The sequence below is a fragment of the Campylobacter coli LMG 9860 genome, assembly GCF_000254135.1.
Taxonomy (GTDB): domain Bacteria; phylum Campylobacterota; class Campylobacteria; order Campylobacterales; family Campylobacteraceae; genus Campylobacter_D; species Campylobacter_D coli.
The window spans coordinates 1-57,671 of the sequence record NZ_AINS01000011.1 but is presented as its reverse complement, the minus strand read 5'-3'; the positions used below and the strand labels follow the sequence as shown (position 1 = coordinate 57,671).

Annotated in this window: 57 protein-coding genes and 1 pseudogene (1 of these 58 running past the window's edge); 18 read left to right on the top strand and 40 right to left on the bottom strand. The window is 30.8% G+C overall.

What is annotated here, in order from left to right; translation table 11 throughout:
- The 23 genes from thiF to ileS all read right to left on the bottom strand — a co-directional run.
- Positions 1 to 268, bottom strand: partial view of a thiamine biosynthesis protein ThiF gene (gene thiF / locus CCO88_RS02235; RefSeq protein ID WP_072212069.1) — the 5' end (the start) only. 536 nt of this gene lie to the left of the window's left edge; the window shows 268 of its 804 coding nt (coding positions 1-268); it begins with the start codon at positions 266 to 268; the stop codon falls past the left edge of the window.
- Positions 265 to 456, bottom strand: coding sequence for a sulfur carrier protein ThiS (gene thiS, locus CCO88_RS02230; RefSeq protein ID WP_002830937.1), 192 nt, complete (start codon positions 454 to 456; stop codon positions 265 to 267). Before thiS ends, thiF begins: the two co-directional genes overlap by 4 nt.
- Positions 453 to 1,895 (bottom strand): restriction endonuclease subunit S, encoded by a 1,443-nt coding sequence (locus tag CCO88_RS02225; RefSeq protein WP_002830935.1) that lies wholly within the window; start codon positions 1,893 to 1,895, stop codon positions 453 to 455. Before CCO88_RS02225 ends, thiS begins: the two co-directional genes overlap by 4 nt.
- A gap of 126 nt (positions 1,896 to 2,021) precedes the next feature.
- Positions 2,022 to 2,525, bottom strand: a complete 504-nt coding sequence (locus tag CCO88_RS02220; RefSeq protein ID WP_002786150.1) for a hypothetical protein — start codon at positions 2,523 to 2,525, stop codon at positions 2,022 to 2,024.
- A complete protein-coding gene (locus tag CCO88_RS02215; RefSeq protein WP_002786151.1) occupies positions 2,525 to 3,250 on the bottom strand; it encodes a DUF3800 domain-containing protein in 726 nt (241 codons plus the stop codon). The genes CCO88_RS02220 and CCO88_RS02215 overlap by 1 nt, the downstream gene beginning before the upstream one ends.
- Positions 3,251 to 3,254: 4 nt before the next feature.
- Positions 3,255 to 5,318, bottom strand: coding sequence for a type I restriction-modification system subunit M (locus tag CCO88_RS02210; RefSeq protein ID WP_002839231.1), 2,064 nt, complete (start codon positions 5,316 to 5,318; stop codon positions 3,255 to 3,257).
- A 9-nt stretch (positions 5,319 to 5,327) separates the two neighbouring features.
- Positions 5,328 to 6,425 carry a succinyl-diaminopimelate desuccinylase gene (dapE, locus tag CCO88_RS02205; RefSeq protein ID WP_002839230.1) on the bottom strand — a complete coding sequence of 366 codons (1,098 nt, stop codon included), beginning with the start codon at positions 6,423 to 6,425 and terminating at the stop codon, positions 5,328 to 5,330.
- 4 nt (positions 6,426 to 6,429) lie between these two features.
- Positions 6,430 to 7,032, bottom strand: a complete 603-nt coding sequence (locus CCO88_RS02200) for a LysE family transporter (protein WP_002780291.1) — start codon at positions 7,030 to 7,032, stop codon at positions 6,430 to 6,432.
- A complete protein-coding gene (locus CCO88_RS02195; protein WP_002839229.1) occupies positions 7,025 to 7,726 on the bottom strand; it encodes an SIR2 family NAD-dependent protein deacylase in 702 nt (233 codons plus the stop codon). Before CCO88_RS02195 ends, CCO88_RS02200 begins: the two co-directional genes overlap by 8 nt.
- Before the next feature lie 42 nt (positions 7,727 to 7,768).
- A complete protein-coding gene (locus CCO88_RS02190; protein ID WP_002839228.1) occupies positions 7,769 to 11,863 on the bottom strand; it encodes an N-6 DNA methylase in 4,095 nt (1,364 codons plus the stop codon).
- 8 nt (positions 11,864 to 11,871) lie between these two features.
- The gene (locus tag CCO88_RS02185; protein ID WP_002839227.1) at positions 11,872 to 14,079 is read right to left on the bottom strand and encodes an endonuclease MutS2; all 2,208 of its coding nucleotides are present in this window, start codon (positions 14,077 to 14,079) and stop codon (positions 11,872 to 11,874) included.
- Positions 14,072 to 14,422: a hypothetical protein gene (locus tag CCO88_RS02180; protein ID WP_002779109.1), complete on the bottom strand. Its 351-nt coding sequence runs from the start codon at positions 14,420 to 14,422 to the stop codon at positions 14,072 to 14,074. The genes CCO88_RS02185 and CCO88_RS02180 overlap by 8 nt, the downstream gene beginning before the upstream one ends.
- Positions 14,415 to 15,713: a UDP-N-acetylmuramate--L-alanine ligase gene (gene murC / locus CCO88_RS02175; RefSeq protein ID WP_072233353.1), complete on the bottom strand. Its 1,299-nt coding sequence runs from the start codon at positions 15,711 to 15,713 to the stop codon at positions 14,415 to 14,417. Before murC ends, CCO88_RS02180 begins: the two co-directional genes overlap by 8 nt.
- A 178-nt stretch (positions 15,714 to 15,891) precedes the next feature.
- Complete coding sequence (locus tag CCO88_RS02170) at positions 15,892 to 16,347, bottom strand: hypothetical protein (protein WP_002813171.1); 456 nt, start codon at positions 16,345 to 16,347, stop codon at positions 15,892 to 15,894.
- A complete protein-coding gene (locus CCO88_RS02165) occupies positions 16,317 to 16,523 on the bottom strand; it encodes a hypothetical protein (RefSeq protein ID WP_002795637.1) in 207 nt (68 codons plus the stop codon). The genes CCO88_RS02170 and CCO88_RS02165 overlap by 31 nt, the downstream gene beginning before the upstream one ends.
- 9 nt (positions 16,524 to 16,532) lie before the next feature.
- Complete coding sequence (locus CCO88_RS10845) at positions 16,533 to 16,886, bottom strand: hypothetical protein (protein ID WP_002779117.1); 354 nt, start codon at positions 16,884 to 16,886, stop codon at positions 16,533 to 16,535.
- A 262-nt stretch (positions 16,887 to 17,148) separates the two neighbouring features.
- Entirely contained in the window at positions 17,149 to 18,663 is a 1,515-nt protein-coding gene (locus tag CCO88_RS02155; RefSeq protein ID WP_002794126.1) for an LTA synthase family protein, read from the bottom strand.
- A gap of 516 nt (positions 18,664 to 19,179) precedes the next feature.
- On the bottom strand, positions 19,180 to 19,959 hold the full coding sequence (locus CCO88_RS02150) for a carbon-nitrogen hydrolase family protein (RefSeq protein ID WP_002806127.1): 780 nt from the start codon (positions 19,957 to 19,959) through the stop codon (positions 19,180 to 19,182).
- Entirely contained in the window at positions 19,952 to 20,125 is a 174-nt protein-coding gene (gene xseB / locus CCO88_RS02145) for an exodeoxyribonuclease VII small subunit (protein ID WP_002777040.1), read from the bottom strand. The genes CCO88_RS02150 and xseB overlap by 8 nt, the downstream gene beginning before the upstream one ends.
- Positions 20,122 to 21,576 (bottom strand): IMP dehydrogenase, encoded by a 1,455-nt coding sequence (guaB, locus tag CCO88_RS02140; RefSeq protein WP_002780278.1) that lies wholly within the window; start codon positions 21,574 to 21,576, stop codon positions 20,122 to 20,124. The genes xseB and guaB overlap by 4 nt, the downstream gene beginning before the upstream one ends.
- On the bottom strand, positions 21,573 to 22,940 hold the full coding sequence (gatA, locus tag CCO88_RS02135; RefSeq protein WP_002780276.1) for an Asp-tRNA(Asn)/Glu-tRNA(Gln) amidotransferase subunit GatA: 1,368 nt from the start codon (positions 22,938 to 22,940) through the stop codon (positions 21,573 to 21,575). Before gatA ends, guaB begins: the two co-directional genes overlap by 4 nt.
- Entirely contained in the window at positions 22,937 to 23,059 is a 123-nt protein-coding gene (locus tag CCO88_RS10840) for a hypothetical protein (RefSeq protein ID WP_002777045.1), read from the bottom strand. The genes gatA and CCO88_RS10840 overlap by 4 nt, the downstream gene beginning before the upstream one ends.
- Positions 23,052 to 25,808 (bottom strand): isoleucine--tRNA ligase, encoded by a 2,757-nt coding sequence (gene ileS / locus CCO88_RS02130; RefSeq protein ID WP_002839221.1) that lies wholly within the window; start codon positions 25,806 to 25,808, stop codon positions 23,052 to 23,054. The genes CCO88_RS10840 and ileS overlap by 8 nt, the downstream gene beginning before the upstream one ends.
- A gap of 90 nt (positions 25,809 to 25,898) precedes the next feature.
- Here ileS and CCO88_RS02125 point away from each other — a divergent pair, with 90 nt between their 5' ends.
- The 10 genes from CCO88_RS02125 (at position 25,899) to rpsR (ending at position 32,629) form a co-directional block, all read left to right on the top strand.
- Positions 25,899 to 26,987 (top strand): CinA family protein, encoded by a 1,089-nt coding sequence (locus CCO88_RS02125; protein ID WP_002839220.1) that lies wholly within the window; start codon positions 25,899 to 25,901, stop codon positions 26,985 to 26,987.
- 11 nt (positions 26,988 to 26,998) lie between these two features.
- On the top strand, positions 26,999 to 27,424 hold the full coding sequence (locus tag CCO88_RS02120) for a GNAT family N-acetyltransferase (protein ID WP_002839219.1): 426 nt from the start codon (positions 26,999 to 27,001) through the stop codon (positions 27,422 to 27,424).
- 64 nt (positions 27,425 to 27,488) lie between these two features.
- Positions 27,489 to 28,109, top strand: coding sequence for a nitroreductase family protein (locus tag CCO88_RS02115; protein ID WP_002818311.1), 621 nt, complete (start codon positions 27,489 to 27,491; stop codon positions 28,107 to 28,109).
- A complete protein-coding gene (locus CCO88_RS02110; protein WP_002839218.1) occupies positions 28,109 to 28,714 on the top strand; it encodes an NAD(P)H-dependent oxidoreductase in 606 nt (201 codons plus the stop codon). Before CCO88_RS02115 ends, CCO88_RS02110 begins: the two co-directional genes overlap by 1 nt.
- Before the next feature lie 124 nt (positions 28,715 to 28,838).
- Positions 28,839 to 29,375, top strand: a complete 537-nt coding sequence (pgsA, locus tag CCO88_RS02105) for a CDP-diacylglycerol--glycerol-3-phosphate 3-phosphatidyltransferase (protein WP_002812871.1) — start codon at positions 28,839 to 28,841, stop codon at positions 29,373 to 29,375.
- On the top strand, positions 29,372 to 30,478 hold the full coding sequence (gene rseP / locus CCO88_RS02100) for an RIP metalloprotease RseP (RefSeq protein ID WP_002839217.1): 1,107 nt from the start codon (positions 29,372 to 29,374) through the stop codon (positions 30,476 to 30,478). Before pgsA ends, rseP begins: the two co-directional genes overlap by 4 nt.
- Positions 30,471 to 31,337: a VirK family antimicrobial peptide resistance protein gene (locus CCO88_RS02095; RefSeq protein ID WP_002812869.1), complete on the top strand. Its 867-nt coding sequence runs from the start codon at positions 30,471 to 30,473 to the stop codon at positions 31,335 to 31,337. The genes rseP and CCO88_RS02095 overlap by 8 nt, the downstream gene beginning before the upstream one ends.
- Before the next feature lie 86 nt (positions 31,338 to 31,423).
- Positions 31,424 to 31,801: a 30S ribosomal protein S6 gene (rpsF, locus tag CCO88_RS02090; RefSeq protein WP_002812868.1), complete on the top strand. Its 378-nt coding sequence runs from the start codon at positions 31,424 to 31,426 to the stop codon at positions 31,799 to 31,801.
- 8 nt (positions 31,802 to 31,809) lie between these two features.
- Positions 31,810 to 32,358 carry a single-stranded DNA-binding protein gene (locus CCO88_RS02085; RefSeq protein ID WP_002814664.1) on the top strand — a complete coding sequence of 183 codons (549 nt, stop codon included), beginning with the start codon at positions 31,810 to 31,812 and terminating at the stop codon, positions 32,356 to 32,358.
- A gap of 10 nt (positions 32,359 to 32,368) precedes the next feature.
- Positions 32,369 to 32,629 (top strand): 30S ribosomal protein S18, encoded by a 261-nt coding sequence (gene rpsR / locus CCO88_RS02080; RefSeq protein WP_002777087.1) that lies wholly within the window; start codon positions 32,369 to 32,371, stop codon positions 32,627 to 32,629.
- A gap of 55 nt (positions 32,630 to 32,684) precedes the next feature.
- Here rpsR and lon read toward each other — a convergent pair whose 3' ends face one another.
- Complete coding sequence (gene lon, locus CCO88_RS02075) at positions 32,685 to 35,060, bottom strand: endopeptidase La (protein WP_002780250.1); 2,376 nt, start codon at positions 35,058 to 35,060, stop codon at positions 32,685 to 32,687.
- A 15-nt stretch (positions 35,061 to 35,075) separates the two neighbouring features.
- The gene (locus CCO88_RS02070; RefSeq protein ID WP_002777091.1) at positions 35,076 to 35,723 is read right to left on the bottom strand and encodes an outer membrane protein assembly factor BamD; all 648 of its coding nucleotides are present in this window, start codon (positions 35,721 to 35,723) and stop codon (positions 35,076 to 35,078) included.
- A gap of 163 nt (positions 35,724 to 35,886) precedes the next feature.
- Here CCO88_RS02070 and fliW point away from each other — a divergent pair, with 163 nt between their 5' ends.
- Genes fliW through CCO88_RS02045 form a run of 5 tightly spaced genes read left to right on the top strand, consistent with a single transcriptional unit; the run spans position 35,887 to position 38,425 of the window.
- Complete coding sequence (gene fliW, locus CCO88_RS02065) at positions 35,887 to 36,276, top strand: flagellar assembly protein FliW (protein WP_002777093.1); 390 nt, start codon at positions 35,887 to 35,889, stop codon at positions 36,274 to 36,276.
- Complete coding sequence (locus tag CCO88_RS02060) at positions 36,276 to 37,013, top strand: pyrroline-5-carboxylate reductase (protein ID WP_002839216.1); 738 nt, start codon at positions 36,276 to 36,278, stop codon at positions 37,011 to 37,013. The genes fliW and CCO88_RS02060 overlap by 1 nt, the downstream gene beginning before the upstream one ends.
- Complete coding sequence (locus CCO88_RS02055; protein WP_002839215.1) at positions 37,010 to 37,315, top strand: hypothetical protein; 306 nt, start codon at positions 37,010 to 37,012, stop codon at positions 37,313 to 37,315. The genes CCO88_RS02060 and CCO88_RS02055 overlap by 4 nt, the downstream gene beginning before the upstream one ends.
- A complete protein-coding gene (locus CCO88_RS02050; RefSeq protein ID WP_002790524.1) occupies positions 37,308 to 37,976 on the top strand; it encodes a hypothetical protein in 669 nt (222 codons plus the stop codon). Before CCO88_RS02055 ends, CCO88_RS02050 begins: the two co-directional genes overlap by 8 nt.
- Positions 37,973 to 38,425: a hypothetical protein gene (locus CCO88_RS02045; RefSeq protein ID WP_002777117.1), complete on the top strand. Its 453-nt coding sequence runs from the start codon at positions 37,973 to 37,975 to the stop codon at positions 38,423 to 38,425. The genes CCO88_RS02050 and CCO88_RS02045 overlap by 4 nt, the downstream gene beginning before the upstream one ends.
- Here CCO88_RS02045 and CCO88_RS02040 read toward each other — a convergent pair.
- The 15 genes from CCO88_RS02040 to yajC are packed head-to-tail and all read right to left on the bottom strand — an operon-like array spanning position 38,418 to position 54,374.
- Complete coding sequence (locus CCO88_RS02040) at positions 38,418 to 39,047, bottom strand: uroporphyrinogen-III synthase (protein ID WP_002780243.1); 630 nt, start codon at positions 39,045 to 39,047, stop codon at positions 38,418 to 38,420. The genes CCO88_RS02045 and CCO88_RS02040 overlap by 8 nt on opposite strands.
- Positions 39,025 to 39,657, bottom strand: a complete 633-nt coding sequence (gene thiE / locus CCO88_RS02035; protein ID WP_002839213.1) for a thiamine phosphate synthase — start codon at positions 39,655 to 39,657, stop codon at positions 39,025 to 39,027. The genes CCO88_RS02040 and thiE overlap by 23 nt, the downstream gene beginning before the upstream one ends.
- Complete coding sequence (gene thiD, locus CCO88_RS02030; protein WP_002786353.1) at positions 39,647 to 40,459, bottom strand: bifunctional hydroxymethylpyrimidine kinase/phosphomethylpyrimidine kinase; 813 nt, start codon at positions 40,457 to 40,459, stop codon at positions 39,647 to 39,649. Before thiD ends, thiE begins: the two co-directional genes overlap by 11 nt.
- A complete protein-coding gene (locus tag CCO88_RS02025) occupies positions 40,459 to 41,142 on the bottom strand; it encodes a 3-methyladenine DNA glycosylase (protein ID WP_002777124.1) in 684 nt (227 codons plus the stop codon). The genes thiD and CCO88_RS02025 overlap by 1 nt, the downstream gene beginning before the upstream one ends.
- Positions 41,139 to 41,900, bottom strand: coding sequence for an ATP-binding protein (locus CCO88_RS02020; protein WP_025443303.1), 762 nt, complete (start codon positions 41,898 to 41,900; stop codon positions 41,139 to 41,141). Before CCO88_RS02020 ends, CCO88_RS02025 begins: the two co-directional genes overlap by 4 nt.
- Before the next feature lie 3 nt (positions 41,901 to 41,903).
- Positions 41,904 to 44,840 carry a transcription-repair coupling factor gene (gene mfd, locus CCO88_RS02015; protein WP_002839211.1) on the bottom strand — a complete coding sequence of 979 codons (2,937 nt, stop codon included), beginning with the start codon at positions 44,838 to 44,840 and terminating at the stop codon, positions 41,904 to 41,906.
- Positions 44,840 to 45,235, bottom strand: coding sequence for a bactofilin family protein (locus CCO88_RS02010; RefSeq protein ID WP_002780236.1), 396 nt, complete (start codon positions 45,233 to 45,235; stop codon positions 44,840 to 44,842). The genes mfd and CCO88_RS02010 overlap by 1 nt, the downstream gene beginning before the upstream one ends.
- Positions 45,172 to 46,074 (bottom strand): peptidoglycan metallopeptidase Pgp4, encoded by a 903-nt coding sequence (gene pgp4 / locus CCO88_RS02005; protein WP_002839209.1) that lies wholly within the window; start codon positions 46,072 to 46,074, stop codon positions 45,172 to 45,174. The genes CCO88_RS02010 and pgp4 overlap by 64 nt, the downstream gene beginning before the upstream one ends.
- Positions 46,061 to 47,248 carry a Mur ligase family protein gene (locus tag CCO88_RS02000; protein WP_002780234.1) on the bottom strand — a complete coding sequence of 396 codons (1,188 nt, stop codon included), beginning with the start codon at positions 47,246 to 47,248 and terminating at the stop codon, positions 46,061 to 46,063. The genes pgp4 and CCO88_RS02000 overlap by 14 nt, the downstream gene beginning before the upstream one ends.
- Positions 47,220 to 48,623 carry a hypothetical protein gene (locus CCO88_RS01995; protein ID WP_002786349.1) on the bottom strand — a complete coding sequence of 468 codons (1,404 nt, stop codon included), beginning with the start codon at positions 48,621 to 48,623 and terminating at the stop codon, positions 47,220 to 47,222. The genes CCO88_RS02000 and CCO88_RS01995 overlap by 29 nt, the downstream gene beginning before the upstream one ends.
- Positions 48,607 to 49,119: an LPS assembly lipoprotein LptE gene (gene lptE / locus CCO88_RS01990; RefSeq protein WP_002777144.1), complete on the bottom strand. Its 513-nt coding sequence runs from the start codon at positions 49,117 to 49,119 to the stop codon at positions 48,607 to 48,609. Before lptE ends, CCO88_RS01995 begins: the two co-directional genes overlap by 17 nt.
- On the bottom strand, positions 49,116 to 51,548 hold the full coding sequence (leuS, locus tag CCO88_RS01985; protein WP_002786348.1) for a leucine--tRNA ligase: 2,433 nt from the start codon (positions 51,546 to 51,548) through the stop codon (positions 49,116 to 49,118). The genes lptE and leuS overlap by 4 nt, the downstream gene beginning before the upstream one ends.
- Before the next feature lie 9 nt (positions 51,549 to 51,557).
- Positions 51,558 to 52,529 (bottom strand): protein translocase subunit SecF, encoded by a 972-nt coding sequence (gene secF, locus CCO88_RS01980; RefSeq protein WP_002777148.1) that lies wholly within the window; start codon positions 52,527 to 52,529, stop codon positions 51,558 to 51,560.
- Complete coding sequence (gene secD / locus CCO88_RS01975) at positions 52,529 to 54,109, bottom strand: protein translocase subunit SecD (RefSeq protein ID WP_002839206.1); 1,581 nt, start codon at positions 54,107 to 54,109, stop codon at positions 52,529 to 52,531. The genes secF and secD overlap by 1 nt, the downstream gene beginning before the upstream one ends.
- Positions 54,102 to 54,374: a preprotein translocase subunit YajC gene (gene yajC / locus CCO88_RS01970; RefSeq protein WP_002786346.1), complete on the bottom strand. Its 273-nt coding sequence runs from the start codon at positions 54,372 to 54,374 to the stop codon at positions 54,102 to 54,104. The genes secD and yajC overlap by 8 nt, the downstream gene beginning before the upstream one ends.
- On the opposite strand from yajC, the gene CCO88_RS01965 reads away from it, so the two are divergent.
- From CCO88_RS01965 to CCO88_RS01950, 3 genes and pseudogenes are all read left to right on the top strand, one after another.
- A complete protein-coding gene (locus CCO88_RS01965; RefSeq protein ID WP_004290196.1) occupies positions 54,347 to 55,666 on the top strand; it encodes an apolipoprotein N-acyltransferase in 1,320 nt (439 codons plus the stop codon). The two genes, yajC and CCO88_RS01965, sit on opposite strands and share 28 nt — an antisense overlap.
- Before the next feature lie 141 nt (positions 55,667 to 55,807).
- Positions 55,808 to 56,568 (top strand): annotated as a pseudogene (locus tag CCO88_RS11085) (SDR family NAD(P)-dependent oxidoreductase).
- A 77-nt stretch (positions 56,569 to 56,645) separates the two neighbouring features.
- The coding region (locus CCO88_RS01950) for a Cj0814 family flagellar-dependent secreted protein (protein ID WP_002829821.1) at positions 56,646 to 57,671 on the top strand (1,026 nt) is incomplete at its 3' end.

The window sequence follows — 57,671 nt, the reverse complement described above, 5'->3', positions numbered from 1 at the left end:
AAACCGCTACGCTCGAAATTTTAAGCTTATCGTGAAGTTTTGGCGTATGTCTTGCTCTCATCATCGCATCTAAGGCATCTTTTGGAGGTAGGGCATTTCTTTCTATACAAAAAAGCTCATCGTTTTCGTGAATTTTTATATTTTCTTTCGTTGCAAAACCATTGATAATCCATACATCATTTTCATTTTTGCTGATATTTTCAAAAAATTCCAAACTTGTTTTAAAGTCTGTATCAAGTTCTTTGCCATTGAATTTTACTCTCATCATCCACCTCCTACAAAACTTACAATTTCAGCTTTATCGTTTTCTTTTAAGATCAAATTTTCAAATTCGCTCTTAGGTATAATCTCTCCATTTAATTCTAAGGCGATAAGTTCGATTTTAAAACCCTTTTCTTTGATAAAATCCATAAATTTAAGCTCTTTTAACTCAAGCTTTTGTCCATTGATAATCATATTTTTCCTTGTATTTGCTCTTCTACTTTAATTTTTGCATTATCTAATAATTGTTTAGATTTTTTCCTTAAATTAAAGCTTTCTTGTATATATTTTGCAATTTTTTCTTGAGTTGTAGAATCTATTTTAGGGATAAGGATATTTTGCATATCTATTGAAGAAAGATTTGTTTGAACCCCACCTGTACCAATTCTCTCAAATTGCATTTTACAAATAAAAGAATTTAAAAGCAATACCAAAACATCACTATTAAAATTTTTAATCGAAATTTTTAAAATCCTTTGATTAACCATAGCTGATATATCATCTCTAACCACACAAGACAAACCAATGCTACCAGACATAGAAATTAAAATATCACCTTTTTTTATTTTATCTTTAGGGCTTAAATTATAAGCTTCATTTTTAAGATAGATAACATTGCTTAAATCTAGCGTAGCATTTTTTATATTATTAATCCTAATTAATACAAGCTCTCCAACATCTTGGTAGTCATCACTTGAAAATGCAAAACCACTTGAAATATCATTAACCAAATCTTTTAAATTACAAAAGCCATCTTTATAACTTCTAATCATCTTTTCTATGTCTTCATATTTACTTTGATAATATTCAGAATCCAATCTTCCTGTTTTTAGAAAAGATTCTTTTAATGTGTGTATAGAGATATTGAGTGATTTTGTAGGATTATTTGTTTTAGAATCTAGCAAACTTTGCAATGGATTCTTTGGATCAAGTCCTAACTCAAGGTATAAAGTTTCCTCTGCTTTTTTATATAACTCCTTACTTTCTTCTAATGCCTTATGAGAATCTTTTACCAAATTTTGAATTTCTAACTGAAATTCCATAGGGAAAATGGGAATTTTAATTTCTTTTAATTCTTCAGGATTTACATTTGTTTGATTAATTGATGGTCTAGCCCTTCTTCTTATCTCTTTTTTACCAATATGCGTATTTAAAAAAACTGTAAGATACTCTGGCAACAGAATTTCCTTATTGCAAACAAGCCTTACTAAATATGAAGCAAAAACAAAGTTTTCTCTATTGTTATAAAAAATTCCTGTTCTGCCCACAAACTCATAGGAATTTGTTCTATTAAACAAAACATCTCCATAATTTAACCTAAAAGTTTGCAATTCATTTTTATCAATTAAAGCATATTTTTTGACTTCAAAATTACAAAGCATATTATCAATGTCATTCATTCTATAAATAGGGATACCATCGCCCCCTTCATTCATATTTATTGAAATACCATATTGAGATTTTAATAAACATTCTCCTATTTTTTTATAGTTCAACTTATTGTTATAGATAAGCTTCATTGTCCAAAAACTATCATCTATGCGAAAATCTATATTTTTTTTCACTTCACTAAGCTTTAATACACTTACTTCTAAATGTGGATATTTTTCCTGCAAAGTTTGGTTTAGATTCATTTTATTCCTTTTTTTTATTTCAATCTAAGTAAAAAATATTTATAATTATAAAGCTCAACTACCGGTGGTAGAAAGAGATGGCTAGCTTTTATGCTTCTTGCAGATGCCTAAATCTGCACCAAACCCCTAAAACCATTCGCAATTCTTTAGCTCTATATCATTTCCGTTTATATAATTTCTATATCTTTTTTCATAAATATTTTTATTATATCCTTTATCTATGTAGAAACTTGTCACTAAAAATGAACTACTTCTGCCTAGCTTTTGTAAAATAACTATAAAATTATGGTTATGTAACCACAAATAAAAACGGATTGCTCGTTTCTCTTTATAATAAAAAGCTTTAATTTCGGGATGAGTATGATTGATAATAATTTGTTTAATCCAATTTATTCTGCAAGCTCTTTGGCTATCAAACTCCCTTGTTTTATTTTGTTTGTTTTCTCGTGTTGTGATATGCCAAAATATCTTTTCTTTCCCCTTATGCTTCTTATGTGATTGCGGATCTATATAAATACAACCTGCTAAATACAATGGAACCTCAATAAAGTCTTGTTTGAAAATTTTATAAGCTAAGTCAAATTTTTCATTTTCACATTTACAAGTGCTAAAATCCAAGAGGTGATACATTATTGTTCACCTTTACTCAATTGAATCCTAAAAATATTAAATTTATTTTCCCAAGGTGGCGTTCCTGCATCCAATTCAATATTTGCCAATGTTTCAATTTTATTTATAATATAATTTTTTATTTCGCTTACATGCTCTATATCATTTCTTGCTTTGTATGAAATAGCACCTATTAACAAATCCACAAGTTGAACAATATTTGATTCATGTGATTGAATTGTAAAAATTTTTATATTTACTGATTGTTTAAATTTATTAAACAAAACTTTTTCCAATCCTTTTATTTTATCTCCACTCTTCGTATCTTTATAATCAAGATATATTTTTATTTTTGTATCAATATCTATTAAATTATGCAATGCTTGATAATACATTTTATAATAAAATAAATCATGATCTCCTTGATTGTAAATATCATGTTGTAGAATGGTTTTATTTGGAATTAATACAGCTTTAAACCACATATATACAGAAGAAAAAAAGAATTCTAATAATTCATCATAAAAACCTTTTTGACTTAAATTTAGTTTTGTCCATTTAATTTCTTTATTATATTTATATTTATGCTTTAAATATTTAATTGTTTTATTAATTTTAATAATTTCAGATGATGGAACTTTAAGCGCTCCTAATACCATAACCCTTGAACACAAAGTTGGATTATCTTTGTAAAATAAATGATTGCTTTCATCGCAAAAAATTTTAAATTCTTTCATATTATCCATTCACTTATTCTTTCCAAAAACTCAAATTTTCTGCTTTTGCAAATTCAATAAAAGCTTCAGCTACGCCATCTTTTTGCAAGTCTTTATATTTTTCTACATTTAATCTATATTCTTGTATTCTTTTGTCAAACTCTTCTTGGCTTTCATCTTTTTGTTTTATAGGCTCATCTCCTTCTAAATGCGGATGAAATAAATCATGTTTTACTACTAAATGATCATGAGAATCTAAAAGTGGGTAATAAATCTTTTCGCCTGAATTATCTTTACTAGGCTCATTCATAGTAGCAAAGAAGATATTATAGTCCTCACACTTTGGACATAATTTATCATCCCATTTTTGTAAAAATAAAACACTTGTTTTTGTCCCCGTGTGTGGTTTAAAGACATTTCCATGAAGTCCTACAACCGCTAAGATTCTAGCTTTTTGTGCGATAAATTCTCTTATATATTTATCGCTTGAATTATTAAAACGCCCTTGTGGCAATACAATAGCCATTCTACCACCAGGCTTTAACATATCTAAATTTCGTTCAATAAATAAAATATCTCTTCCTACCTTACTTTGAGGTTTGCCATTTTCTTTTTTGCCTAGCTCATATCTAGCTAAAATTCTACTCTCTTTTATATCTCCTGCAAAAGGCGGATTTGCCATTAAAACATCAAAATTAAAATCCCTATTTTGATTTTTAGTTACTCTTAAATTTTTTAAGCGTTTAAAACCTTCAAAATACACATCTTGCCAATCTTCATCATCTTTTACCCACTCATCCCATCTATCAAAGTCAATGGAATTTAAATACAAAACATTTGTATGCCCATCACCTGCAATTAGATTAAGCATTTTTGATACGCGCACACTCTTTTCATCAAAATCTATACCAAACACTTTTTCTTTTACATAATCTTGACACTCAGAAATCTTTTCTTGGGCTGTAAAGAGATGACTTGCTTCTATGCCTCTTTCTTTATAAATTGAACGCCACACATAAAAACAAGTATGTATCGGAAATCCACAACTTCCACTTGCAGTATCTATCATACTTTCATCTTTTTTGGGATTTAGCATTTTTACACACATATCTATTACATAACGCGGAGTAAAATATTGCCCTTTTTCACCTTTTGAGGATTTATTCACTAGATATTCAAAAGCATCATCAATCACTTCTAAATTTGAGTTAAATAACTTTACATTTTGCAATGATGATACACATACACTTAGGTGCGAAGGAGAAAGTTTAATTTTCTCATCATTATTAAATACACCTTCCCATTTTTTCTTTGCTTTATCAAAGAGTTTTTCTATTTTTTGCTTAAGTTCAGAATCAGACTCTCCATAATTTCTAAACTCTAAGCTCTTTGTTCTATCTCTTGCACCCTCTAGCTCATCAAAAAGTTTTATAAATATAAGCTTAAAACATTCTTCAAATACATCAACTCCAGCATTTGCCAACACCTCATCTTCCATTTCTGTAACTAAATTCTTTAAACTTCGCTTTTGACTTTTTAAAATATCTTCTTTAATCAAATCATCAAAGGTAAATTTTACTTTCAACAGATCCGGTAATGTCTGGTTTGATGCAGGAATATTTGGAATAGATTCAAAATAATTTGGATCTTTTCTATGATAATAGCTAATTTCTTTACCATTACACCACACAGCCATAGTTGCACCTGTAGCATTACAATAACTTTTTAATTGTTCTTTGCCATCTTTCAACTTTGGCTTTTTTACTTCTATAATGATGTATGGGACTGTGATTTGGATTTTATCCATTATCACAATATCAGCCCTTTTTACTTCGCGTCCAAAATGCACACCAAATTCAACTTTTATCATATCTTTAGGATAGTTATATTCATTTAAAAGCTTATCGATATAAAGCTGACGCACAATTTCTTCTGGCGTAAGTTTAATTTCTTTATCGCGGATAAGGCAATTAGTATAGTATATAATTTGGTTATTTTTGTTTGTTTTAGCTATAATTTTAGTTTCCAATTCAGCAATAGCTTTTTTACTAAATAGATCTAGCTTATAATCACTATCTTTTAAAATTTCCTCAATCATTCTAAACCTTTAAAAATTTTCTATCAAGTCTTTAAAAACAAGACAAAGTTTTTCAAATTCTTCTATACTTACCCTTTCATCAATAGCGTGAATTCTATCATTACAAACCCCAAATTCTACTACCTTTACACCGTATTTTGCAAAATACCTTGCATCACTTGTACCGCCTTTGGTATTAAGCTCTGGCACTTCATGAGTGATTTTTTGCACGCTTTCATTCATCTTTTGTACGATTTTATTGTCAATGCTTGTTAAAAAAGGTTCGCTTGATTGCGTTAATTCTAGCTCATAATTTAAGCCGTGGCAAATTTTTTCCACATAAGCTCTTACATCTTCTAAATTTGTATCAGGAGAATTGCGAACATTAAACATAAGTTTTAAATCATTTGGCGTTACATTACATACCCCCATACCTCCACGAATATCAGTTATAACGATTTTTGAAGGACTAAATTCAGCACTACCTGGATCAAGATCAAAACCCGCTAAAAGTTTTAAAACCGGTGCGAAATCATGCACAGGATTGATACATTTTTCAGGGTAAGCCGCATGTCCTTGTTTTCCGCGTATCAAAAGCTTACCATTGATAGAACCACGACGCCCTATTTTGATACTATCGCCCATTTTTTTTACGCAAGTAGGTTCAGCAACCACAGCATAATCAGGTAGCATATCTCTTTCTTGCATCCATTCTAAAACAGCCTTAGTTCCATATATAGCTTCGCCTTCTTCATCACTTGTTAAAATAAGACTCAGTCTTGCTCCTTTAAAATCCGCATTCTTTACCGCATCCACAAAGGCTGCTACTCCGCTTTTCATATCTTGAGCACCCCTTGCATAGATAAAGCCTTCTTCCTCCAAAGGCTCAAAAGGATCATTTTTCCAACCCTCACCCGCAGGAACGACATCTACATGCCCACCAAAAGCTAAATGCTCGCCTTCATCTTTAAATTTTTTAGTGAGTAAAAGGTTTTTAATGCCTTTTTTTTCTATAAAAAAAGCTTCAAAATCACTCAGTTCCATAGCGATGAAATTTAAAGCTCCATCATCATTTGGCGTAACAGATTTAAATTTTAAAAGTTCGATTAAAAATTCTTTTGCATTCATTTTTTTATCCTATAAAAGTTTTGTATAATAAACTCAGAGCGAAATACTCTATAATCAAAGCTGAAACTATATTGATGATACGAATCACCTTTGCACTAAAAAGATAGCTGTATTTTGCGACAACAAAAGCTAAAGCACCTATCCAAAAAAGAATAGCAACAACAAGCCCCAGTATCGTAGAATAAGCGTGTTGATTGCTTAAAACTATGCCTGTAGCACTAAGCCAAAAACCTATCACATAAGGATTAGAGCCATTTAAAATGATACCTTTAACATAGCTTTTTAAAAGACTTTCTTTAAAATCTTTATGCTGATCCAAATGCAAATCTTCATTTTTCTTTTTTAACATCAAATAAGCCATATAAGTTAAAAAACAAAAACCAAAAATCGCCAAAAAACGCATAAAAATGACATTGTCTAAGAAATTTAAAAGCCCAAATTGAAGCAAAAAAAGATAAAGCATATCTATACTAAATGCTCCAAGTCCTACAGCTATGGAATTTTTAAAAGCTTTTAGTGCATAAGTTAAAATCAAAATATTTACAGGTCCAAAAGGCACACTCACTCCAAAGCCCAAAAAAACTCCACTTAAAAAAGAATCAAACATTACCATCTTTCATAAAATTTTCTATATCAAGTGCGATTTTATCAATAGCGCTTATAATATCTTCTATATAGATTTTATCAAAATATCGCTCTAAATTCGCATCTTTTTCGTAGATATTTAAAATACTTTTTTCGCACATTGAAGCATAACGCCCTACAGGCAAAACCGCCCCACTTGTGCCTATGCTAATAAATAATGAAGTTTGATGAAGTAAAGAATAAAGCGTAGCATAAGCAGGAGCTTGCTCTTCAAACATGACTATATTGTGTCTTAAATCCTTACTTTTGCATTTTGGACATTGTTTATCTATGAATTTTTCATAGCCTATATTAAAAATTCCTTCACATTTTAGGCAACGAAGTTCGGGCAAAAAGCCATGCAAATGTACTACATCTTTACACCCTGCACGCTCTAGCAAATCATCTACATTTTGCGTGATGACAAAAAGGTTTTTACCCCATTTTTCTTTTAACTGTGCGATTTTTTCATGAGCATGATTTGGCTTTACATTTTGAAGTTGTGCCCTTCTTGCATCGTAAAAATCAAGTACTTTTTTAGGATTTTTTCTAAAACCTGTTGCAGAGCAAACCTCCATCACATCGTATTCTTCCCAAAGTCCATCATTGTCTCTAAAAGTTTTAAGCCCACTTGGAGCAGACAAACCCGCTCCGCTTAATATCATAATGTTTTTCATCGCTAAACCTTATAAAATTTACAAAGTTTAGCGAAAAATGCTTTAAGAAAATAAATATTTTTGCAAGATTTTTTCTTTTTCTTTTTCTAAAAATTCTAATTTAAGATTAAGAAAATCAATTTGTTGTTCTACTAATTCAATGTTTTGAACAATTTTTTCTTGAATTTCTAACGGTGGGAGTGGGATTGTAAGATTTTCATAAAAACTTATAGGAACTCTTTTATGTCCACTTGCTCCAGTCATAGCAAGAGCTGCTTTTTCTCTTATATTTTGTTGATTTAGATTATAGAATAAGAAACTACTATCAAGCCCTGTTTTTGCTCTAAAAATATGAAATTCTGTGCTACCAAAACCTATGTTATTTGTTAGATTTTTTGCGATAGCACATTTACCATTTTCCATGCAAGGAGTAATTTTTGCAATCAAAATATCATTTTCTATAAAATATGTGTAGCCTTTTCTTACTTCGTTTAATGACCTATCTATCTTACTTTGAATATAACCCTTATCTGAAACACTAGCCATTTCTATAAATGAGACAAGCATATTTTCATCAAGTTTTGATATTTCTTTTTTGCTAGGATTAAGTTCTATATATTGTTCATTCTTTAAAGAAATTCTCTTCCAGCCATCTTTTGGTGGAGTTGAGAGAGTTTGTAAAAGCTCTTGTATAGTTTTAGAAAAGTTTTTAAAAGCATTAAAATCTTGCTTTCTTTCCTTGCTTTGAGTTTCTTCAACTAATACTTCAGAATGACTGATTTGTTCTTCAATTAGCGAAAGCAAAAGATTAAAATCAAGCTTAAATTCTAATTTTTGCAAATTTTCTAAAATAGAATTTAGCTCATACCCCCCCCCATCATCTATAATACCGCATTTTTGAAGTATTGCCTTGATTAAATTTTGATACTCTTCTACACTCATTCTTATTGTGTTATACTGCTCTTCTACCTTTTCACATTCTGCCACGATTTGCTTTTGAATCTCAAAGTCTGCATTTGGTATTAAAATAGATTCTAAATTTGTTTTATTGATTCCGCCTTGAGCCGAACCTGTAATTTTAGATTTTAAAGCTTGTTGTCCACTATAAGAATGTAATATATAAAATAAATATTTTTGTTTTGCTATATTATCACAACGCAATAAAAAAATATGCTCATTAATCATTGCAGATTTCCTAATAAATTCATTACGCACCATTGCAATTTTTCCAGTTAATGCACCATCTTTACATATTAAAATATCAAATTGTTTTATAATTCCTTTATCTTGCAACGCAAAACTTTCATAAAATTCTATTGGTACATACTTAGGATTATCTAATTTGATATACCCACTTTTATTGTCTATATGTTCTCCACCAAGACTCAGTGCACCGTTTTCATATTTGCCGACACCACCACTAGGACGCTTTGCGGTTTGAATATCTAATACAAAATCTTTAAGTCTTACTAACTCAAATTTAGAATTTATAAAAGGATTAGACATCTCACTTTGCGTTGAATTGCTAGGATTTAAACTTATAGCTTTATTAAATTCCACTTTTTCAAAATCCATCATATCAACAAGCCTTGCTTTTGTAGCATAAATCTGCAATTCTTGCGGGATAACATCAAGCGTATTTAAAAAAGATTTGTAGATTAAAGTATTAAGCTTAGTTTCATTTTGTGGATTGCCTCTTTCAAAAAGTGGGCTCAAATAAGGCTCGTGCAATTCTTTTAAACCTTCATCACCTTTTCTATTACTCCACTCATAACCTAAAAATTTCTTTTGTTCTTTTATATCACTTGGGGATTTTATGATTAAGACTTCTTGATTAAGACTTAGACAAAAATAAAGCAATTTATCCTTTTCTATTGCCTGAGCATAAGCTAAAAAGGCTTTATCTTCTAAATCTTGCTTATCTTTACTTTCTTTATAAATTTTAGATTCTTTAAGTCTTTTATAATCGCTTGTTTGCCTAAATGCATTGCAATAATCTTTAAAGGCTTCTAGCTCTGCAAGTTTAGAATCTAAATTACCATTTAAAAAATTGCTATAAAGCTCTTTATCAAATTTTCTAAAATCACAATACGCACTTAGATAATTTTGATAAAAGTTTTCATTGTCTTTTAAATTTTCAGTTTCTATGCGTTCTTTAATCAAACTATAATCTTGAGAAATAAGATGATTTTCTTGTTTAAAAGTTTCTTTTTTGCGTAAAAATAAAATAATCGTATTTGTCCCTGTTGCTCCAAATGTTTGATTACCTAGCTCTACAATGGCAATAAAATCAAAATTTTGAAATAATATTTCTCTTGTATTTTTATAAATAGAATCTTTATTTAAAATAGAACTTGGTAAGATAATAGCAGCTTTAGCATTATCATTTAAAATTTGATTTGCTCGCTCACAAAAAAAGCATTCAATAGAATTATTTGTTTCCATGTTTATATCATCGTTGAAAAGTTTATAGGTATTCTTAGATTTATCACTTAAAGTTTCTAAAAATCCTTTTACAGAATAAGGCGGATTTGCTATAAGCAAATCAAAACTATTTGATTCTATTTGTGGTTTTGCTTTTTCTCCTTCTAAATTATTTGTATTTGCTAATTCAAAAGAAGCAAGTGCATCAGCGTATAAAATATTGATTTCATTTTGCCCATACATTGCACTTGATACCTTAGAAACCTTACTTAAGCGATACTCTTTTTCAATACCATAAATATTTTTATAATGCTCTTTAAGCTCATCTTCTGTTAGATAACGCTTAAGCTCATTGGCATAGGTGTTTAAAAAATGTCCAGCACCACAAGCATAATCAATCACCCTTAAAGCTTTAGAGTTTTTGTTTAACATTTCTTGAAGCGGTAAAGAATACATAATAAATTCACAAATTTGAATAGGGGTAAAAAACTGCCCTTCATCTTGCTTCATACCTTTTTGCAAAAAAAGTTCAAAAAGATTGCCTAAAAATTGATTTGTAGAGTTTTGGGTAAGCTTGTAATTTGCAAAAAGCTCTACTATTTCTTTTAATACAAGTGCATTTTTTAAAAATAATTCTTTATTATGCACTTCTAAAAATGCAAAATCATTATTTGAATAAAATTTTAATTCTTTGATGTAATTTTGCATTACTTCTTTTAAAGTTTTTATCTTTAATTGCTTAAAGTCTTTTTCTATATCTTCATTAGATACAAAGGTAATTTTCTCTCCTAAAAATTCTTTCATAGCTTCTTTATAAAGCCACATTAATCTATCTTGCATATTTGCATAAGTATCTGCCATTACACCAAAATATCCAAATTTGAGATTGTTTTTATTAAAAGTTTCATCATAGATTTTACAAAGAAAAATATTTACAAGTTTATCAAAGGCATTTTCCTTGCCTGATATATTATGCTTGCGTAAAATTTTTGCAAATTCGTGATATTTACCTTCTTCTTTAAGTTCCTTAAGATTATCAAAAGTTGGAGTAATTTCTAAAATTTTATAAGCATTGACATTTGCTTCAAAAATACCTTGTTTAAAATATTGCAGTTCATAACTTTCTTTCCAAGTTTTAAAAAGTTCTATATTGTTATTAGATTTTTTATAAGAATTTTGTAATTCCTTTTCTTTTAGATATTCTTCGTTATCATAAGCTTGTATGATGTAATTTTTATATTCTAACTTATCGCTAAAATCACTTGTATAAAGACAAAGATATTTTACACCTTTTTCTTGCTGAAAATAAGAAAAAAGCTGCCCGCCATCTTCTTGCATTCTATTCCATTCTTTTATAAATTCACTATTTTTAGAATCTGTGGTTTTACATTCTATAATCAAATAAGGATTTTTTTCATTATCCTTTACTAAAATATCAGCCTTACCACCTTTTTTATCCCTACCAAGATTCCATTTTGGCTCTAACTCTAAATGTTCAGCCTTATAACCTTTTTCTAAAAGTCTATGCACACATTCAAAAACTACAAAATTTTCAGGGTGTGAAAAATTAGAAGTAGTTTTATCGTGAATTTTTATTTCTTTTGGGTAATTAATACTTTGGTTTTTATAATCTATTAAAAGTGTGTAATTATTGATTGTTTTTACATAATTTTCATTTTTATTTTTAAAGCCTAAGTTTTCTAGAACTTGTTTTAAATTATCTTTTGTAATCATTTATTTCCTTATAATCTCACCACCTTAGCACCAAAGCCACCTTGATTGATCGGTGCGTCATTAAAGCCCTTGACACTTTTATGAGTTTTCAAAAACTCTCTTACAGCAAAGGCAAGCTTTCCTGTTCCTATACCATGGTAAACTAAAACTTCATCAAAGCCTGCAAGCAAAGCATCTGAAATAAATTTATCAAGCCTTGAAACAGCTTCATCACTCCTAAGCCCATGCAAATCCAAGCTAACGCTTAGATTGCTAGGTTTTGTTACACTAATACTTGTTTTTGGACTTATTTTAGGTGTAGGAGTACTTTTTTTAAGCAGTTTTAAAGGCACACGAAGTTTGATCCCATCACTTTCAACCATAGCATCGTTTTTAGAAATGCTTATGATTTTACCCTTAATTTTTTCATATTTTACAAAATCCCCCACACGCAATTCTTCGTTTTGCTCCATACTTGGCAAGATGATTTCTTTTTTAAGTTCATTGGCTTTATTAAGACTTCTTTGCTTGTCTTTCATATCTTTAAGCTGTATGGTTTTTTTAGCTTCTTCTATGGCTTTGTGAAATTTAAATTCTAAATTTCTCAAACTCGTACGAAATTCTTGTTCATTTTTTTCTTTTTGCTCTTTTAAGGAAAGTAAAATTTCATCGACTTTTTGCTCTTTTTTCTCGATATTTTCAAGCTTAGCTTTTAGTTCTAATTCAAGATTGATATTTTTACCCACAAGCTCTTCTAAATTTTCTTTATCCTCGCCATAAAGCTTTTTAGCCTCGCTAACTAAATTCGGCGGAATCTGATAACGCAAAGCGGTTTCAAAGGCATAAGATTTTCCTATGGTGCCTTTTAAAAACTCGTATTTTGGGCGTGAAAGCTCTTCATCATATAAGGCAGCGATGAGTTCAACTTGCTCATTTTTTGCTAAAAGCATGGCAAGGCGTTTGTGGTGTGTAGTAATGATGATTTTAAGATTATTAGCTATGAGTTTTGAAATCAACACACTATACAAACAAGCCGCTTCTTCAAAATCTGTTCCAAGCTCTATTTCATCGATACCTAAAAGCAAATTTTTCTTAGAAAAAAGCCTGGAAAAGTGCAACATTCTTCCTGCAAAAGTTGAAATGTCGTTTTTAACATTTTGCGGATCTTCTATGATGGCATCAAATTCTTTAAAAGTACCGATTTTACTTTCACTTGCTTTTATATGCATAGGCAAAAGATGTTTAGCTAAAAATGCTGCGCTTAGCATGGATTTTAAAAGCATGGATTTTCCGCCTGCATTTACCCCTGTGATGATTAAAACTTGTTTTTTAAATTCCAAACTCACGCTTTTTGGATTTTTTAAGGCAGGATGGGCGAAATTTTTAAGCACTAAATCCGTACTTTGATCGCACAAAATAAATTCAAAATCCCTTTTTTTAGCAAGCAAAACTCTAGCACTATAATGGTCAAAAAGATCAAAGGCTGTATTGATAAATTTTAAAAAAGGTAGATTTTTTGCTAAAAAAGCTGAGAAATTTTTAGCGTATTCATAATAAATTTCTTCTTTTTGATTTTTGATTTTTTCTATATCATTTTGCAAATTTTCAACACTTAAAGGCACGATATAAAAGCCACCGCCACTACTTCTACCTATGATTTTTGCTTTAATAGCGTGATTAAACCCACCTCTTACAAGCAAGGCTTCAAGATTGTTTATAAGATGGATTTGTGTATCGATAAGATAAGGCATTAAAGCTTTTGTATAGCAAAATTTCTTAAACTCAGCTATTATGCTTTCATTTTTTAATCTTAGAGCGGCATTAAGATTTACAAGTCTTTCATCTAAGCTTTCTTTTAATTCCCCTTTTTCATCGAAATTCAAACAAAGCTCCAAAGCCCCGCTAACAAATTCTATCTTTTGTAGCCAAGAGTCTAAATTTGTTCCTAGTTTTATTTTTTTTAACTTTTCAAAATAACGAAAAATTTTTACAAATTCAAAGATTTCATCTAAATGTAAAATTCCTTGCTTACTTAAATGTACTAAGGCTTTATCAAGATTGCTAAGCTCTGGCATAGTAGGAAATTCCACCTCACAAAGCTCATGTATGCGTTTAAAATGAAGGTTAGAATCTCCTTGCAAAAAAATCTCCTTATCTCTTGCAAAAAGGGCTTTAAACTCTTCTAAATAGCTGTTTAAATCAAGCTTTGAGATCAATTCTTCTTTTGTATCATTCATCGTTTAACCTACAATCTCTAATATCGATAATCAACGAATTAAAGCTTTGATTATTATCCTTTGATATAAAGCTTCCTGTCCCAAATTCGTAATTAAAATAAGCTTTAGAGATATTTATATCTTTACATAAAATATTTTTATTTTGATTAAAAGCTACGATAATATCTGTTCTTAAATGACTTTTTTGCGTGTTTTCAAATTCAAAAAATACCGCTAAAACAATAAAAATCACAAGCAAAATACCAAAAAAAGGTTTAGTTTTTTTGCCTAATTTTTCACGCAAAGCAAAAGTGATTAAGGCTAAAATTAAAATAATTAAAAGATATAAAAAAAACCTACTCATTTTTTTGCCTTAATTTATTACTGATATCTCCTGCGCCAAAACCTATAATAAGCCCTTCTTCAAAAACCTGCCCCTTAGAAGCCACCAAAAATTTACCCTCTCTTTTAATATCTTCTACAAATAAAGCCTTAGGAAAAACCGCTTTTAAATCAAGTTCTATAGGCTCTTCTCCTGCGGCATAAACAGGTAAAATTACAAGCTCATCAACACCTTCAAAAGCCTTTGCAAATTCCTTTAAATTTGTAGCCAAACGCGTGTAGCGGTGGGGTTCAAAGATAGCTGTGATTTTTTTATATCTACCTAATTTTGCGTATTCTTGTGCTGCGCTTAAAGTCGCTTTTATTTCGGTAGGATGATGACCATAATCATCAATTAAAACCAAATTTTCATCAGCATGTAAAATATCAAAACGCTTTTTAATACCTTGATAATTTTTAAGCCTAGTTCTTATCATTTCTATATCTAAAAAATTTAGAGCCGCCAAAATCGCCAAAGACGCATCAAGGGCTAAATGATATCCCATGCCAAAAACCTTAAATTCACCTAAATCTTTCAACTCAAAGCTTGTAAAAGGTTTGAAATTTTCTATACACATGGTGCAGTTTTTGATATCTTTACTTGGATAAAGTTTGATTGACTCATTTTTATAATTTTTCAAAAACTCATCTTCAGCATTAATCACGCGAATTTTAGCCACATCTAAAAACTGCGTATAAGCATGATGGAGTTTTGAAACTTCATTGCCATAATGATCTAAATGCTCTGCTTCTGCATTAGTAACTATAGCCAAATAAGGATTTGAATTTAAAAAAGAACTATCGCTCTCATCAGCTTCAAAAACCAGGTTTTGACTTTCTTTATAAATCATATTTGAACCAAATTCTTTTAAAATCGCTCCGATGATCACAGAAGCATCATCAAGCAAAGAAGCCAAAATACTTGAAGTTGTGCTTTTTCCATGTGCTCCTGCAACTGCAAAAACGCGCTTATCTTCTAAGATAAGAGGTAAGGCCTCCTTGCGTGAAAGGCATTCAATGCCTAATTCTTTAGCGTGTTTAAATTCAGGATTTTCTTCTTTGATAGCGGCAGAATAAATAACTAAATCTTTATTTAAAATATTGTCTTTATGATGAGGGATGCTGACCTTAACCCCTTCTTTTTCTAGTTCTTTGGTAATTTTGCTTTCTTTAAGATCACTCCCGCTAATCTTAAAGCCTTTTTCTTTTAAAAATCTTGCTAAAGCGGAAATTCCTATACCGCCTATACCGATAAAATGGATATTTTGCATTATCTAAGCCTTTGTATTGTAAAGCTTAAATTTTAACACTTTTTTACTAAAATAAAAATATAAAAAAGCTCTTAAAACTTTATAAAAAAGCATTATTTTTAAAAATTTATATATTCTTTATTAACTCCCAAATCATTTCATTTTTAAAAAAATCAATTTTTCATTTCCTTGTGTATTATTTTCATTCATCTTTTTTCTCTTTTCTGAGTTCCATTGCTTCTTTAAGGAAAGTGGTATCAATTTCACTAGTAGCGTTTACATGGAAAAAGATTTTTTCAAATTCTTCATCACTTAAGCCTAGCAAATAAGGCATTACATAGGGTTTTATAATGGCATTAATTCTTTCAAAACAACCTTTTGTTGGATCATCGCCATCACTGAATAAACCAGGTTCAAGGTATTCTTTGGCCTTATCTCCAAAGGTATGTATCACTATATGTCCTGGAGAAGGTGAATATGAAATTTTACGATAATACACAAAAAAAGTTCCTAAAGGAAAAACCAAATCATTTTTAATATAATACTCAATCACAAGTTTTTCTTTTGTGATATAAATTCTTTTAATATTTGCCATTTTATAGATCGCTCGTGCAAATGCATATATGCCTAAAAGAAATGTAAAAAAACTATAAACCATTTATAATCTATTTCTTTATTAAATAATCTAGGAAATAAATAAAGAAAAAAACATAAAAATACAATATATGTTATCCAATAAAGCAAAAACGAAGGTATATCCTTTTTTCCTTCCCAAATGATTTCATCTTGAGTGTCTTGTTCTTTGATTTCTGTGTTATTGTTTGTTTGGCTCATTTTTATCCTTTACTCTGCCTTAAGCTCTCCACCTTTAACCACAAGTCCATTAGAGTCTATAATCACTTCTACTCCGCCTGCTTTAATAATAACACAATCTTTCTTAGTAACAATTTGAGTATCACCTACTTGATGGAGGATTTGATTACCTGCCTTTACTTCACAATCTGTTTGAAAGTCAAAAGTTGAATTGTCTGATTCTAAAGAATATTGCTCTTCTATCTTTGTTTGCATGGAATTAGACTTTAAAGATGTGTTATCTTGTATATGGGCGGATAAATTTTGATGAACATTAAGGAAAAATTCTTTTTCTATTGTTTGGGTTAAAGACTTTTCTATTAATAATTTATTTTCTCCCTTCACATTCCTTATCTCATCTTTATGGATAATAGTATTTTGATTTGCACCTATTTCTATGTCTTTGTTTTCTCCTACAAACTCATGAGAGTTTTTAGCTATTCTTACTTTATTATCTACTCCTACATTTAAAGTATTGCTTAATCCTACTAATTTTTCAAAAGCGGAAATTCCTATACCACCTAACCGATAAAATGGATATTTTTCATTATTTAAGCCTTTAATACTTTTTTATTAAAAAATATAGAAAAACCCTTAAATACAAAATCTATTCATTGTTTTTAGTTTTTAAATTAACCAATCTATAGCTTAATTGTTTTTGAAACAACTCTTTATAAATTTTTGAAAAATTCTTATGATATAAATCTAACTCAAAAGCTTTATTTGTATCTTTTATACTAGCATTATTTTCAAAATAATAACCTTTATTTCCATCATATACTCCATCTTGATCAATCCAAACAACCTCATTGAAACCAAATTCTAATTTTTGATTTTTTATAGGTGCTAGCATATTTCTTCCACCTAGGCTTAAATATTTTGTGTTATTAAGAGTAAGATTGTAAAGCGTTGGAAAAATATCCTTATGTGAACCTACGCGGTTTTTATCATAATAAATATCATTTTTTAAATACTTTGGAAGATATAAATAAAAAGGCACACTATAAGCAAAAGCTTTTTGAGAGTTTATATCCATCTTAATATCTCTAAACCTGTGATCGCCTGTAGCAGCAATAATAATATTTTCCTTAAATTTACTTTCTTTTATGCGATCTAAAAACATTCCAAATTCATCATTTGCGTACGCATAAGTATTTAAAGCTTCTGTGGAATTATCAATAATAAATTGATTTAATATTTTTTCATCTAGATTTTCTGTATCAATAAGCTGTTTTTTACTTTTGTGTATATAAGGCCTATGAGTGGAAATACTAAGAGAGATGACAAGCGTGGGACTTTTAGCATTTTCAAAAATAGAATATATTTTTTTATACATAAACTCATCAGCTATGCCATATTTATGTTTTGTTTCTTTAGCTTGTGGAAAATCTTGCATAAGTGTATTTTCATCTATGATTTGATCCGCACCTTGATTTTTAAAATAATTTCCAAGATTATACCAAGAAGCATTACCACTATAAACAAATATTATTCTATATCCTGCGTTTTTGTAAATTTGCAAAGGTGTGAAGGCCAACTCTTCTTTTTGATATAAACCATTTGAAATAGTATTTGGGCTTAAAAAAATCAAACGATTAAGGCTTTCTATAGTATTATTTGCACTAGATAAAAACCTAGTAAAAACAATATCTTGCTCAAAATGTTTTTTTAAGTTTCCAAAAAGATCAATTTTTTTAGTGCTAAACTCCGCCAAATTTAAACCAAAACTTTCCATGATATTAACATAAATGTGATTTTTGGCATGATTTTGATGTGGTAAAGTAGTGTCAAACATAGGAAAAAGTTTTTCCTCTAATTGATTAAGCTGTTTTGTATCTACACTTTTAAATTCTTGTTGATTTTTGTACTCTTTATATGCCCAAGAAAAAGCCATCAAAGGATTTGTTGAAATTTCATTAAAAGCCTTTATAGTGCTAAATTCATAGCTTGAAACCCTTAAGGCATTGTAAGTAAAATGTCCTCGCAATGCCACAACATAAGCATAGATTAGTAAAATATTTAAAAAGATAAAAAATATTGGCTTTATTTGTATTTCTTTTAATTTTAAATTAAGAATTTTAATATTGATCCAAATGCAAAATATACTAAAAATCACAGCCAAAAGAAGCATTCTTATAATAGGATAATCAGAAAAGACTATAGATAGTATAGCTTTAGTATCGTCATCTTTTAAACCAAAAATAAAAATATCAATTTTACTCGCATAGAGTTGAAAATAATAATAATGTACAAAAGTAGAAATTAAAACAATAAAAGATATAAAAGCTATATAAAGACTAGAAAGGTAGAAATAAAATTTAGAGATTACCCCCCCCATGATATTATATTTTCTATTTTTAAAGACTAAACCTATATAAGAAAATAAACCGCACAAAAATAAAGGTAAAAAAATAGCACTAAAAGTTCTCATATCATGGCCTAATCCATACATATACACCATTAGGCTATTTTCACTTTCATTGGTTAAATTTTTTACCATTAAAGACCTAACCAAAGCAAAAATTCCCATAAAAATAAAACTAAAAGAAAAAATTTGCAATAAAATCTTTCTCATTATTATCCTTTAAAATAAAATCACATTATGTAAAAAATTTTTATATATCTAATAAAATTAGTCTTAAAAGTTTTTAACTATCTTATCAAAAGCCCAAATTTTTCTAGCTTCATCTGCTTTTTTAGGTTCTACGATAAGCATTTCTTCTTCAGAGCCCAGTCTGCTTTCTATCTCTCCAAAAGCATTGATAAGCATACTATCGCCATAAAAGCTCCATTCATCTTTTGTAGTGCCTATGCGATTTACCCTTAAGATATTTGTAGAATTTAAAAAAGCTCTTGTTTTTAAAAGCTCTTCCCATCTTTGTTTGCTTTCAAAGGTGCAAGCACTAGGAACGATAACTAAATCAATCTTTTTAGCCATAATTTGTTGCCAAAAAATATCAAAATGTACTTCAAAGCCAAAAAGCAAAGCGCATTTTAATTTATCGTGATTAAAAGTAAAAAGTTTTAAGTTGCCCTTATTGATTTTATTGCTAAAAAATTTTTCCTCATTCCAGTGATTATAAGGCATTAAAACTTGCTGTTCATAAGTTTTGATATGGTTTGGAGCGACCTTTAAACAAAGCTTTTTATATCCCTTAGTTTCTACACTGATATAAGGAGCGATGATTTCAAGCTCATATTTTTTAGCAAGCCTAATCAAGCTTTCTTTTTTAGCTTCGCTTTGCTCTTTAATCATAGACTTTGGCATAGCCAAAAGCTCTGTAAAAAAACTATTAAGCACATATTCGCCCAAAACAACCAAATTCGCTCCACTATCCTTAGAAGCTTTTAGATAATAATCAAGCCTTGATTCGCTCAATGCTAAAGTCGGAAACTGCAAAGCAGCAATCTTACTCATCGATATGCTCCACTTCAAGCCTTGCTTTTTCAAGAGCAAGCCTTGCTTTTTCAATGCTTTTTAATCCTTCTTTGTAAATTTTCACACTTTCGTCTAAGCTTAGTTCTTTATCATTGAGTTTCTCTAAGGATTCATTTGCATTTTTTAAGTTTTCTTCAAAACTCATTGATTTACCTTATAATTTGGCGCTTCATGAGTTATCGTTACATCGTGAACATGGCTTTCTTTAAGTCCCGCACTTGTGATTTCAACAAATTCAGCCCTTGCTTGAAAATCTTCTATATCTTTAGCACCCACATAACCCATAGAAGAACGAAGCCCTCCTAAAAGCTGATGTACGACACTTTTTATACTTCCTACATAAGGCACGCGCCCTTCTATGCCTTCAGGAACTAATTTATCTTGTGCAGTTCCTTGCTGAAAATATCTATCTGAACTTCCTTTTTGCATAGCCCCTATCGATCCCATGCCACGGTAGGATTTGTATTGTCTTCCTTGGTAGGTAAAGAGCTCACCCGGGCTCTCATCTGTACCTGCTAAAAGAGAACCTATCATGATCGAACTCGCACCCGCTGCCAAAGCCTTTGCAATATCACCTGAATACTTAATCCCTCCATCAGCGATCACAGGAACACCATATTTTTTAGCCTCCATAGCACACTCATCAATAGCTGAAATTTGAGGTACACCTACTCCTGAAACGATACGCGTAGTACAAATACTTCCTGGGCCAATACCCACTTTAACAGCATCAGCACCTGCTTCACAAAGTGCTTTTGCAGCAGCTGCGGTAGCGATATTGCCCGCGATTAAATCCAAATTTGGATATTTTTCTTTAACGCTTTTTACTGTATCAATGATACCCTTAGAATGCCCGTGCGCTGAATCAAGAACTACCGCATCCACTCCAGCCTCTACCAAAGCATCCACTCGATCCATTTGTCCTACTCCAATCGCAGCCGCTACGCGCAATCTTCCAAAACTATCTTTATTTGCATCTGGATATTCTTTGCGTTTTTTAAGATCTTTTATAGTGATAAGTCCTTCTAAGCGTCCTTGCTCATCAACTATAGGAAGTTTTTCTACCTTGTTTTTACTAAAAATTTTCTCTGCATCATCTAAAGTGCACCCTTTAGGAGCTGTGATCAAAGGAGCCTTAGTCATTACATTTTCAACCAAATTTGAATAATCATTTTCAAATCTCAAATCGCGATTAGTAAGAATGCCTATGAGCTTTCTATCGCTATCTATCACAGGAACTCCTGAAATTCTATACTCCGCCATGATTTCCAAAGCCTCTGCTACACTTGCTTTAGGACCTACAAAAATAGGATCTATGATCACCCCGCTTTCACTTTTTTTCACTCTTTTGACTTCTCTTACCTGCGAAGCTATATCCATATTTTTATGAATTACACCAAGCCCACCAAGTCTTGCCATCATGATAGCAGCTCTGTGCTCTGTCACTGTATCCATAGCAGCAGAGATTAAAGGCATATTTAAAGTGATGTTTTTAGTAAGTTTGGTATGAATTTTTACCTGCTTAGGTAAAACCTCAGAGTAGCAAGGGCGTAAAAGTACATCCTCAAAAGTCAAAGCGCGCTTAATTATATTCATTTATTTTCCTTTATAATTTTTTCTAAACTTAAAGCTCCATCTAGCAAGGTTCGCTCATCATAAGCCTTGCAAATAAGCTGGGCTGAGATATTAAGCCCTTCTTTATCCTCGCTCACAGGCACACTAATGCCTCCAAGTCCTGCTAAATTTACAGAGATAGTATAAACATCTTCTAAATAAGTTTGCATAGGGCTTTTTTGAGTATCAAATTTAAAAGCCGTTGTAGGAGTTACAGGCATAAAAATAAGATCACAATCTTGTAATATTTCTTCATATTTTGCCTTGATAAAAGCCCTAGCTTTTTGTGCTTTTATATAATAAGCATCATAATAACCACTGCTTAAAACAAAGGTTCCTAGTAAAATTCTTCTTTTTACCTCTTCACCAAAACCTTCGCTACGAGTATTAATATACATATCTTTAAGATTTTCTGTATTTTGCGAGCGTTTTCCATAACGCACCCCATCATAACGACTTAAATTTGCACTCGCTTCAGCTGTTGCGATGATATAATACGCTGCGATATCAAACTTAGAATCAAGCATATTTTTATAAACAATTTCATGTCCATTTGCTTTTAACATCTCTATACTTTTTAAAAGCGCGGCTTTTACTTCAGCGCTTGCTTCATTGACATAATTTTCTATCACAGCAATTCTCAATTTTTTCTCTGCATTTAAATTAGGAGCAGTAGGTGTAAAATCTACTTTCGCACTTGTGCTATCCATCTTATCATAACCTGCAATGGCATCATAAAGAATAGCTGCATCTTCTACATTTTGCGTTAAAACGCCTATTTGATCAAGGCTTGAAGAATAAGAAGCAAGCCCATATCGACTCACTCTTCCATAGCTAGGCTTAAACCCCACACAACCACAAAAAGCAGCTGGTTGACGCACTGAACCACCCGTATCGCTACCCAAACTAGCCAAAGCCAAACCACCTGCTACGGCAGCAGCACTACCACCACTTGAACCACCTGGAACTCGAGCGAAATTTAAAGGATTTAGGGTTTTTCCATAAAATGAAGTTGCACTTGAGCTTCCCATGGCAAATTCATCCATATTAGTCCGTCCATAAGGACTAAAACCTTTAGATCTTAAATTTTTAATAGCAGTAGCATCATAAGGAGCTACATATCCTTGTAAAATTTTACTTGCGCAAGTTAATTCCCAGTCTTTTACACTGATATTATCTTTAATCGCTATAGGTATACCTTCACCCCCATCGCTTAAGTCTTTACCTAAGAATTGCTCTATATAAGCACCTATTTTATTTTCTTTCTTAGCCTTATCATTGAGTTCTTTTTTTAGATTTTCAAGCTCTTCTTTAGAGTATTTCAAAGCTTCTTTTAAGGTTATCATTCTTTTTCCTTCTGTTTCTTTGCCAAATTTTTAATAAAAACAACCGCCACTGCACAAAAAATAGCGGTGATTGCTATAGTAGCTATAATAATGGAATTGGGGATAGGATTATCAAGCATGTTTTAAAACCTCAGCGCAACGCATGCAAGGCTCATCCTCTTTAGCGCTTTCTACTTTCCAACATCTAGGACATTTGCAAAGCGTAGCTTTCATAATCCTAAAGCTCTCATTCTCCACTTCAAATTCACACAAAACTTCACCCTGTAAATTTTCATCAAAACTTACCATAAACCAATCATTTAATTCATCTTTAGGTATAGAATTTAAAAGTTTTGAATTTGTGTCAAGATTAAGTTCTAATGTTGATTTGATCACTTTGTCTTTTTTTAGTATATCGATATTTTCAAAGAATTTCTCACGCACGCTCAATAAAAATTCATCATCTATATTAAAATCATATTCAAATTTTTCTTCCAAGCTCAAATCAAATACATCCTTAGCATCGCCTTTTATCAAGCTATTAGCATGCTCTAAAGCCTCATCTACACTATAGGTTAAATTTGGAGCTAATAAATTTAAAAGTTCTCTAGCGATTAAAGCCATTGCCACTTGTGCGGATTTTCTGCGCTTGCTATTTTTAGCATCACAATACAGCCTGTCTTTGCTTATGTCAAGATAAATTCCACTTAAATCAGCGCTTAAGAAATTTAAAAGCACATTAAAACCTTTTGCAAATTCATAGGCTAAGAAATTTTCTTTAGCACTTTTAAATACGCGTGTAGCACGAGTCAGTATCCATTTATCTATAAAGCTAAATTCCTCTACTTCTAAATTTTCCAAGTCATTAGTATTTGCAAGTAAAAATCTTATGGTATTTCTTATTTTTCGGTATTGCTCGCCTACTTGTTTTAAGATATTGTCTGAAATTTTTAAATCAGTAGAATAATCACTCAAAAGTATCCAAAGTCTTAAAATTTCCACCCCATAAGTTTTAGCTACATACTCAGGAGCTATAACATTACCTTTGGATTTTGACATTTTTTGCCCTTTTTCATCTGTGGTAAAGCCATGGGTTAAGATACTTTCATAAGGAGCAAATTCATTGATAGCTGTTCCTACAAGCAAAGAGCTTTGAAACCAACCTCTATGCTGATCGCTTCCTTCTAGATACATACTTGCTCTTTTCTCTCCTGCATCGTAAATTCCGCTATTTAAAACCGCATTCCATGTGCTTCCACTATCAAACCAAACATCTAAAATATCATAAACTTTTTCTAAATTGTCTGCATTGTATTTTGAATTTTGTGGTATTAAATCTTTAATTTCAAATTCCCACCAAGCATCTGCTCCATGTTTTTCAAATATATTTGCCACAAAATCAAAAAGCTCAGCATCAAAAATCACTTCTTTAGTATTTTTATCTCTAAAGAAAGCTATAGGCGTCCCCCAATCTCTTTGTCTTGAAATACACCAATCAGGACGATTTTCCACCATAGAGCCTATTCTTTTTACTCCGCTTTGTGGATAAAATTTTGTTTTTAAAATTTGCTCTTTAGCACATTCTCTTAAAGTTTTGCCTTTTAATTTTGGCTCATCCATTAAAATAAACCATTGCTTAGTCGCTCTATAAATCACAGGTTTGTGAGTTCTCCAACAAAATGGATAGGAGTGTATGAATTTAGAAGAATATAGAAGATGATTTCCTAAAAGCTCTAAAATTTTTTCATTAGCCTTGAAGATATGAAGTCCTATAAACTCATCAAGCAAATCGGATGGCAAGAGTCCTTTGTGGCGTAAGGTTTCATCATAACAACCCCCATCATCCACAGGCATAATCACTTCTATATCGTATTTCAAACAAGCATAATAATCATCCTCGCCATGTCCTGGAGCTGTATGTACAAGTCCGCTTCCACCTTCCATTAAAACATGCTCGCCCATAATCAAGATGGATTTTCTTGAATTTAAAGGATTGATAGCTTCTAATTTTTCAAACTCTTTTGCATTAAGCTCTTTTTGAATTTCACCCTTTGTCAAACCTTTAGCTATCATACTTTCAAGCAAAGCACTAGCAAAAATCAATCCCTCTTTAGTGATAACATAGTTTTCATTTGGATTTAAAGCGATAGCTTGATTTGCCACCAAAGTCCAAGGAGTAGTAGTCCAAATCACTGCACTTGCTTTTGAAATGCCCAATTTTTGACAAGATTGCTCATCTAAGTCAAAAGCCACAAAAATAGAATAATCCTCTTTATCTTCGTATTCTACCTCAGCTTCAGCAAGAGCTGATTTAGCCGCCCAACTCCAAAAAACAGGTTTAGAACGCTCGCAAAGCAAACCTTTTTTAGCAATCTCGCATAAAGTGCGGTAAATCGCCGCTTCAAATTCAAATTTCATCGTAAGATACGGCTTATCCCAATCCGCAATCACACCAAGACTTTTAAATTCATCTCTTTGGATGTTCACAAATTCGTTTGCATGCTCTCTACAAAATGATCGAATTTCTTTTTTACTCAAGCTTTTTTTCTTATCTCCAAGTTTGATTTCAACTTGCTGTTCTATAGGCAAGCCATGACAATCCCAACCTGGAGTAAAGCGAATGCTTTCTCCATTAAAATAATGCGTTTTGATAATCGTTTCTTTTAAGATTTTATTTAAAGCATGTCCTATGTGGATATGTCCATTAGCATAAGGAGGGCCATCATGAAGAGTAAAAGCTTTCTTCGCCTCTTTGCGTTTTGTTTTCATTTTTTCATAAGCGTAATTCTTGCTAAACCATTTTTCAAATCTCTTTGGCTCAAATTCTGCCAAATTAGCGCGCATTGCAAAAGTAGTATTTGGCAAAAGCAGGGTATCTTTATAATCCATTGTTCCACCTAGATGAAGTTTTTATAATCTTAAATTCTACTCAAAATAATTTAAAATTTAGCTATAATTACTATAAAAAAGGAAAAAATTATGAAACATTTGCTTTTTCTTATCGGTGATGAACTTATAATGAATGAAAATTTTAAGGATTATATTTATCGTAGTTATGAAAATAAATTTAAAGAAATTCATGAAACTCGTTTTCAAAATAAAACCGATAAAGAATTACCCTTTTTGCTTGAAAAATTACTAGACAAATATGATTTCATAACTCTTTTTACCACGCCAAACCACTATGCTACCATAGCAAAAATTTTAGCCACCCTAAGCGAAGACAATCTAGTCTTAAAAGAGGATAATCTAGTCCCCGATAAAGCTTATTTTCAAAAGGATAGTTTTATATGTGATTTTATCAATTCAAAAATCAATGTTATTAAAACAAATCCAGGACAAAAACTTCCTCCTTTGCTTGGAGATATTTTTCCTAATTTTGCTTATTTTTGTTTATTAGGCATAGATGATGAGAGTGCTGTTTTACTGCTTGATACCTTAACCAAGTCTTACGAAGTCAGTATAAAATCAAGCAAGATATTAGAAAATCTTACTCTTATTAAAGCAAGTTGTGTTAATTTTGGCAAGCTAGATGGTTTTTTAACGAGTGTAAAAAATCTTTTTGGACAAAAAGTATTTTTAGGCAAAGATCCTATACAATTTATCGTTTCAAAACTTTTAGAAAAAAAGATCAAAATTTCTTTTGCAGAAAGCTGCACAGGCGGACTTTGCGCAAGCACTCTTACAAAATTTAGTGGAGTGAGTGAAATTTTTGAAGGTTCTATCGTAAGCTATTCTAATAAAATCAAACACGAATGGTTGGGTATTAGTGAAAGCATTTTAGAAAATCAAGGCGAATACAGCGAGCGTTGTGTGTATTTTATGCTTAAAGGTATCTTTAAAACTGCAAAACCTGATTTTGCACTAGCTATTAGCGGTGTTACAGGAGAGCAAGATGAAGGGTTGGTAAAATCAGGCACAGTTTATATAGGAGCGATGTTTAAAGATGGAACATTCATCCAAGAAACTCTTTATTTAAGTGGCGACCGTGAATTTATGCAAAAACAAGCTACTTTAGCAACTTTTTGCTTGCTTTTAAAATTAAAACCTGAAATATTTGAATTTTAAAGGGACTGATAGTGAGAGAAATTAAATTAAAAGAAGACTTAGAAAAAATTTATCCCTTAATAAAACAATTAAGAAATAATCTGTCTTTAGAGGATTTTTTAGAAAAATTTCAACTTGCTAAAAAAACTCAACATTATAAACTTTTTGCATATGAAGACAAGGGAGCTTTCAAAGCAGCTTGTGGAGTCATGCCCTTTAATGTACTTTATCATAATCATTGTCTTTATATTTGTGATTTTGTTGTAGATGAAGCTTTAAGAGGTAAAGATGTGGGTCAATCTTTTTTTAAAAAAATTCAAATTTGGGCAAAAGATCAAGGATATGAAGAATTGGAATTAAGCTCAAGTTTTTTTAGAACACAAGCTCATGAATTTTATATCCAAAAAATGAATTTTGAAAAATCTGGCTTTGTTTTTAAGAAAAATATCAAACTATAATATTTTTTGATTAAGCTTTGCATTTTATAATTAATATTATTATTTTTTAATTAAGGATTAAACTATGAATTTCAAAGAACTGATTTCAAAACGCAGAGCTTGTAAACTTTTTAATGATAAAAAAATCAGTGAAGAAGATTTGCATTTTATCTTAGAAAGTGGAATTTTAGCTCCTAGCTCACATGGATTTGAGCCTTGGAAATTTATCATACTAGACAAAAAAGAAGACAATCAAAAGCTTGCTAAACTTTGTTTTGATCAAGCAAGCGTAGCAAGTGCGAGTCATAATATCATTCTTTTAGCAAGAAAAGACTTGCAAAGCAAGGATGAATTTGCACAAAAACAGATTCGTCGTTTTGCAGGCTCCAAGGAAGAAAATTTTCAAAGAATTTTAAAGATTTATACTCACGATACTGATGCAATGAATGAAAAAGAACTTTATCATTTTGCACAACTTCAATGCTATCTTGCAATGATGCAAATGTCGCTAGCTGCGATGAGTTTGGGGATTGATTCTTGTATGATAGGGGGCTATGAAAAAGCTAAGGTTGATAATTTTCTTAATTTAACTTATCCTTTTGAAACTGCTGTAATTTTATCCTTAGGATATAAAGCCCATGAACCAAAATATTCTACTCAACGCTTAAATTTTAATGAAGTCGTCGAATTTTACAAGGAAAAATAATGAAAAAAGAACTTGAAATTTTTAGCACAAGATATTCTTGTAGAAATTTTAAAAATGAAAAACTTAAAAAAGAAGATTTGGATACTATTTTAGAGATAGCAAGATTAAGTCCTAGTTCTTTAGGGCTTGAGCCTTGGAGATTTTTAGTGGTGCAAGATGACAATAAAAAAGAAGAGCTGGCTCAAATTTGCAATCAACAACAACATGTAAAAGATTGTGCTGCATTAATTATAATCATTTCAAGACTTGATTTTTTGGATTATTTTGAAGAAAAACTTAGAAAAAGAGATATGAGTGAAACAGAAATGCAAAAACGCTTAGATACTTATATGCCTTTTTTAAAATCTCTAAATCAAGAACAAAAAATATCTTATGCAAGAGAACAAGCTCATATAGCTCTAGCTAGCATACTTTACAGTGCTAATGCTTTAAATATAGCAAGCTGCACTATAGGTGGTTTTGATAAAGAAAAGCTTGATTCTTATTTATCACTTGATATTCAAAAAGAAAGATCAAGTTTGGTGGTGGCTTTAGGATATTGCAACGATAAAAAAAATCCTCAAAAAAATCGTTTTAGTTTTGATGAAGTTGTAAAATTTATTTAAATTTTGCTTTTAAGCAAAATTTAAATAAAAATAAACTGATTCTTTTTTGTATTTTTACTAAGTCTTTGCTTAAATTTTATACAATTTTGATTATAATTTTACATTTAATTTCACAAGGCTTGTTATGAATTTACCCAATATCTTGGCGATTTTTAGAATGGTTTTAGCGCCTTTGCTATTTTTTTTGTTAATTCATAAATTTGAAAATATTCATCAAAGTTGGATTAACTATTTTGCTGCTTTAACTTTTTCATTAGCAGCTTTAAGTGATTTTTTCGATGGATACATCGCAAGAACTTGGAAACAAACTACAAAACTAGGCGGAATCTTAGATCCATTAGCCGATAAAATGCTTGTTTTAGCAGCTTTTTTAGGGCTTTTACTTACAGGAAAAGCTAATGAATGGGTAATTTATATTATACTAGTAAGGGAATTTTTTATCACAGGTTTTAGAGTTGTAATGATCAGTGAAAATTTAAATGTCAATGCTTCTTTTGCAGGCAAACTTAAAACCGCTTTTCAAATGACTGCGATAGGATTTCTAATCATGGAGTGGATAGGCGGAGAAATTCTACTTTACATAGCTTTGATTTTAACTCTTTATTCTGGATTTGAATACATCTATACTTATATAAAAGCTCAGAAAAAAGGAGAAAAATGAGATCTTTATTGCTTTTAATTGTTATTTTGATTTTGGGAATTAAATTTTATTCTATTGAATTTTTAGCAACTGTTTTAGTCATCTCATTTTTAATTTTCTTTCACGAATTAGGACATTTTTTAGCTGCAAGATCTTTGGGTGTAAAAGTTGAAGTCTTTAGCATAGGATTTGGAAAAAGTCTTATAGAGCGTGAATTTAAAGGCACGAACTATCGCTTAAGTGCTTTGCCACTTGGAGGATATGTTAAACTTAAAGGACAAGATGATATGCGTCCTGGTTTTGAAAATCTAGACAAAGATAGCTATAGCATTTTAAGTCCTTTAAAAAAGATTTATATTCTTTTTGCTGGACCATTTTTTAATCTAATTTTAGCTTTTTTTCTTTATATTATCATAGGAAATTTAGGTCTAAACAAACTTGCTCCGCAAATAGGAAACATAGCGCCAAACTCTGCTGCACAAGAAATAGGACTTCAAAAAAATGATACTATCTTAGAAATTAACGGTGTAAAAATTCAAAGCTTTGATGAAATTTCAAAGCATTTAAGTTTAGAGCCTTTGAAAATATTAATCGATAGAGAAGGAAAAAATTTAGAATTTACCCTAACTCCAAAAATAGGACAAGGATATAATGACTTTGGACAAATCGTTGAAAAACCTCAACTTGGAGTCAGTCCAAATGGGACAAGCACTCTTGTAAAACATCAAGGTTTAGAAAGTTTTAAATATGCCATACAAGAAAGTTTTCAAGCTTCTACACTCATCATCAAGGGTATAATAAAACTCATAAGTGGTGAAATTGAAGCAAAAAATTTAGGCGGTATTATCACCATGACTGAAATTACCTCAAAGGCTGCACAAAATAGCTTTACTTTGCTTTTATTTATCACTGCTTTAATTTCTATAAATTTAGGCATTTTAAATCTTTTACCTATTCCTATGCTTGATGGAGGACATATACTTTTTAATCTTTATGAAATGATTTTTAGACGCAAGGTTCCACAGCGTGCTTTTGAATACTTAAGTTACGCAGGCATGGCAATACTTTTAAGCTTAATGCTCTTTGCAACTTATAATGATATATCAAGGATTGCAGGTGAATAAAAAATTTTCCTACCCTATTCCAAATTTTACTGATAGAAGAAAAAGTATCATCTTTTGGCGCTATTTACGTTTTCAAGCAAGAAAAATTCTATATTTTCCTCAAGTAAGGCTTCTAGAAAAAACGCTTAATGAAGAAAAAAATAAACATTTAAAAGACTTTTTCTCTCAAAGACCCTATGCTTGCTACAATGCTATAAGAAGATTTTGCGATAAAAGTTTTAAAGCAAATGAACGCGTTAAAACACTTATTTATGATGTTGATAAGGGACTTACTTGTTTTAAATTTCTTCCCGAAGAACAAATGATTTTTTCTTTTGATGAAGATTTTGAGCTTTTTTTAGGATATAACCATAATGTTTACGAAGAAGGTTTTTGGGCTTTTTCTTTAAAATTTAAAAAATACACTATTTCACAATGTAATTTTTGCTTTACTTTAGAAAATAATCTTCTACTTTCTTGCATACAAGGATATAAATACAAAGATTTTAATATTTTAGAAATTAATAAAATTTTAACTAAAAAATGTCATGGTTTGCGCCCTGTTGCTTTACTTATAGAATGCTCTAAGATGCTTTGTGAAATTTTAAAACTTCAAGCTACTTTAGGTGTACATGAAAAAAATCAAATCCGTTCTCAAAAAGGAAAAGAAAAAGGATATTTTGTAGATTATCAAAAAATTTGGCTAGAAAATGGTGGAGAATTAATAAAAATCGATAAACACAAATACTACAAGCTCCACCACTCGCAAAAAAACCTAGAAGAAATCCCTTCACAAAAACGCTCCATGTATAAAAAACGTTTTGCCATGCTTGAAGAAATCAAAGTAAATTTAGATAAGACATTGGATATTCAAGACTAATTAAGTATATTTTGATATAATCTAGTCTTGCTTTATGCAAAATCCTTGCTCATGAAAATGGGCTTTAATATCCATAAGGAGAAAAGATGAAACATTATGAGGTTTTATTTATCTTAAAACCAACACTTACCGAAGAGGAAGTGAATGCGAAGTTGGAATTCGTTAAAGAAGTCCTAACCAAAAATGGTGCAGAAATTGAAACTGTTGTTCCAATGGGCACTAGAAAATTAGCGTATAAAATCAAAAAATACGAAAGAGGAACTTATTTTGTGATTTACTTCAAAGCTCCTACAAACTTAATTGCAGAGCTTGAAAGGGTGTTAAGAATCACTGAAGAAGTAATAAGATTTTTAATCGTAAAATATGAAAATAAAAAAGAAATTGCAGCTTGGGAAAAACTAAGCCACGGGATTAAGCAATCTAAAAAAGAAATCAAACCTTTAGATGCTCCTGAAATTCAATAAGGAAAAAGATGTTTAACAAAGTTGTTTTGGTTGGAAATCTTACACGTGATATAGAAATGCGTTATGCACAAAGCGGTAGTGCTATTGGAGCTTCCGCTATAGCAGTAACAAGAAGATTTACCACAAATGGAGAAAAAAGAGAAGAAACTTGCTTTATTGATATAAGCTTTTATGGTCGCACCGCAGAAGTTGCAAACCAATACCTTACAAAAGGTTCAAAAGTACTCATAGAAGGACGTTTAAGATTTGAACAATGGAGTGATCAAAATGGACAAAATCGCTCTAAGCACAGCGTTCAAGTTGAAAACATGGAAATGCTAGGAAACAATCCTCAACAAGGTGGAAATTTTAACAATGGTGGAAATAATTATGGAGCTAATAATAATTATTCAAATTATGAAAACCAAAGCTACGATCCTTATATGAGTGAAAATAATTTCAAAAAAGCTCCACAGCAAGCACAAACAAAAACACAAAATCCTAACCAAAACCAAGAAAAAATTAAAGAAATTGATGTTGATGCTTATGATAGCGATGACACCGATTTACCATTTTAAAGGATAAACTATGGCAGAAAAAAGAAAATACTCTCGCAAATATTGCAAATACACAGAAGCAAAAGTTGAATTTATTGATTATAAAGATACAGCTATGTTAAAACATGCTTTATCAGAAAGATTTAAAATCATGCCCCGCCGCTTAACAGGGACAAGCAAAAAATACCAAGAAATGGTAGAAGTTGCTATTAAACGCGCTAGACATGTAGCTCTTATTCCTTATATAGTAGATAGAAAAGAAGTAGTTAACAATCCTTTCGAAGGACTATAAGTTATTAAAAAAGGCAAAATCAATATTTTGCCTTTTTCTCCCCTCGCTCTAGATTTTAAACCAAAGCGTATTTTAAAACCTCATCAAAATCTTTAACTCCAATTATTTTCATATTATCTTTAACCTCATCAGGAATATCTTTTAAATCTCTTTCGTAATTTTTCTTTGGAATCAAAGCTATTTTAATATCAGCCTTATATGCTGCGATAAGCTTTTCTTTGAGCCCTCCTATAGGCAATACATTACCCGCTAAATCTATTTCTCCTGTCATTGCTACATCAGAACGAACTTTTTTATCACTAAAAACTGAAGCAATAGCTGTACTCATCGTAATTCCAGCACTTGGTCCATCTTTTGGAGTTGCACCATCGGGTACATGGATGTGCAAATTATAACTATCATAAACATTAGTTTTAGGATCAAGAATCATCTTTTTAGGAATTTTAATCTTCCCTTCATCGATTAAAACCTTAATCACACTAAAAGCAATTCTAGCAGATTCTTTCATCACATCACCCAAACTTCCAGTAAGAGTTAACTCTCCCTTGCCTTTGATCTTAATCGCTTCAACCTTTAAAACATCTCCACCCACACTGGTCCATGCTAAGCCATTGACTTGTCCTATGCGGTTTTCTCCATCATGCTTTTCTATCTCAAAAACTTTTTTATCTAAAAATTCATTTAAATTTTTAACATTGATACTTACTTTTTTGATATTTTCTAAAAGTAATTTTTTAGCACTTTTACGGCACAGTTCAGCTATCTTTCTGCGTAGATTTCTTACCCCTGATTCTCTAGTGTATTCGCTTATGATAAGCTCTATAGTCTCATCATTAATATCTAATTCACTAGATTTTAATCCATGTTTTTTAAGTTCATCAGGAATTAAATATTTTTTAGTAATGTGAAATTTTTCATTTGGAGTGTAAGAGCTTAACTCTATAAATTCCATCCTATCTCTTAAAGGAGCAGGTATATTGCTTATATCATTAGCTGTTGCTATAAAAATCACCTTGCTTAAATCAAGATTAAAATTTAAATAATAATCCCTAAATTTAGAATTTTGCTCCGGATCTAAAATTTCTAAAAGAACTGCGCTAGGATCACCTCTAAAGCTTCTGTTTAACTTATCAATTTCATCAAGCACAACTACAGGATTGATTTGTTTTGCTTCAATTAAACCCTGAGTAATGCGCCCTGGCATCGCACCTATATAGGTACGGCGGTGTCCGCGCAATTCATTCACATCTTCTAAGCCCCCTAAAGCTATACGAATAAGTTCTCTTTTTAAGGCCTTAGCGACAGAATTAGCCAGTGAAGTTTTTCCAACTCCTGGAGGCCCATAAAGACAAAGTATAACCTTAGCCCCATCTTTATCTGCTACACCGCGTTTTTCTAAAAGCTCACGAACAGCAAAATACTCTTCAATGCGCTCTTTTGGTTTATTAAGAGCATAATGATCATGATTTAACTGCTTAGCCACTTCTTTGATATCAAGTTTTTTCTTTGCTATTTTCTCAAAAGGCATATCCAAAGCGGTTTCAATATAAGTTTGTATCATAGAAGCTTCAGAATTATCCTGATGTATACGTTCAAATTTTTCAATTTGCTTTTTAATTTCCTTATAAGCATCCTCGTGCATAAATTTCTTTTTGCTTTCTAATTTTTTATAATAATCTCTAACTTCGTCTTCTTTTTGATTGTCACTACCTAATTCTTTTTGAATTTGTCTAAGTTGCTCTTTTAAAAAATATTCTTTATTGACTTTATCAATACGAGAATGAACTTTGTTTTTAATTTCCTTTTGAATTTTATTGGCTTCTATCTCTTGGGCTATCAAGTCTATTAATTTTAAAAGCTTTTCTTCTAGATCGGTTAAGATAAAAAATTGATAAGCTTCTTGCTTTTTTATACGAACAGTATTTAAAATCAAATCACAAATTCTAGAAGCATCTAAACCCTCATCTATAGTTCGGAGCAAATCAGGTGAAAAATAATGGCTAATATTTGCCAAAGCTCTAACTTTTTCTTTTAAAACATCCAGTAAAGCTTCTTTTTTTGTGCCCTCTAAAAACTCTTCTTTAATTAGCTCTATTTTAGCCTCTAAGGGCTTGCTCGAAAGTGGTTTTATAATCCTAGCCTTAGCATAACCTTGAAAAAGTATTTTTACTCTACCATCAGGCAAGGGAACTTTTCTCATAATCGTTCCAACTACCCCACAATCATAAATTTCATCAAAAGATCTTCCATTTTCGAGCTTTGAAGGGGCTACAAAAAGCATTGAATCATTTTTAATAGCTAAATCCAAAGCTTTCATATTTGCTGAATCGCTAATAAAAATTGGAGTAATCATAAATGGATATAAAAATAATTCATCTTCTACTAAAATAGGTAAATTACTTGGATAATTTTGCATTTCTTCAATTTGCATCAGTTTCCCTTAAATCTAAAATTTTTCAAATATACTTCTATACCAAGGAAGTTCTGGCTTGATAATGCTTTGTTGATAAAACTCACTTTCTTGCAATCTTTCTTGGTAAATTTCAGCACTTTGAGTATGACCTGTACGCTCATATAAATCCTGTATTGTATCATTTAAATAAAATACAGCTAAATTAAATTTAGTTAACATAGTCTGTACTAAAGGTTCGTATTCTGTATAAGGATAATCATTTAAAAAACTATCTATTTCTTTTTGGCTTTCAAGCATTAAAGCTTGGTTACGATTTGGCACGGCAAAGGCATCAAATTTAGCTTTGATTTTAAGATAGCGAATATAATCTGCATTGCGTGAATTTCCAAATTTTTTATTATACTCATCTAAATAAAACTCCGCTAATTGATATTCTTCTTCATCCATATGTGCTTGTGCTAAGATAATTTGTGTTGTTTCTAAAAGCGGATCTGCTATATGCTCACTTGCCATACCATTATAATGATCATCAGCTTTTTCCAAATCTTTATCTTGCAAATCTTTAATGATTTGTTTATACCATTCACTTGCACTTAAATTATACAATCCTTCATCATTTTTTGTACTGCAAGCACTGAATAAAATCCCCAATAAAATACATAGAAAGAAATTTTTTTTCATTAATTTTTACCTTTTTCATTTTTTAGTTAAATACACTATTTTAAATGCTTTATGATTATTTCTAGTTAAAATTATAGTGAAAATAAATAAATAAATTTAAATTTTGGAACTAATATTGCTTATTTTGTGATAAAATATTTTATTATAAACTCGAGGAGAAAAAATGACACTAGCTGTTAAATGCCCTATCTTAGGTTTTGAAGAAACCAAAAATATGGAATTTTCAACCATTGATGAAGTGTTTGTAAGACTTAAAAGTCTTGATGGAAAAGATTTTTCTTTTGTTCTTATTAATCCTTATCTTATAAGACCAGATTATGAATTTGAGATACCTACATACTACCAAGAATTGCTTTCTTTGACACCAGAGTCAAATATGAAAATTTTCAATATAGTAGCAATTGCTAAAAGTATAGAAGAATCTACTGTAAATTTCCTAGCTCCTGTGGTTATTAATCTTGATAATAATTCCATGGTGCAAGTAATCTTAGATACTGTAGCTTATCCTAACTTTTTTCAAGCGGATCAAATTGCAAATTATATTAAGAAGTAATGAAAGCTGATTTATATATACTTGCTAATGGTGCGATGGCGCAAGCTTTGGCTTATGGATTAAAAGATTCTTATAATATCTATATAGTCGGTAGAAATTTAGAAAAGCTTCAAATTTTAGAAAAAGAAGGTTTTAAAACTTTACTCTATAAAGATTTTAATATAGAAAATAAAAATATTATCTTAGCTTTTAAACCTTATGCCTTAGAAAGTGTCGCAGCAAATTTAAAAGGCAAGGCAAAAATTTTAATTTCAGTTTTAGCCAATACGGATTTTGATAAATTAAAACTTATCCAAGCCCAAAATTATGCAAGGATAATGCCAAATACAGCAGCTAAATATAAAGCTTCCACAACTCCTTATGTTTTAAAAAATTCAAATTTTAAAGATGAAGTCATAGAAATTTTAAATACTTTTGGCAAGGCTTATGAGTTAAACGAAGAAAAACAAATGAATGCTGCCATGGCTATAAGCGGTTGCGCTCCTGCTTTTTTAGCATTAGTAGCTGAAAGCATTGCTAATGCTGGCGTGTATGAAGGATTATCAAAAGAGCTGAGTTTAAATCTCACTCGTTCGCTTTTTAAAAGTGCTGCAGCCTTGCTAGAAAACGAGCACCCAGCCATCATTAAGGAAAATATCTGCTCGCCTGCAGGTGTTACCATAAAAGGGATTAAAGTATTAGAGCAAAAAGGTATCCGTGGGACTTTTTTTAAGGCTCTTAATGCTAGTGCAACATGAAAGTTGCATTCTCGCTTTTAGAATTAATTCTTTGTATAATTATCCTAGGATTAATTTTTACAAGTATTTCTAAATTATTTTATCAGCTAAATGACAATCATGATTATTTAAATTATTTTGAAAGATTATACACACTGCAAGATAAACTTCATACCGATCCTCATCAAAGAGATATAAAACTTCATATACAGAATTTAAAAACTTTTGATTTTAAAGAAAACTTTGTAAATGATAATATCTTTCAATTTAAAAAATTACATATTCAAAATCAAGATTACTCCCTATATTTTTACGATGAATAAAGCTTTTAGTCTTTTTGAAACTATTCTTGTATTAATTCTAATCGGATTTTTAGCACTTTTTCTATCAAGGACATTGTGGGAATTTTATTATTTAAACAATCAACAATTAAAAATGAAAGATTTGATACTAAAAACTCATTTAAGTGTGTTAAGATTAGAAAAATTGCTTCAAACTTGCACTAATATTACTTTTGAGCCAAATCATATAAGCTGTTTGCTTAAAGATGATTTATTATATCTTGATGATAATAAAGAAAAATTATTAAATTCTAGCCTTATTTTAGAAAACAATACAAGTTTATATTCTCCCAATAGTAATTTTAAACTTCAACTTCAAAATCGAAAAGAATTGTATAATGATGAGCAAAATATCATTTATGCTTTAGTAAATAAAGAAATTAAAAAAATATTCATTCATTCAGAAAATAATATCACTGCTTCTTTTAAGGGTAAATTTATCCCTATCCAAGCTAGAATAAAATTATTTCTTAAAGAAGATAAAATTCATTATGAGCTCTATCCTTATTTTAATAATCAGCTTGAGCAATACTCTATATTTATGGATAATGTAAGCTTATTTGAAATACAAAAACAAAAACTTAAAGTATGTTTAAAAGAACAAGAGCAAGAATATTGCCTTACAAAAAGGTTATTCATATGAAACGAGCCTATATTTTACTATCCTTGGTATTTTTAATCAGTGCTTTAGGGATATGGCTTAGTTTAAATATCACCACTTCAAGTTATATACCAAGATTTGTAAAAGATGCTTATTATTATTTACAAGCCCAAATTTTAGCCGATGAGAAACTCGTTAAATATTTACTTTATCAAGCTAAATTAGACGGAAAGGAATGTTTAGATTCTATCACGCTTCACTATCCTAATTTAAACGATAAAATCAAAATACAATACCACTATCCCATAGCCCAGTGTAAAAATTTCAAATTTCAAGCGATCAACAAAGATGCAAATTTAAGCCAAGATGGTATCATAATCGCGCATATGAGTATAGCGTTAAATACACAAAAAAATGTCAATGATGAAATTTTAATAAATAAAACCTTTATCTTGCATACAAAAGAATCATTTTGGAATCAAACTAAATAAGACTTTTAGCCAATTTCACACACTCTTTTAAATCCTGTTTAGAACTTATAAAAAGATTATCTAGATGAGTAAGTTTTTTTGCTGTGCTCTGCCCTATTGCTATGACCTTATCTTCCTTTTTTAAATCATATTGTTTAAAAAAATTTTCCACACTCAAAGGAGAAGTAAAAATAAAAATAGCAGGATGAAGGATTGTTTGCTTGCTTTTTTTAAAAACATTCTTATAAACAATGATTTCTTGTAAATCTACCCCATAAGTTCTAAGATCTAAATTTAAAGTAGAAGCTATATTTTCAGCCCTTAAATAAAGGCATTTTTGGTTTTTTAATTCCTCTTTAAAATGATTAAAAAGCTCACTTCCATAAGATTTTGGCGCAAATTGAACCTTTTTAAAACCCATATCCTTAGCAAATTGAGCAGTGTTTTGCCCTACTGCATATACATTAATATCTAAATTTAAACTATTTTTTGTTTTTTTTAAAGCTTTTAGGGCATTTTTTGAAGTACAAAGTAAAGCATCAAATTCATCTAAATTGACACTAAAATCGTAAAAAACTATCTCATTTAAAACAAGATTTTCCACACCCTCAAAAACAGTCTCATTTAAAAGATAAATTTTCATTCATTTCTTGCCTAAGCTCTTTAGCTGCCAAATAAGCATTTTGCGCATCCATTATGGCTCTAACTACTGCAATGCCACTTATTTTAATGCCCTTTAGCTCTTTAATCAGCTCTTTATCAATCCCGCCTATTGCTACCACGCCTATAGGGCTTTTTTCACAAATTTGACTCAAGGTTTCAAAACTTATAACAGAACTTTCTTTAGTTGGAGTAGCCTTAATCGCACCACAACCTAAATAATCAGCCCCGTCAATATCTTTTAATTGTTCTAAGTTCTTAAGACTTAAGCCTATGATTTTTTCTTTGCCTAAAATTTTTCTTGCAAAGCGCACTTCTAAATCCTCTTGTCCTAAATGCACCCCATCAGCATCTAAAGCTAAGGCGATATCGATTCTATCATTGATTAAAAAGGGTATTTCATACTCCTTGCAAAGCTTTTGTACTTTCAAGCCAAGCTTGTAAAATTCTCTTGAGTTTAATTCTTTTTCGCGAAGTTGGATTATACTTACTCCGCCTTTTATCGCTTCTTCAAGCGTGTTTAAAAAAAGCTCATCACTTTTTTTTCCACGACTTGCTACAAAATAAAGACTAAGATCTAAATCATTTTTCATTTAAAAACCTGAAAAAATGGTTAGTTGGCCCACAGCCCTTCCCTAAATTTAAAGAATAATAAATCGCATTTCTTACATATTCTTTTGCCTCACTTACAGCATTATACAAATCTTTTCCCAAGGCTAAATTACTAGCAATTGCCGAAGAGAGTGTACAACCTGTACCATGAGTGTTTTTTGTTTCTATGCGTTCGCCTTTTAAAATAAAAATTTCATTACCATCAAAAAGCACATCATTGGCATTTTCTTCACTATGCCCCCCTTTAAGCAAAACAGCTTTTGCTCCTTGCGTACATAAATATTTAGCCGCTTTTATCATATCTTCTTCATTTTTTATTTTAAAATCGCAAAGAAATTCCGCTTCTGGGATATTAGGCGTAAGAATATCTGCAAATTTCACTATGGTTTTTTTAAAAAAATCACAATTTTCTTGTGGCATTAAAGCAAAACCATTTTTTGCAAACATCACAGGATCGATAACTATATTTTGGGGTTTGAATTTTTCTAAATTTCTAGCCACACACTCCATCAGCTCACAAGTTCCTATCATTCCTATTTTAGTAGCCTTTGGCACTATATCTTCAAAAACAGCAAGCATTTGCTCATCCACGCTTTGAACGGGTATGTCATGAACTGAAATCACTCTTGCTGTATTTTCAGCTACCACACTCAAAACAACACTCATACCAAAAAGATTGTGAGCACTAAAAGTTTTAAGATCAGCTTGTATGCCAGCCCCACCACTACAATCACTTCCAGCTATACTCAATACAGGAATTAAATCACTTCCTTTTGCTTTCATTATTCTTCCTTTAAATTTTGAATCAAATTTTCACCCTCTAAAGTCAATTTTACTCCCTTGAAGGCAACTTTTCCAAAAGCAATAATCGCAGCATGGAAAATTTGATAAAGTTCAAAAAGCTCGTATTTTTTTTCTAAAATTTGACACAAATTTTCTTGCTCGTTTTCTATGCCGCTTTCAAAAAATTCTCTCAATTCTTCATAATTTTCAAATTCATAACCCAAATGTGTAGCCAATCTTTGCGTATAGCTATCCACAACCAAAATTTCTCTTTTGCAAAGATAATTTAAAATGCTATCCACGCTTTCAAAGCCTAAACCTTTAGTATTTAAAAGCCATTCTCGATCTACATTTTTCTTAAAATTTTCTATATTGCTATAAGTATCTAAAATCTTATTTGCTAACTCTTTTAAGCGTTTAGCTTTGGTATTGTAAAATCCACTTGGTTTTATCAGAGTAGCAAGCTCTAGATTGGATAAATTTGAAAGCTGCTCTAAGCTTGAAATTCGCGCATTTTTTAAGTTATTTAACGCCTTTAAGACATTATCCCATTTTGTATTTTGGGTTAAAATCACAGAAATTAAAAGCTCAAAATCGCTCAAGCCTTGATTCTCAAGCCAATCAAATTCTTTAAAATCCAAATTGCAAGCAAGAAGTTTTTTAAAAATATCAGCTCCATTCATTCAATACTCTCCTTAAAGGCTAAATAAAATTGCTTTGCAGTTCTTCCACTTCTACTTGCTCTTAAATTTGCAAATTCTTTTGCTTTTTTATGCAAAAGCTCTTTATCGCATTTTATATCTTTAAAATAAAAATCAACAAGCTTTAAATACTCGTTTAAATTTCCTTGATAAAAACTAAGCCAAAGGCCAAATCTATCGCTTAAACTCAATCTCTCCTCAGCCGCATCGCTTGCATGAAGCTCTGTATGAGTAACTTGAACTCCTTGATTATCACTCATACTTTCACTTAATAAATGGCGTCTATTAGAACTCGCATAAATAATAATATTTTGCGGAGGTGCTTCTATACTACCCTCTAACAAGGGCTTTAAAAATTTATAACTATCATCGTTTTTTTCAAAGGAAAAATCATCACAAAATAATATAAATTTAAAAGGCTGTTCTCTTAACTCATCGATAATATCAACTAAAGCAAATAAATCATCTTTAGCTAACTCTACAAGCCTTAAGCCTTTGTCTTTAAATTCATTAAAAATAGCCTTAATCAAGCTTGATTTACCCGTACCCTTAGCACCCCATAAAAGTGCGTGATTTGCTCCTTTATTATGGATAAAATTTAAAGTATTTTGATAAAGGACATTTTTTTGTTCTTCCATGCCCAATAAATCATTTAAGCTGATATTATCAAGATCTATAATGGGTTTTAAATAATCTTTTCTAGATCTATAAATTGCCGCATAAGTTTTATCCCAGTCAATCATTTATTTATCTTTCCTTAAATGCGTTAAAACTGCTTCTATAATATCATCATCATCTTTGCTTCTTGCTTTAATAAACTCTTTTTCGTCATCAATTTTTACAAATTGTATATTTTGCTCAAAATTACTTATGGTTTTAAATTTCCCCAAAGCTAAAATTTTAATTATAATCAATGTTAAAAACTGCTTTGTATAAAGATCTAATTTCCCAAAGCGATCCTCTATCTCACCTTCAATTTCATAGACTTCATCTATATTTTTACATTTACTAAGTCTACGATAAAGCTCCAATCTTAAACGATCTTCATTGATAAGTTCTGAATTTAAAAAAGCATTGATGGTAAGTTTTAAGTCTATTTTTTTCTCTTCAAAGCTTTCTTTTTTAGTAAGTGCATTTAACTCATCTTCTAGCATTTTAAGATACAAGCTAAGTCCAATTTGCTCTATGTGTCCGCTTTGATCGATACCTAGCAAATTTCCACCTCCGCGAATTTCAAGATCATGATAAGCTAAAACTGAACCTGCTCCTAAATAAGAATTACTCTCTAAAGAAACAAGACGCTTAAGTGCATCTTGAGTAAGTTCTTCTTTATTTTCAACTAAAAAATAACAATACCCCTGCCTATCACTCCTGCCTACACGGCCGCGTAATTGGTGCAAATCAGCCATTCCAAATCTATCACTTCTTTCGACTATCATAGTATTTGCATTAGGCAGATCAATACCGCTTTCAACAATAGAAGTGCTTAAAAGTAAATCGTATTCTTTGTTTTCAAATTTAAGCATTTCTTCTTCTTGAATCTTCGCATCAATTTTAGAATGCAAAATCAAAATCCTTAAATTTTTAAATAAATCAAGTAAATGTTTTTTACATTGCTCTATACTTGCAATATGATTGTGTATATAAAAAATTTGTCCGCCGCGTCTTAATTCTCTTGTTATAGCCTCTTTTAAAAGCGCATCATCATTTTCTTTCACAAAGGTTCTAACATCAAGCCTATCTTCTGGAGGGGTTTGTAAAACACTATAAGATTTTATAGAGCTTAAAGCTTGATTTAAACTCCTTGGTATAGGAGTAGCAGACATAGATAAAAGATGAGAATTTTGGGTTAATTCTTTTAATTTTTCTTTTTGTTTTACTCCAAATTTATGCTCCTCATCAATGATAACAAGGGCTAAATTTTCACATTCTACATTTAAAAGTGCGTGGGTGCCAATCACCACGCAGGCTTTGTTTTGTTCTAAATTTAACATTAAAGTTTTTTTCTCTTTAGTGCTTGTAAAGCGATCCAGTTTAAAAACTTCAATGCCAAAAGGCTCAAAACGCTTTTTTAAACTCTTATAATGCTGATGAGATAAAAGCGTGGTAGGCGCAAAGAAAAAAGCACAAAAACCGCTTTTTACCACGGGATAAATAGCATTCATCACAACTTCGGTTTTACCAAAACCCACATCACCGCTTAAAAGTCTATCCATCACTTTGCCGTTTTCAAAATCGTTTAAAATTTCTTCACAAGCCTTATTTTGATCTTGTGTATAAGAAAATCCAGCTTTTGAAACAAAATAAGCTTGATCTGCATAATCTATCTTGATTTCTTTTGGTTTAATTAAAGCTCTTTTAGCCGCCATAATAACAATCTCAGAAGCAATAGCCAAAAGCTTGGTTTTTAGCCTTTCTTTTAGCCTGATAAAAGTCATTTTTCCCAAGCGATCTAAAAGCGGTATGCCTCCACTAGCTCCTAAATACTTATCTATCATATAAAGATTTTCAACCGGTAAAAGAAGTTTATCGCTATTTTGATATTCAATGGCAACAAATTCTTTCTTAGCCCCACTAATGCTAATCATTTCAAGACCTAAGAATTTACCCACACCATAATCCTCATGAACGATAAAATCACCAATTTTTAACTCATCTATAATCAAATTTGCTTTACGCTTATATTTTTGTTTTTCTTTATGATTTAATGAGATGATAAGTTCTTGATTGCTAATTAAATTAAGGATCAAATCGCTTTTTTGAAAAGAAATATTTTGTGTATTTTCAAGCTCTAAAGCCTTAAACAAAGCTTCATTTTTAGCCAAAATCGTAATTTTTTTATTTTGTTGCAAAGAAAAGAAGTCTTTATTGTAAGAACTTTTTAAATCCTTATAAACAGAGGCTTGGGGTATAATTTTAGCATTGATTTTGCTAAGATCTTTATCCCATTCTTCTTGATTGAATTTTTTGATACTTATAAAATCAAGTTCTAAATAATCACAAAAATCATTAATACACCAAAATCCTAAAGAATTAATATCATTAATCAAAACATCGCTATTGAAATTTTCTAATTTGTCTTTAAAATTTTCATAATTTTCCTCAGAAAAATATGTCAAAAAAGGACAAATTTCAAGTTCTTCATATTCTTTGGGAAATGATTTTTGATTCATAGGATCAAATTTTCTAATGCTTTCTAACTCATCTCCAAAAAGCAAAACCCTAGTAGGTAATTCTTCATTGATACAAAATATATCAATAATCTCTCCGCGTATACTTACCTCACCCTTATCTTGAACCATATCCACAAATTCATATCCAAGCTTGTTGAGCTCATTTTTAAATTCACTTAAATTAAAAACATTTTTCTTAGAAAGTTTGTAATTTTTTAAATGTTTTTGACCGGGTAATTTTTTAAGTATGGTAGACAAAGGGGAAATAAGAATTTTAGTATCTTTTTCCTTGTGATAAGCATTTAAAACCTTGCAAAGCTCAAAAAGCTCCTTGGAAAAAGCCCTTAAATCATCTCCGAATTCAGCTCTAAAATCAGGTAAAACAAAGGTTTTTAGATCCTTAAAAAGAGCAACTTGAGAAAGCAAAAAAGATTCTTTATCATCTTCGCAAAGCACTAATTGTGCTATATTTGAATCTTGTAAATACTCAAAAAAATTTGCTTGCATTATTCTGAGCTATTCTCTAACAACCTTACAGGCTCTTCTTGCTTTATTTTACTAGTCCCATTAAAACGACCGCCATTTTCTATAGCTAAGTCTTTAATGCTGATATTCCCGCTAACCACGCCACCTGCTAAAATTTCAAGGCTATCTGCCTCCAAATCGCCTTCAAAGCAGCCATTAACAACTATCTTATCAGCCTTAAGCTCACCTTTTAAATTCCCATTTTTTCCTATAACTACTATGCTTTCAGAATGCACTATACCATTAAGCTCTCCATCCACATGAAGCATAGAAGCAAAATAAAATTTACCCTCTATTCTAGCACCTGATGAAATTACTGTTGTTTCGGAACTGGAGCTAAGTGCTGTGCCGTTACCGCTTTTATTAAAGATTGCCATGGAACTCTCCTTTCTTGATTAAAAAACTCATTCATATTTTTTCTTTCTAAATTTAAAAAATATAAAGGTTCTAAGGTTTTATTAATAAACCTTACTTCATAGTGCAAATGCGGACCTGTTGAAAGTCCTGTGTTGCCAGTATAGCCTATCAGTTGCCCCTTATTGACAAACTGGCCTGCTTTAACAACATCTTTTCTCACCATATGAGCAAAAACAGTTTTAAAGCCAAAATTATGTAGCAAAATCACATTATACCCATAACCATTATCACTATATCCTGAAAACTCAACCACCCCACTAGCAGGTGCATATATAGGCGTACCTATCGCTGCTCTTAAATCAATACCTGGATGAAATTCTCTTCTTTTTAAAAGAGGGTGTTCCCTCCATCCAAAATTTCCCGTAACGCCTTTATTTTCAATAGGCCATCCATTAGGAATTTGTCCTAAAATCCCAATTTTCTGCTCATTTGTAAGCTTTAAATTATCAAGCCTATCTGTAATAGTAAGATTATTTTCAGCTTCTAAGCCCAAAGCTTCTTCAAAAGAAGCAATCTTATCTTCTATAGCTGCATATTGCTTTGCTTTTTCTTCAACATTTTTTTGCATTTGCGCATTAGCAAGTTCTAATTCCTTGCTTTTTGCTAAAAGCTCTTCTCTTTTAGTACTAATATCACTCAGTTTGCTATCAAGATATTTAATATAAAAACCGCTAAAAATTAAAAACAAAAATATAAAAGCTACTACATAAAGAACGATTTTTTTAATGATCTGATTTAAATAAAAATGCCTTGAACCATTAATATCTGTAATAGTGATGGTAAATTTATTTTTTATCACTCCACTCCTTTAAAAAACTTTCGACTAAAGCGAAAGAACCAAAAACTAAAGTTTTTTTCTTTTCATCTAAAGAAACAAATTCTTCACACTTAAGATTTAAAGCATTGGCAACTTGATAAATTTTATCATTAGCCAATCTTCTTTCTAAACTTACATATTTATATATTTTTATTGTATCAATAATAGGCTTTAATGTTTTTAAAATCTCAAAAATATCTTTATCAAGATAAGAATTGTAGATTAAAACAAGCTTTTTGCCACTAAATTTTTTACACAGGGCGCTAGCAGCCATAACATTATGACCCACATCCACATACAAATGGGGCGCAATTTGCTCACAGCGTCCCTTTAAATTTAATTTTCCTAATTTTAACAAAGCTTGACTAAGTTTTTCTTTAGAAAGTAATATTTCTAATGCATTTAAGGCTAAAATTAAATTGTGTCTTAAAAATTCAGGCAAATCGTATTTTTGAACATACTCATTTAATTGCATTAAATTTTCATCCTTTAACTGCCATGAAAAATATAATTTTGTATTTTTTAAAAATGCTATTTTTTGAGCCATTTGCAAAACTCTTTCATCTTGCTCGCTTGAAATCAAAGCTTGTTTTGCCATAACTTTAAATTTTGTTCTAGCAATCTTTTCTAAACTATCTCCTAAAATTTGAGTATGATCAAATCCCACCTTTGTAAAAATACTCAAGCTTTTAACAAAAACAGAAGTTGCATCATATTCACCCCCAACTCCTGCTTCAAAAATCGCATAATCACAATCTTTAAAAAGCTCGACTGCTAAAAAAGTAGCATATTCAAAATAGCTAAGTTTTTTTAAATTATCCTTAAAAATATCTAACAAATTTTCATGCGCGAGCTCTAAATCATTTTCGCTAATAATATCTCCATTTTTATAAAAGCGCTCACGAAATTCAAAAATATGCGGACTGGTATAATGCCCCACTTTAAAACCCAAGCCTTCTAAAAGCTGGGTTAAAAATCTACCCGTACTTCCTTTTCCATTGGTTCCTATAATATGCACAATGGGTTTAATCGAAAAATTTGTTTTATATTTTTCATACATTCTAAACATAACAAAACGATCAATCTTGTCATAATTTGTACTTTTTTGTACTAAAAATTCATCAACCTTACTGATCTTTTGCATTGTTTCTTTCATCTAAATTTGAAATTTGATTCATTAATTCTTCTAAAATATTAGTATGGGGCTTACTTTGCTTATCCAAATAAGCTGTGATAATTTTTGGAGTAATAATATCTTGCTTATAAATAAAACGAAAATTTTCAATAGTCTTTAAATTTTCTCGGACAAGCTGTGCCACTTTTTCTTTATTTCTTCCAGGTGAAATAATAAGATAACTCTTTTCATCTATCATCCAAAGCTCATCAAATTCAGAGCAATTATCTTTTAAAATTTTTTTAAAACGCACAAAAATTTCATTTAAGCTACCTACCCCATACCTTTCCATAATAAAACGATAATTTTTTATAGAAAATAATGCTAAAGAATAATTAACTTTATATTTATTGTAATTTTCATCCAATCTCTCAAGCTCTTTTAAAACACTCCAAGATTCACGCTCTTCTAAATTTTGCGTAAATTCAATTTGTGCATTTAAAGAATTAATCCTCTCATTAAGTTGTATAAATTTTTGTTTTAAAAGTTCAAAACTAAGTTTTATTTCCCCTTGTTTATCGGGTTTTAAGGTATTTATAAAATCCATATTTTGCTCATTGGACTTGTTTAACAGCATAAAAAGTTCATAAATCTTTTTCAAGTTATCATTAAAAAAATTTAAATTTTTTTGCACATACATATTATCAACCATCACACGACGATTGACAAATTCTAAAAGTTCATTTTTAAAACCGCTTTCACTTAAAAGAAAGGGTTTTTGAAGTAAATTTTGTGCAAAACCATGAATTTTAAGATCCTCAACCAAAGATGGATTCAAACAAGAAGCCAAAAGTTCAGCAAAAACTTCTAAACTTCTTTCTTCTAACTTATTTAAAAGTTTTTTAACCACGGTATCAAAATCATCATATTTTGCGATGCCATATCTTCTTAATCCGCCTTCTAAATCATTTTCGTTATAATTTTTTTCAAATTCTTTCCATTTTTTAGAAAGCAAATAAATACTTTCGCTGTCCATAGTTTTTGAAATTCTAATAGAAGTAATTTTAGCCAAGTCTCTGATTTTTTTATCTTTACTTACTTGCAAACTTTTAGATAAGGTAGCCAAAAAATCGAAAAATTCACTAAATTGCTTTCCATTTTGTCTATTTAATGCGGAGATTAAAAAGCTTATTAATTCTTCTAAAGTACGGATGGATTTAGAATTTAACTCTTGTTGATAGTTTGGTAAAAGCAAAGCTTTATATTTTTCAAGCTTGGCTTTATTTGAGCTTATTAAACCATATTTTTTAGAAAGCTCTTCAAAAATTTCTGTATAATTTTCAGGGGTAGGACGAAGCTTTCTATCCTTAAGTGTGATTAAAGTTTCTTTTGCTATTTCATTAATATTGGGCAGCACGCTTTTGTCCCTTGATAGCTATTACTGAAATAAATTCATCAAAAGCTTCGCTAGAAGCTGAGCGTATAGCTTCGTAGCGCGCTGTATCACTGATAATACTGTTAGGTGATATATCAAAATTATAGCTTCCACTTGTATTAAAATGTTCGACGCTACCATCCTTAAATACCACTTTAAATTCTAGATTAAGTTTGGCTTTGTAGCTTACAACATAACCATTTTGATCATAGATTAAAGGGATAAATTCAAGATTATTCATCCTAACATTGATCACATCATCTGCCTCATGTTTTAAAGCCAATCTTCGTCCCAATTTTGAAATAACCATCTCTTTAAGCGTATCGGCTACGAAAATACTGTTTCTAGGATCTTGAAGGCTTAATTCCACATTCACATATACTTTATCATCAAAAATATTATCCGCTACTTTTGAAGTTGGAACATAACCACACGCCCCTAAAAACAAAGCTACGATAAAAAATAAAATTCCTTTCATTTTATCACCAAATTTACCAGTTTTCCCTCTACATAAATCTCTTTAACTATGTTTTTACCCTCTAGCCATTTTGAAACTTTTTGCTTTGCTAGCTCTAAAATTTCATCTTGACTTGCCGAGCTTGAAACTTCAATTTCTCCACGCTTTTTGCCATTTACGCTGATGCCTAAATTTAAACTATCTTTTACAAAAACTTCTTCTTTTAAATTTAAAACCTTAAAATTCTCACATTTAAAAAGCTTATCACTTAATTCAAAGCACACATGAGGAATAATAGGTTCTAAAATATTTAAGATAATATAAAAAGCTTCCTGTTCTAAAGCTTCATTTTTACAAGGAGCTAAAGCATTAAGCGCTTCCATACAAGCAGCGATTAGGGTATTAAAAGCAAAGCTTTGAGTATAAACTTCAAAAGATTTTTTCAAAGCTTCATACACTTTCAATCTAGCGTATTTTTCTTCCTTATTTAAATCATCATGCTTAAATTCTAAAAGCTCCCCAGCTCTTACATTTTGAGCCCTATCATAAAGCCTACAAATAAACCTATAAGCCCCCTCAACCGCATCATCATTCCATTCAAGTTCTTTAGCAGGAGGTGCAGCAAAAAGGATAAAAAGTCTTGCAGTATCGGCTCCGTATTTATTGATAATATCATCAGGATCGACTACATTTCCTTTGGATTTAGACATTTTGGCACCATCTTTTAAAACCATACCTTGAGTTAAAAGTCTAGCAAAAGGCTCATTATCCTCTAAATAGCCTAAATCTTTTAAAACTTTTTGAAAAAATCTTGCATAAAGCAAATGTAAAATGGCATGCTCTATGCCACCTATATATTGATCAACATTCATCCAATACTTCACACTTTCTTTATCCAAAGCCTTTTCTTGCCATGTTTTTTCATCACTTGCAAAGCGTGCAAAATACCATGAACTTTCAAAAAAAGTATCCAAAGTATCGCTTTCTTTTTGTGCTTCTTGTCCACATTTTGGACAAGTACAATTTTTCCAAATAGGATGTTTTTCAAGCGGATTGCCCTCTCCTGTGATTTGAATATCTTCAGGCAAGGTAATAGGTAAATTCTCAATTTTTTGAGGCACAATCCCACAATTTTTGCATTTTACCATAGGTATAGGAGCACCCCAGTATCTTTGGCGAGAAACTCCCCAGTCGCGAATTTTAAAATTAATAACCCTTTTTCCTAACTTTTCATCTTCAAATTTTGAAATAATTCTCGCTCTTACTTCATTGCAATCAAACCCATTAAATTCACCACTTTGGATAAGCTTTCCTGTTTTTTGAACATGAGGAAGCTGTGCATCTTCACACTCAATCACTTGCTTGATTTCAAGTTTGTATTTATTAGCAAATTCAAAATCTCTCTCATCGTGAGCTGGAACAGCCATTACAGCCCCACTACCATAATCAGCTAAAACAAAATTTGCCACCCAAACAGGGAGTTTTTCTTGAGTCAAAGGATGGATAGCGTAAATTCCTAAAAAACACCCTTCTTTATCAGCTATTTGTCTTTCCCTAGCGCTTTGTTTTTGCATATTTTTAATTTGTTCTACTTTTTCATCATCTAAACAATTTGCTTGTATTAAATTTTGCACAATTTTATGTTCAGGTGCTAAAGCTACATAAGAAATACCATAAATAGTATCTGCGCGAGTAGTAAAAACTTCAAAAGATTGTGTCTTTGTTTTTTCCAAGCTTTCTTTGTCTAAATTTAAAGAAAATTCCAAACCTTCACTTTTACCTATCCAATTTTCTTGCATGGTTAAAACCTGAGAAGGCCACTTATCTTTTAAATTTTCAAGTTCGCTTAAAAGTTCCTCTGCATAGGCTGTAATTTTTACATAATACCCTGGCATCTTTTTTTGAACCACTTCATGTCCACAACGCCAACACTTTCCATCTTCTACTTGCTCATTTGCCAAAACGGTTTGATCTTGCTCGCACCAATTTACATTCGCTTCTTTGGTATAAATCAAACCTTTTTCATACATTTTGATAAAAAATTCTTGTTCAAATTTTGTATAAAGCGGATCAGAGGTTGCAAGCATTCTTTTTTTTGAAAAAGAAAACCCTAAAGAAAAAAGTTCATTTTTCATATAGGCTATATTCTCATAAGTCCAAGATTTTGGATGAATTTTGTGCTTAATAGCTGCATTTTCAGCGGGCATACCAAAACTATCAAAACCGATAGGATGTAAAACATTATAACCTATCTTGCGATAATATCTAGCAATAGCGTCACCTATACTATAATTTCTCACATGTCCCATATGTATACGACCACTTGGATAAGGAAACATAGATAAAATATATTTTTTAGGTAGGGTTAAATCATCTTTAGGTTCAAAATACTCATTTTTGTCCCAAATTTCTTGCCATCTTTTTTCTATTAAATTTGCATCATAAGCCATAATATTCCTTTAAACCGTTCCTTTTTCATACATTGCACGATTGCGTTCTTTTTCTTGCTTTCTTTTAAGTTTTTCAAGCTCTTTATTTCTAAAATCAATAACACTGAATTTAAACCAAAGTAAAGTCGGACTAGCTACAAAAATAGAACTTAAAGTTCCTACAACAATACCCACTATCAAAGCCAAAGAAAATCCTTGTATCATCTCTCCGCCAAAAAAATAAAGTATGACAACAGTGGCCAAAGTAAGACCTGAAGTTAATACCGTTCTAGATAGGGTTGCTGAAACACTTTCGTTAATAATAGGAGCAAGCTCGCTTTTTTTACTCGTCTTAATTCCCTCTCTAATTCTATCAAAAATGATGATTGTATCATTTAAAGAATATCCAAGCACTGTTAAAACCGCAGCCAAGGTATCTAAATTTACATCGATTTTAAACAATGAAATCGCCCCTAAAGTAATCACAACATCGTGAATTTCGCTAATAATTGCCGCTAATGCAAAACGCCATTCAAAGCGTATTGCGATATAAATTAAAATCGCTACTAAGGATACAATGATAGCCATAATACCTTTATTTCTAAGCTCATCGCCCACTTTTGGACCCACAACATCCGCGCGACGCACTTCAAATTTGCCCGTATCTTTTAAAAGGGTGCTAATATGCTCTCCTATATCACTACCTAAGCTATCATTGCTTCCTAAAAAACGGATAGTAATCTCTTCTTTGCTTCCAAATTCAGTTACGGATAAATTTTGAAAACTGCCTTGTTTTTCTAAGATTTCACGAATTTGAGGAATGGGAGCTGCTGTATCGTATTTAAGCTGGATTAAAGTACCTCCACTAAAGTCAATACCAAATTGCAAACCCCTATCCCAAAGCAAATAAATAGACCCAAAAAATAAAACGATAGAAAGAGAAATTGCAGCAAAACGCATTCTCATAAAATCATAAATTTTCTTTTCGCTAAAAAACTGCATTATTTTCTCCTATAACCAAACCAAAATCTTGTATTATTACTTTTTTCAATACGGCGCATAAAATAATCAAACATTCCATGCGTTCCCCAAATAGCAGTAATCATAGAAACAACAATACCAATTCCTAAAGTCACTGCAAATCCTTTAACAGCACCTGTTCCATAAGCATAAAGTGCTATAGAGGTTACAAGAGAGGTGATATTAGAATCTATTATCGCGCTCATAGCATTTTTATAACCTTGCTCTATACTTGCTTTGATATTTGCACCCTCGCGCAAAAGCTCTCTGATACGCTCATTAATGATAACATTGGCATCAACAGCCATACCTACAGTTAAAACAAGTCCTGCCATACCTGGTAAAGTCAAAGTTGCACCAAACATTGCCATTACAGCCACAACAACCAAAACATTAACGAGCATTGCAATATTTGCAAAAATTCCTGCCATACCATAATAAAGCACCATAAATACCACGATAAAAATCGAAGCACCTATAAGAGCTATCATACTCATTTTAATACTATCAGCACCCAAAGATGGACCTATACTTCTTTGCTCTAAAAGTTTAACTGGCGCCAGTAAAGCCCCACTTCTTAAAGCTACCGCCACATCGCGTGCTTCTTCTTGGGTAAAAGCCCCGCTGATTTGACCACTTCCACCGCCTATGCGTTCATTAATCGATGGAGCAGAATATACTTTATTATCAAGCACGATAGCCAAACGCTTTCCAACATTTGCTCCTGTATAATCAGCAAATTTCTTAGAACCTTCAGCATTTAAAGTAAAATTAATAACAGGATAATTACTCGTATCACTAAGCCCTACTCTAGCATCTGTAAGCATAGAACCATCTAAAATAGGAATGCTTTTTAAAGGATATTTTAAATTTGGATTTCTAGAATCAGGCACTAAAATCAGTCCATAACTCGCAGCCTCAGCATCGCTCATTGTAGAATCTTGACCCATTTTAGAATCATCAACTTCCATAAGTTGCAAATGTGCTGCTTTTGTGATGCGTTCTTTTGCTCTTAGTTCATCTTCTTTGGTTTTAATCCCTGCAAGTTCAACCAAAATCTTATCATCACCTTGTTTAGCAACTGTTGGCTCTGCTAAACCAAATTGATCAAGCCTATTTCTTATGGTTTCAACTGCTTGCAAAAGTGCAAAATTTTCTATATTTTTTACTTCTTCTGAGGTAAAAGAAATTTTATAGTGCATATTTTCACTTTGTATATTAATTCCTTTTATTTCTTTAAGCAAATTTTCAACTTTTGCAATATCTGCATTATCAAGCAAAGTAAATTCTAAAATATCATCATGGGTATTTAAGCCATCGTTTAAAATATTCTCTTTGTTAAAAGAATAACTCAAAGAAGAAGCGACGGATTTGATTTTAGATTTTACAGCCTCTTGATTATCTACACCCAAAAGCATATAAAGTCCGCCTTGTAAATCAAGCCCTAAATTGATTTTCGCTCCTCGCTCGGATTGCAAAAAAGAAGGGAGTGAAAAAACAACTCCAAAAATAAATACCGCAATAAAAACAACCAATCGATAAGTGATTTTAGAATTACGCATCAATTTTCTTTGCTATAAATTCTCTTGAAATTTTTGCAGTAACATTGTCTTCATTAAGCTTAACTTTGATAAAATCCTCCTCTGGTTTTACGACTTCACAAATAAGTCCGCCATTAGTGATGATTTTATCTCCTTTTTGCAAAGACTCAAGCATTTGTTTATGTGCTTTTGCTTGTTTTTGTTGTGGTCTTATAACCAAAAAATAAAAAATTGCAAATAGCACAACAAGAGGTAACAATGAAGTTAAAATTGAATTTTCTGCCATATTTTTCCTTTATTCCAAAAAAATTAAACACTAATTCTACCATTTTTAAAATAATAAAAGTCTTTTTTATAGCATTTTTGCTTTCAAATTGTATTTATTTATCTTTTTTTGAAAATATTTTTACCCAAGCGATCAGTTCATTTCTTGCAATTTGGGGCTTAGTCTTGCTTTTAAAAAGCAAAAGTCCTAAGCAATATTTTTGGATAGGATTTTTTGTAGGGATACTTTGGTTTTGGTGGATAGGACTTTCTTCGATTTATTTTGACTTAAATTATTTAGTACCTATAGTTATTATCCTTATAGGTATAGTTTATGGAATACTCTTTAGAATTTGTTATTTATTTAAATTCGATTTTTTACGCCTTTGCGGAATTTTTTGTTTAAGCTTTATTCATCCTTTAGGCTTTGATTGGCTTAATTGGGGAGTTTATACTGTATATGGTTTTTTTGACCCAAGTTATCGTGGTATTATTTGTATTTTTTTACTAGCATATATTATTCATGAAAATTATATTTCAAGATATTATAAAATTGCTATTCTCTTAATTATATTTTTTATAGGCTTTCAATACGATGAAAAAAAATCAGAAGAGCTAAATCTATCCTATAAGCTTATCTCCACAGATATATCTCAAGATCAAAAATTCCTTCAAGAAAATGTATCTGTAAATTCAGACAATCTAATCAAAGAAATTATTCAAGCCATCAATGAAAAAAAAGAGCTCGTCATCTTGCCAGAAACCGCTTTTGCATTTAATCTCAAAAACACCTTATACGAAAAAATGCTAAAAGAGCTATCATACCAAATTATCATCATAGCTGGAGCATTTAACATACAAGAGGGTAAAACTTACAATAGTACATATATTTTTAAAGGAGGCAATAGCTATATACTCAATAAACATTTTTTAGTACCTTTTGGGGAAGAAATTCCATTTTTCAAAAAAACAATACAAAAATACTTCTTACCCAATATAGCAGAATTTGATCAAGGACCATTACAAAGCAAATACAAACTCAATGATCAAATCATTACCAATGCTATTTGTTACGAAGCTACAAAAGAACAAAATTATAAAAATTCAAAAATTATTATAGCCATAAGTAATAATGCTTGGTTTAATTATTCTAGCGAATACAAACTACAAAAACTACTCATGCAATTTTATGCAAGCAAATATGGAGTTAGTGTATACCATGCCACAAATGGCAAGGAAAGTGGTGTAATCAAACCTAAAGAAAAATTTGTGCAAAAGATTAAAAATTATTTTAACAAGCAAGATAAAAGTTAAAAAATTTTTATCTTTGTGCAAAAAATTATATTAAATACACAAGCTCTCAAAAAAATTAATCATTAAATTTTAATTTTAAGATATTTTAAAATTAGATATGTTTTAATAATTTCTTTATAATTTACAAAAGGAGATAATGCTATGGATAAAGTTGTATTTATTACAGGAGGCTCTACTGGTATTGGCAATGCTTGTGTACATAAATTTCATAATGAAGGCTATAAAGTAGCCTTTATGGATATCAATCAAGAAGAAGGACAAAAAATAGCGAATAATTTAAAAGATGTCTTATTTATAGCAGGAGATACAAAAAATAAAGAAGATATTAAAAATGCTGTCGCTAGAGCATTAGAAAAATTTGGAAATTTTGATGTAATTTCTTTAAATGCAGGAATTCATCGCTGCAATACCATTCTTGATATTAGCGATGAGGAGCTTGATTTGATTATTCAAACCAATATTTATGGCTATGTAAACACCATGAGGATCGCCATTCCTCATATGAAAAAAGAAGGCGGAAGTATTGTAATCAATGCCTCTGACCAATGTTTTGTAGGAAAGCCAAATAGCTTTGCATACGGACTTACAAAAGGTGCTTTAGACAAATAACAAAATCTTTAAGCTTAGATTTAGCACCAAAAATTAGAGTAAATGCTGTATGTGCAGGAACTATCAAAACACCGATGGCAGAGAGATTATTTCAAGACTTTGCCAACATTACACATGGTGGAAATACAGATTTTTATTGGCAAAATGAAGCAGAAAAATATCCTTTAAAAAAAGTAGGACAAGCCAATGAAGTAGCCGAGCTGATTTATTTTTTAGCAAGTCCAAAGGCAAGTTTTATAACTGGTGGACTTTATTTGATTGATGGTGGATTAACAGCAGGAATTCCTCATTAAATACAATTTTTACTTAAGAAAAAATCATTTTTGCCGATTTATCTTATAAATAAAACTTTACTTACAGGAAGGCAAAAATGATTAATGGTATAAATTCTTATTCAAACTACAATTACACAAATAATACCTCAAATACAAAATCATCTAATGTCATAGCAAATAATAACCTTGTAAGTGATAAATCACAAGCAGTAGATAAAATTTTAGGCTATGGCGTAGATAAAGAGGGCTTTTTTACAAGTGATTTTAACAAAGCAGCAGGCTTGCCAAAAGATTATAAGATTTATGCAGATGGTTTAAATAATTTTGTAAATAACTTTATTAAAAGACAACCTTTTTACTCTCAAATAGACATTGCCAAAACAATAGGAGATGCTTATAACTCTTTTTCTTCTTTTGTTAAAGATAAGGGATTAGGAGAAAGCTTTCAAGAACAGGATTTAAAAAATCTATCCCAAAAAGATGGGGTAAATTATTGGCAAGAATTACAAAGCGATAATGCTTTCATTTGGAAGCTTGCTGATAAAAATATAGCGGATTTGGGTTCTAATAAATATCAAATACATGATAACAAAATATCTAAAGGTGGTGCTTTAATTGCGTTTTTTATAAATAATCTTAGCACAATTAAAGGACAAACAACCTTACTGGGTAAATTAGCTGGACTTAATAGCGATACGGACAACAATGAAATAAAAGAATTTTTGTCCTTTATGAATAAAAATCCCTTAAAATATTCCTACGAGCAAGATGGCTGGGGCAATCCTATGGGAGATAGTTTATCAATATGGAATTATATAAATAGAGCTAAAAATTTAGGAGATGATAAACTAATAAAAACTATTGAGAATTTAGGAGATGAATACAATAAGCTTATTAATTCTAATATGAGCCTAGAAGAATTTAAAACTAAATATCTTGATTTTAAACAAAGGCACGATGAGTTTGTAAAATCACTAGAAGAAACAGAAAAGGCAAAAGGTGTAGATTATAGCAATCCTTTAAAAAATACAAATAACAAAGAAACTTCAGAAGAAGACAAAGAAAAGCCTTTTAAACCTATACAAGCAGAAAGTAAAAACAAAGAAACTTACAAAGATGAT

Coding starts and splice junctions, on each gene's coding strand:
- lptE (WP_002777144.1), bottom strand. CDS start 49,119: ATGAAAGGAATTTTATTTTTTATCGTAGCTTTGTTTTTAGGGGCGTGT.
- mfd (WP_002839211.1), bottom strand. CDS start 44,840: ATGCAAGCAAATTTTTTTGAGTATTTACAAGATTCAAATATAGCACAA.
- ileS (WP_002839221.1), bottom strand. CDS start 25,808: ATGGATTATAAAGATACCCTGCTTTTGCCAAATACTACTTTTGCAATG.
- lon (WP_002780250.1), bottom strand. CDS start 35,060: ATGCAAATTGAAGAAATGCAAAATTATCCAAGTAATTTACCTATTTTA.
- xseB (WP_002777040.1), bottom strand. CDS start 20,125: ATGAGTTTTGAAGAAAACTTAAAAAATGCAAATGAATCCTTAGAGAAA.
- CCO88_RS01965 (WP_004290196.1), top strand. CDS start 54,347: ATGAAGTTAAAATTGAATTTTCTGCCATATTTTTCCTTTATTCCAAAA.
- yajC (WP_002786346.1), bottom strand. CDS start 54,374: ATGGCAGAAAATTCAATTTTAACTTCATTGTTACCTCTTGTTGTGCTA.
- thiD (WP_002786353.1), bottom strand. CDS start 40,459: ATGAAAGCAAAAGGAAGTGATTTAATTCCTGTATTGAGTATAGCTGGA.
- CCO88_RS02150 (WP_002806127.1), bottom strand. CDS start 19,959: ATGAGTAAGATTGCTGCTTTGCAGTTTCCGACTTTAGCATTGAGCGAA.
- thiE (WP_002839213.1), bottom strand. CDS start 39,657: ATGAAAAATGATTTAGATCTTAGTCTTTATTTTGTAGCAAGTCGTGGA.
- secF (WP_002777148.1), bottom strand. CDS start 52,529: ATGCAGTTTTTTAGCGAAAAGAAAATTTATGATTTTATGAGAATGCGT.
- CCO88_RS02210 (WP_002839231.1), bottom strand. CDS start 5,318: ATGATTGAGGAAATTTTAAAAGATAGTGATTATAAGCTAGATCTATTT.
- CCO88_RS02000 (WP_002780234.1), bottom strand. CDS start 47,248: ATGAAAGAAACAATGCAAAAGATCAGTAAGGTTGATGAATTTTTAGTA.
- leuS (WP_002786348.1), bottom strand. CDS start 51,548: ATGGCTTATGATGCAAATTTAATAGAAAAAAGATGGCAAGAAATTTGG.
- CCO88_RS02195 (WP_002839229.1), bottom strand. CDS start 7,726: ATGAAAAACATTATGATATTAAGCGGAGCGGGTTTGTCTGCTCCAAGT.
- CCO88_RS02125 (WP_002839220.1), top strand. CDS start 25,899: ATGAAACATTTGCTTTTTCTTATCGGTGATGAACTTATAATGAATGAA.
- CCO88_RS02070 (WP_002777091.1), bottom strand. CDS start 35,723: ATGAAAAAAAATTTCTTTCTATGTATTTTATTGGGGATTTTATTCAGT.
- CCO88_RS02200 (WP_002780291.1), bottom strand. CDS start 7,032: ATGTTTGATTCTTTTTTAAGTGGAGTTTTTTTGGGCTTTGGAGTGAGT.
- secD (WP_002839206.1), bottom strand. CDS start 54,109: ATGCGTAATTCTAAAATCACTTATCGATTGGTTGTTTTTATTGCGGTA.
- CCO88_RS02010 (WP_002780236.1), bottom strand. CDS start 45,235: ATGGCAATCTTTAATAAAAGCGGTAACGGCACAGCACTTAGCTCCAGT.
- gatA (WP_002780276.1), bottom strand. CDS start 22,940: ATGATAACCTTAAAAGAAGCTTTGAAATACTCTAAAGAAGAGCTTGAA.
- CCO88_RS02165 (WP_002795637.1), bottom strand. CDS start 16,523: ATGAGCCAAACAAACAATAACACAGAAATCAAAGAACAAGACACTCAA.
- CCO88_RS02185 (WP_002839227.1), bottom strand. CDS start 14,079: ATGAATGATACAAAAGAAGAATTGATCTCAAAGCTTGATTTAAACAGC.
- CCO88_RS02055 (WP_002839215.1), top strand. CDS start 37,010: ATGAAAGTTGCATTCTCGCTTTTAGAATTAATTCTTTGTATAATTATC.
- CCO88_RS02110 (WP_002839218.1), top strand. CDS start 28,109: ATGAAAAAAGAACTTGAAATTTTTAGCACAAGATATTCTTGTAGAAAT.
- guaB (WP_002780278.1), bottom strand. CDS start 21,576: ATGAATATAATTAAGCGCGCTTTGACTTTTGAGGATGTACTTTTACGC.
- rseP (WP_002839217.1), top strand. CDS start 29,372: ATGAGATCTTTATTGCTTTTAATTGTTATTTTGATTTTGGGAATTAAA.
- CCO88_RS02170 (WP_002813171.1), bottom strand. CDS start 16,347: ATGGTTTATAGTTTTTTTACATTTCTTTTAGGCATATATGCATTTGCA.
- CCO88_RS02190 (WP_002839228.1), bottom strand. CDS start 11,863: ATGATTACAAAAGATAATTTAAAACAAGTTCTAGAAAACTTAGGCTTT.
- CCO88_RS02025 (WP_002777124.1), bottom strand. CDS start 41,142: ATGAATGGAGCTGATATTTTTAAAAAACTTCTTGCTTGCAATTTGGAT.
- CCO88_RS02225 (WP_002830935.1), bottom strand. CDS start 1,895: ATGAATCTAAACCAAACTTTGCAGGAAAAATATCCACATTTAGAAGTA.
- CCO88_RS02115 (WP_002818311.1), top strand. CDS start 27,489: ATGAATTTCAAAGAACTGATTTCAAAACGCAGAGCTTGTAAACTTTTT.
- rpsR (WP_002777087.1), top strand. CDS start 32,369: ATGGCAGAAAAAAGAAAATACTCTCGCAAATATTGCAAATACACAGAA.
- CCO88_RS02040 (WP_002780243.1), bottom strand. CDS start 39,047: ATGAAAATTTATCTTTTAAATGAGACTGTTTTTGAGGGTGTGGAAAAT.
- CCO88_RS02060 (WP_002839216.1), top strand. CDS start 36,276: ATGAAAGCTGATTTATATATACTTGCTAATGGTGCGATGGCGCAAGCT.
- pgsA (WP_002812871.1), top strand. CDS start 28,839: ATGAATTTACCCAATATCTTGGCGATTTTTAGAATGGTTTTAGCGCCT.
- CCO88_RS02085 (WP_002814664.1), top strand. CDS start 31,810: ATGTTTAACAAAGTTGTTTTGGTTGGAAATCTTACACGTGATATAGAA.
- CCO88_RS02050 (WP_002790524.1), top strand. CDS start 37,308: ATGAATAAAGCTTTTAGTCTTTTTGAAACTATTCTTGTATTAATTCTA.
- CCO88_RS02215 (WP_002786151.1), bottom strand. CDS start 3,250: ATGGATAATATGAAAGAATTTAAAATTTTTTGCGATGAAAGCAATCAT.
- dapE (WP_002839230.1), bottom strand. CDS start 6,425: ATGAATGCAAAAGAATTTTTAATCGAACTTTTAAAATTTAAATCTGTT.
- CCO88_RS02045 (WP_002777117.1), top strand. CDS start 37,973: ATGAAACGAGCCTATATTTTACTATCCTTGGTATTTTTAATCAGTGCT.
- fliW (WP_002777093.1), top strand. CDS start 35,887: ATGACACTAGCTGTTAAATGCCCTATCTTAGGTTTTGAAGAAACCAAA.
- thiS (WP_002830937.1), bottom strand. CDS start 456: ATGATTATCAATGGACAAAAGCTTGAGTTAAAAGAGCTTAAATTTATG.
- CCO88_RS10840 (WP_002777045.1), bottom strand. CDS start 23,059: ATGCTTGATAATCCTATCCCCAATTCCATTATTATAGCTACTATAGCA.
- rpsF (WP_002812868.1), top strand. CDS start 31,424: ATGAAACATTATGAGGTTTTATTTATCTTAAAACCAACACTTACCGAA.
- CCO88_RS02180 (WP_002779109.1), bottom strand. CDS start 14,422: ATGAGTAGGTTTTTTTTATATCTTTTAATTATTTTAATTTTAGCCTTA.
- CCO88_RS02220 (WP_002786150.1), bottom strand. CDS start 2,525: ATGTATCACCTCTTGGATTTTAGCACTTGTAAATGTGAAAATGAAAAA.